Genomic DNA, 57,671 nt, shown 5'->3' with positions numbered 1-57,671 from the left:
CGTCTGGAAAACGATCGTCAGCCTCGCACGCTGGTAACCAACAGCTACATTGAAGGTGATGTGGATATCGTTTCTGGTCGTGGCGCAGTGGTGTTCGAGAACACCGATTTCCGTGTTGTGAATTCCCGTACGCAGCAGGAAGGTTACGTGTTCGCACCGGCTACTCTGTCAAACATCTACTACGGTTTCCTGGCGATTAATAGCCGCTTCACGGCAAGCGGCGATGGCGTGGCGCAGTTAGGCCGATCGCTGGATGTCGACTCCAACACTAACGGTCAGGTCGTTATCCGTGACAGCGTGATTAACGAAGGCTTTAACATGGCAAAACCATGGGCTGACAGCGTTATCGCAAAACGCCCATTTGCCGGTAATACCGGTGCGGAAGATGACAAAGGTGAAATCCAGCGCAACCTGAACGACACCAACTTCAACCGCATGTGGGAATACAACAACCGCGGTATCGGTAGCAAAGTGGTTGCCGAGCCGAAGCAGTAACAGCGAAAAGGGATGGCTTACCGCCATCCCTGAATATGTCACTCTTTTTATTGCGCCAGCACTGGCCGGTTGCTGTAAAGGCGGTTGAGTTCTTTTCTGCTGAGTCCGCGTTCTGGAGTCTTGCTTTGAAGTAAATCATCTGCAGGCTGTACAGCAGCAGTTTCATTTTCATTACTCAATGATGGCTCCAAAACATGTGGATCGTTATCATCAAGTTGTGTATCAATCCTATCATGCTCTTGCTTCTTTGCCAGCTCTAACATATCTGACATCAATTTATCCATTGATAACTCCTTTATAAAGGCAGGGTCAGTCATAGGTGTAACTTTAGCATCTAAGAATGTACTTAAAACAGTAGCATCGTGGGTTTCAATAGTCATATTAGTAGTCACTAGATTTGGGATAAACAGTTCCTTGGGCTTTGTCCCTTCAGAAAGACTGTAACTGGTTGACGTAATAGCATTGTCTTTTATTCTTACTACCTGAAGACATCCATTATATATACGATATGCAAGCCCCTCATCAGGTATTAACCCCCCTGGTCCTACTAGCATACGACGATACATAGACAAAAAATCTTCATAACTCGCCTTAATGTTCACCAGACTATTTTTTTTATCGCTCGGCACTTCCATGTCATGGATTACATTAGCAAACTCATTACTGTGCAATAAATATTCAGCCTTTGATTTCAGAATATTAGCCATAGCATCAATTTTTTCTTTCCTATTAAAATTGGGGGCAATAGCCTTAATAGACTTGCTTGGTGTCAATTTATAGCTAGCAACTTTAAAAATATCAGTTTTATTTTTATGTTTATTTATATATTTACTTGCACTTTCATTTATATTTATTTTCACATAGCGAATAAGAGCTTGAGTAAGTATTTCATCTTTTAAATCTGAATTGAGAACTTTATCAACAAATTGGTCATGATAAAGCTCCATAAAAGCAACGCTATCGACCTTATTTTGTAGAGAAGACACTCGCCAAGACTGGAGGCCGTCTATTGACTGAACAGATCCCTTTGGAATATCTGGCGAAAATGAATATTTACCATTATCACCAATTAATAATTTGAGGTTTGTACCAATCGATAGCGATTTTTCAGGCGTCAAATCGGAACTTGGTGCATTTACTGTCTCTTTGACTTTTTGAGACTGGTGCACACCATCTGTTGATATCACGGATTCATCATGACGTTTAATTTTGTCGGTATTCTGGCTATTTTCTACTACTTTCTCATTTTTTTGAATATAAATTTCATTGCTGTTGTTGACACGCGAACGGGAGGACTCCTGTAGACGGCGGATTTCCCGGCCACTCATCGTTTTGCCAATTACATTATTTTCTTGCAATGATTGAGACGGCGCCAAGGTTCGCAGCGGCAACTCCTGCGAAATATTCTCGCTTACCGGTGACAACATGGATTCCACAGAAACAGCTGCTGTGGGTTTATCCGTACCCGTTTTAGGTAATGAAACATTGTCATCTTGTACAAGAGCATCAATCATATCATCAAGATAATCTCTAGGTCTCGCCACATCCGACAGATCGTCACTTATCTCATTATCACCAAATGCAGAAATGCTACCCAGTGATGGGTCTGAGTACTTTTCTCCAAAAAATTGATTAAATTTCTTCTTGAAATCCGAGTTAGTTTCAATCATTTTAAAATCAAAGTAGGAGTTGCCGTCAGAATTATCACAATTATATTTTTCATCTTGATAAACCTCCAACAAACCGCTGTTCTTTAATCTAAAATTATTAATCACCTCAACAAATTGAGTTTTATCTACCCCCATTTTTTCAAGTATTGAAAGATCATATTTATAAAGTTGAGATTCAATATTCACCTCACTGATATCATCATTTTTAATAACTTCCTGCGCAATACGACCAGTGGGAACAACAACATCAAGTAATACTCTTGAATTGTTAACACTGGTTTTTACTTCCTCTTGCCACATAAATTTATCTTTAAAACTTGTCGTTTCATTAATAATGGGGTAATTAAATTTATTTTTCACATCGATAGTAACATCTGCCCCACTATATCTTTTTTTAACAAATAATTCATTTAGTGGCAAATCAACTCCATTTTTAAACTTTATAGATGTTAGTCCATTTGAACGGAAACCTTCAACGTCGGGAGATAATAGCGATTTTATTTGTACGGTTGATTCATCCTTCAATAGATAAGGAGCACCTGAGTCTACCCTGGATGCAACAAATAAAAGATCTGCCATAAAACGAAGAAAAATTCCGCCTTCACTCTTCAACTCAATATAATTTTCTGCAAGAATATTTCTAACTTCACTCTCATTACTTTTGCAAAACTCAGAAATAACTTTGCTTGAAAAGTTATTGCCATTATTTTTATATTCTTCAAAAACACCCGGAAACTTATTGACAATGGTCATTAATCTCGGATCAAGACCTTTAGTCTCACTATTGATAATGGGAATTCTATTACCAGAATTAATACTGATAATGTTCTCCTGACCAGGATTATTTTCATTTTCCGCTATTTGCGGCTTAAAATAGCTTTCGATCTTGCTAGTAGTACTATCTATCAGCTTTTGCTGAGATATACCTCCAACTTGCTCGCGAAAATCATCCAATTCCGATGGTGTCATGCTTCTTATATAATCAAATCTGTTTTCATTTATTAATGAATCAATATATTCGATAAAACCTTCATGTGAAGAACGGGTTGTTTTTGCCTCCTCTACTTGCTTAAAATACTCATAGAAATGAGAAGCAGCCAACCCTCTCTCATATTTCTTATAAATACAACCAGGAATAGTATAAATCTTACCATTCACCCCCGGTATTTTAAGATCCCCATTGCCAGATATTGGTTTATATTCTGTTGCAAGTTCATCGAGCTTACCATTGGAGTCATAAAAATATTTAACCTCGACCTTAAGAAATTTTTTATGTTCTGCATCTCCTTGCTTTTCCAACTTAGTGACACACATACCTTTTTCAGTAAACTCAACACCATCATAGGGGATACTAATTTTTTTAAAAATTGACTTTTGCCGTTCAATTTCTTTAAGCATCTCTTTTTTTTCTGCTCTATCAGAGGTTTTCCTTGCCATTTCCTCAAGAGCATTTACATTTTTTAACGTATATACTTCATTATTAAATGTTATTTTAAACTCAGGAGTATTCGGCTCCACAGGAACAGTTGAACCAGTCGATACTGTAGATGTATTTGAAACAATGGTTTCTTTACCAGAATTTAACCCTACAATCAGTGTATCCTCTACAGATTCACTGGCTCGCCCCATTTCTTCTTCGTTTGACAACATATCGATAAACAGATCTTTCTCTACTGGCTCAGTGGCTTGCCCCACTACTGCGTCGGTTGCCAACAGCTCAAAGAGCGGGTCTTCCGCTCCTGATTCACTGGATTGCTCTACTTCTTCTTCACTTGGCAACATATCGATAAACAGGTCTGGCTCACTGGCTTGATTCACTACAGCTTCAGTTGTCTGTGTATCAACAATATGCTCATTCGCTTCAGGCTGACTGGGTTGCCCTACTGTAGCGTTAGTTTTTGCATTTTGCGGTAAATCACTAACCCATTTTAGAAACTCATTAACTCTTTTTGCCTGTTTCTCAGTTGCGCGACATTGTTCTTTAGATTCTTTATTCTGATGATGGCTTAGCGCCATTTCGTTTACAGAAGTTAATTTATCGTCATTAAGCGTGCTGATCTCTCTAAGCGCATGAGATGAAAATGTAAAAGCGGCACCTTTTATATCGACCATTTTTTCTATTGACGAAAGCAAATACTTCAACTGACTTTCTCTGGTAATTGCCAGATGATGATATTTTCTGGCTAACTCCCTGTTGCCCGATGTATGTTCTTTACTTGAATACGAGGCATACTTATCCCACGCCATAGCAGATTCTTGTTGTAAAAAAAGAACTTTATCTTTCGGCGATAAGTCATGGTAGTATGACCTCACGACAGAGAAGTCTTTTATAGCATCTTTAACTGCAAAAGACTCAATGTGGTTATCCAGCCAGGCAATTTGCTGTCTTGAACTTTCTCGCTCATATTTTTTTTTAAGTTCGTGAAGCCCAGATATCTTGCTATCTCTCAATTCCCTGAGCGTATTAATACCTTTCTGAGAAAACTCATTTTCTACATTATTGTTTTTAAGACACACCGCAACCATACTCGCTATACTACCGGGTTCTGGTTCTGCTTCGGTGATATTTTTCAACTCTATTTTAAGTGAGATAATTTCTTTACGATATGCTTTATTTTTTAACAGATTCAACTGTCTGGCTAGTTTACCAATCTCTTGTCCGTATTCTAAAGTTTTGGCATCATCATCCGTGATGCCATTATCCTCCAGATGATTGAGTAACTCCATTTCCTTTCGTTTCAGTTCACTCTTTATTTTTTTTGGATTCAGGGATGCCATATCCTCTAACTTAGAAATAGCCTTTTTGATATTTTCCGATCTTGACGACAATACTTTAACATCTTGTATATTGCTAAAATCATTACTGTTAACCATGGTACTCAAGGCGGATAGATAGCCAGAATCAGCATATACAGTATCAATATAGCTCTTGAATTTATCACTACTATAAATTGTCGGAAGATATTTTTCCGCATCAGATTGTGATATATTTTCAACCCATCCTTTTTTTATAACATTCTCAATAGCAGCACAACGGAGTTTATCTTTATCTGTCCAGCCTTTCATTGTTTTTGCGGACCAGTCCGTACACAGTGCATCAATCCCTTTCGCGTAGTTTTTTTTAGCCGTAGACCGCGTTAGAGCCTGAGAATCTGCATGGCGTTTACTTTGTTGTAGCGCTTCTATATTCTTTCCATTGGAATAATGGAACATAGAATCGATATTATTCTGCAAATGATACAGCTTATCCTTTCCAAAAAACTCCTTAACATCAGCATCTATTCCTATACCTATAACCCTGGCAGGAACACCACTGCCAAATTCATGAACAAGAGATTTTACATATTCACTGACTTTATTCTCTTGAGAATATTTTGATGTATCCAGAAGTGTGGGGAAGTGTGTCTCTAAAGATTCTTTTCCATATAACACGCCGAGAGGAAGTGCATTATTTTCGTTAAGAATGATATTCTGGCTTTTCTCACGGATAAATAACTTTAAATTCGCAATATTATTTGGCTTGTCAAAATTACTATATTTTGCCTCAGGCTCCTGCCAGGCAATTATATTATCCCATGAAATGATCTTACCGTTATATTGAATTCCTTTAGTACTGATTAATTTATTTCCTTTACTATCGGTGGCACTTTCAGCAATGAGTGTCATTCTCTCTTTTCTGTCTAACGTTCTGGCAAATGTAGTCCCATCATCCTTCTCGACCAAGGAATAGTGGACCAGAGCATTACCAACATGTTTAGCTGGTACATGTAAATTAAGGGTACCCTTGCCATCACCGCTGCCAGAATCAAGGGTCAAGGTTCCCATGACACTAACCTGCGATTTTAGAGGCACATTAATAGTCGCCGTAGCTTCACTTTTCGGTCGACAATCAGAAAGACGTCGAATGGTGTGACATGTTTCGGCTCTGGAAAGTTTTTGGCCTGATAGATTAGATACAGATTGAATGTTATCCCTAAAGTTGTCTACCGTTTTGTTTCTGTGTAATTGTTTCGGAATTGAATTTTGTACTTCAGGTACAGCGCGACATTGGCTTCCAGCATTCAATAAATAAATTTCGCTCATATTATCCCCCAGAAAATAATCCATTTAACTATCAATGATTTGAATAAATCACAGCAAGAATATATGTAGAATCTATTCTTTTCACCGTATAGAATCTCATACTCTTTGAATGGAAAATTTCAAAAAACGCTCCATTTTCCGAAAATTTTTTACGCAAAAATTCAGTGATATTTAATGCAGAAAAAAGGAAGAAACTAAATCGTCAGCAGAAACGCAAGTCCAGCCTACTGTAGAAGGGAATTAAACAAGCAGAAACAGCTAAAGTATTTGCAATCAATCTTAAAGATAGCGACGCCCGCTAACGGGCGTCGCTATTGTTAGTACGCGTTAACCACCACCCACATCGGGCCTTGTCCTACCGCGTAACGACCGTTCTCTGTCAACAGTCCTTGTTCGCCTGCAATCTTATACACCGCGATATGGTGCGATTTTTGCCCGGCGGCAATCAGGTATTTTCCGCTGTGATCGATATTAAAACCACGTGGCTGAGTTTCGGTAGGCTGGAAACCCTCTTTAGTCAGTACGCTACCGTCTTCAGACACGCTAAAGACCGTAATCAGGCTGGCGGTGCGATCACAGGCATACAGATGACGCCCATCAGATGTGATATGAATATCTGCTGCCCAACGGGTATCAGCGAAATCTGCAGGCATCATATCCAGCGTCTGCACACACTCAATTTTGCCGTACGGATCTTTAAGCTCCCAGACATCAACAGAGCTGTTCAGCTCGTTCACACAGTAGGCATATTGCTTATTCGGATGGAACGCCATATGACGCGGGCCCGCGCCTTCCACGGTAGTTACTTCAGCCGGTTCCTGCGCGACCAGATGGCCATCATCGCTTACGTCAAACAGGCAGATACGATCCTGTTTCAACGCCGGAACCCACAGGGTACGGTTATCCGGAGAGATGTTGGCTGAGTGGCAACCATCCAGGCCCTCAACCACGTCAACCAGTTCCACCGGCAGGCCATCTTCCAGGCGCGTGACGCTCACGCTGCCAGCGTTATAAGAACCCACGAACACGAAACGTCCCTGATGATCGGTAGAAATATGCGTCGGGCTACCCGGCAGCGCAGACTCTGCCGCGAAGGTCAGCGCACCGTCATCAGGCGCAATACGATAAGCCAACACGCGAAACTCCGGGCGCACGCCAACATAGAGGTAACGCTTATCCGGGCTGACGACCATCGGCTGTACCTGACCCGGCACATCAACCACCTGTGTCAGCGTCAGAGAACCATCGTGATTCAGGCTCCAGACGTGGATTTGCTGACTTTCAGGGCTGGCGGTATAAACGGTTTGCTTCATGAATACTCCTTTGCTTTTTGGCAGGTGGCTGCAATTGCCTGACACACGCCTAAGGTAGACGCTTTTAACGGTGAATGCTTAATTAAGGCTCAGAATTTTGTCCGGCTCACGTCTCGGTGTACCATTCCAACAGACATAATTCTCAACCTTAATCTGGATAAACCTATGACCGCACGCGTGATTGCCCTGGATTTAGACGGTACCCTCTTGACCCCGAAAAAAACCTTGCTGCCATCCTCTCTCGAAGCGCTCTCGCGCGCCAGAGAAGCAGGCTACCAACTTATCATTGTCACAGGTCGCCATCACGTTGCTATTCATCCTTTTTATCAGGCACTGGCGCTGGATACACCTGCAATTTGCTGTAACGGTACCTATTTGTATGATTATCAAGCAAAAAAGGTGCTGGAATCCGATCCCCTTCCGGTAGACCAGGCATTACAGCTGATCGAAATGCTGGATGAACATCAGATCCACGGGCTGATGTATGTGGATGAGGCCATGCTGTATGAGCGCCATACCGGGCATGTAGTGCGTACTGCTAACTGGGCACAAACGCTGCCGCCGGAACAGCGCCCGACCTTCACCCAAGTTCCTTCGCTGGCGCAGGCGGCGCATGACGTTAACGCCGTCTGGAAATTTGCTCTGACCGACGAAGATATTCCGAAACTGCAGCAGTTTGGCCGGTATGTCGAGCAACATCTGGGGCTGGAGTGTGAATGGTCCTGGCACGATCAGGTCGACATTGCCCGTAAAGGCAACAGTAAAGGACGACGCTTGACCCAGTGGATAGAAGCACAGGGCGGGTCAATGGAAAACGTGATTGCCTTTGGCGATAACTTTAACGATATCAGCATGCTGGAAGCCGCAGGCACCGGCGTAGCCATGGGCAACGCGGATGACGCGGTCAAAGCACGCGCCAACATCGTGATTGGTGATAACACCACCGACAGCATCGCGAAATTTATCTACTCTCACCTGCTGTAATCAGGCGGTAATCGATACGCTCTTAATTTGCGCGTACAGCCACAGGCCAGGTTTAATACCCAGTTCATCCCTGGCCCATGGGCTGATCTTCGCCCACAGCGTCTTACCGCCCACCTCAAGCTGAACTTCCACCTGACCGTTGTCGTCATAGCATTGCGCGACTTTTGCCCGGAGAACATTACGAATACTGGTCTGTTGCGGCGGTTGCAGTACCAATGAAACATCAGAGGCCTGAATACGAATACGCAGCGCGGTTTGCAGCGGTTGCTCCAGCTTGTTGACCCACAGATGCTGATCGCCAAGCGCCAGCGCGGTCATCGCGTAGTGTGGATGATGTTCCAGCACGCTGACTTTCAGAATACTGCTTTGCTGTTCCTTAGGCAGCCAGGGGTGCATCACGCTGCTGCCCCAGACATCTTCCAACGAACCAAACGCTTTGACCTGCCCGTTTTCCAGCACCATCACTTTATCTGCCAGGTGCAAAATCTCATCAAGCGAGTGGCTGACGTACAGCATCGGAATATTAATTTCCCGCGCCAGGCGTTGCAGATAAGGCAGCAGTTCGCGTTTACGCGGTATATCCAGAGAGGCTAACGGCTCATCAAGCAGCAATAACTCAGGCGCGGTCAGCAGCGCCCGACCGATGGCGACACGCTGCTTTTCACCGCCAGAAAGACCGCCTGGCAGACGGTCAAGCAGCGGTTCAATGCCCAACAACGCCACCAGCTTATCAAACTGTCCGGCCATGCTTTTCGCCATTCCGTAACGCAGGTTGCCGCGCACTTTATAGTGCGGGAACAGGCGCGCATCCTGGAAAACATAGCCCACCCGGCGTTTTTCCGGCGTTAAACAGATACCGTTCTCGACGTCGTTTAAGACCCGACCGTTGAGCACGATGCGCCCGGACTGCGGCTGCGTCAGACCACTGATGGCGTTAATCAGTGAGGTTTTGCCCGCACCGGAAACGCCAAAAATAGCGGTGATGCCGCTGGCTGGCAGCGTTTCGTTGAGCGTCAGACAATGCGTCCCCAGCGTCTGGGAGAAATTAAGTTCAAGCATGATTATCGCCCCGTCCGCTCACGGCTAATACGCGCCAGCCATTCAGAAATCAGCAACGAAATCAGCGCCAACACAATGGAAATGATACATAATCTCGCCGCCGCGCTTTCGCCGCCCGGGGTTTGGATCAGGGTATACATCGCCGAAGGAATGGTGCGGGTTTCGCCAGGAATATTGGAAACAAAGGTAATGGTTGCACCAAATTCCCCAAGGGAACGCGCAAACGCCAGCACCGTACCAACAATAATGCCGGGCAGCATCAGCGGTAACGTAATGGTCATAAAGACGCGCCAGCGTCCGGCTCCCAGCGTGCGGGCCGCCTGCTCCAGCTTGACGTCGACACCTTCCAGCGCCAGACGAATAGCCCGCACCATGAGCGGGAAGGACATCACCGCAGCGGCCAGCACCGCCCCACGCCAGCTAAAGGCAAAAGTGATGCCAAACCAGTCGTACAGCCATTCGCCAATGAATCCGCGCCGTCCCATAGAGACCAACAGCAGATACCCCACCACCACAGGCGGCAGAACCAGCGGCAAATGCAGTACGCTGTCGAGCAGCGCTTTGCCCGGGAACTTGCATCGCACCAGTAGCCAAGCAAAGAAGATCCCAAATGGCAGACTAAACAACACGGCCAGGGAAGAAACTTTCAGGCTCAGTATAACGGCCTGCCATTCAGGATCGGTCAGTATCATTACTTGGTCGTAAATCCATAACGTTTAAAGATTTCAGCAGCCTGCGGTCCTTTCAGGTAATCATAGAACGCGCTAACCGTTGCGTTTTTGTGCCCATCAACAATCGCGATAGGGTATTCCACTTTTTTGTGCGAATCTTCCGGGAAAGTCGCAACAACTTTTACGCCCTTGCTGGCGACGGCATCAGAACCATAGACGATCCCCAGCGGCGCTTCGTTACGCTCTACCAGCGCCAGCGCACCGCGCACATCTTCAGCAGGAGCCAGTTTCGGGGCCAGGGTATCCCATGCCCCCAGTTTTTGCAGCGCTTCTTTGGCATAAATGCCTGCCGGAACATGTTCCGGATCGCCAACAGCCAGGCGCCCACCGTTCAACAGACTGGTCCAGTTGGTTTTGCTGTCGATGGTGAAGTCTTTCTGTGCGCTGGCTTTCGGCGCAACCACCACCAGGCTGTTACCCAACAGCGTTTCACGCGTTGCGGTATCAATCGACTTCTTGTCTACCGCATAGTCCATCCATTTCTGATCGGCAGAAATAAACAGATCGGCCGGTGCACCTGCTTCAATCTGACGCGCCAGTGTGGAAGAAGAAGCAAAAGAGGAGACAACATCAACGTTCTTCTCTTTTTTATATTGCGTTGCAATGTCCTGCATCGCGTTGGTCAGCGAAGCCGCTGCGAAAACGGTAATCTTTCCTTCATCCGCCAGCGCATGTCCGGCAACAGTAAGAGAAAGTGTTGCCCCTGCAAACAAGCGTAACCATGTACGTGCCATCTGTAACTCCTTTGCGTTTCGTTATGTAGGCGCAAATATAACGATTAAACCAGGATTTTCCCAGTGGTTATTGATACCAATTAGAGGTTACACAAAGAAAATATCGGCAGGGAAAGCAGGATCTTGAGAAACTGTAGCGACAGAAAACGAGTAGGAAGGCTAAAAATATAAACGCCCGACTGAGCGGGCGTTTGGGGAATCAATGATTCTGTCTGGACTGGTCTTTCTGACCGATACCGGAGAAAATGTTGAACACTTCACCCAGTCCGTAAATCAGACCCAGAATGATGGCCATTACCACAGGTACCATGATTACGGCGAATACCAGACTTTTCAATAACTCTAACATGGTCAACTCCAGATATAGTCCTTAGTTGTATTCTAACCACATAACGCAGAAAAGCACTCCCCTTTTGTGCGGTCGGCTTTGCTCAGGCACGGTTTTCCGTCACAATACCCTTTTTTGCCAGGAGCTTGTGATGCAGGCCGAAATCCTTCTTACGCTGAAACTTCAGCAAAAACTGTTTGCTGATCCCCGTCGCATTTCTCTGCTTAAGCACATTGCGCTTTCCGGTTCCATCAGTCAGGGCGCGAAGGATGCAGGTATCAGCTACAAAAGCGCCTGGGATGCGATTAACGAAATGAACCAGCTCAGCGAGCAGACGCTGGTTGAACGTGCCACAGGCGGTAAAGGCGGCGGTGGCGCGGTGTTAACGCGCTATGGCCAACGTTTAATCCAGTTATATGATTTACTGGCGCAAATCCAACAAAAAGCTTTTGATGTTTTGAGCGATGACGATGCGCTACCGCTCAACAGCCTGCTGGCAGCTATCTCGCGTTTTTCACTGCAAACCAGCGCCCGTAACCAGTGGTTTGGCACTATTACCGCTCGCGACCACGATCAGGTCCAGCAGCATGTTGACGTCCTGCTGGCCGATGGCGAAACGCGCCTGAAAGTGGCAATCACTGCGCAAAGCGGTGAGCGTCTGGGTCTTGAGGAAGGCAAAGAAGTACTGATTCTGCTGAAAGCGCCGTGGGTGGGAATCACTCAGGACGACGCCATCGCTCAGGCTGCCGATAACCAGTTGCAGGGCACGATTAGCCATATTGAACGCGGTGCGGAACAGTGTGAAGTGCTGATGACGTTGCCAGATGGCCAGACGCTCTGCGCGACGTTACCGATAGCTCAGACCCACACATTAACTGAAGGCGCTAACGTCACAGCATATTTTAATGCTGATAGAGTGATTATCGCCACGCTGTGCTGAGTTGATTGACATCAGCCCTAAGAACACGTATCCCTGTTATTCATCGCTGCAAATAATGGGATACAAAATGTCATCGTTGCAAATTTCGCAAGGTATGTTTCGTCTTAGCGACACAAAAACGCTCCAGTTAAATGCGTTGACGTTAAACGCGGGTGATAGCTGGGCGTTTGTTGGATCTAATGGTAGCGGGAAATCTGCGCTGGCCCGCGCGCTGGCGGGCGAGTTGCCGCTCCTGAAAGGCGAACGCCGCTGCCAGTTCACACGTATTACCCGACTCTCCTTTGAGCAGCTCCAAAAGCTGGTCAGCGACGAGTGGCAGCGGAACAACACCGACCTTCTTAGTCCCGGTGAAGACGACACAGGGCGCACCACCGCAGAAATCATTCAGGATGAGGTCAACTATCCCGCCCGCTGCGCTGCGCTGGCGCAGCAGTTTGGCATTTCAGCCCTACTCAACAGGCGTTTCAAATACCTTTCCACCGGTGAAACACGCAAAACTCTGCTCTGCCAGGCATTAATGTCCACGCCAGATTTGCTGATCCTTGATGAACCCTTTGACGGGCTGGACGTCGCGTCCCGCCGCCAGTTAGCAGAACTGCTCGATGAGCTACACCAGGCCGGTTTAACGCTGGTACTGGTGCTTAATCGCTTTGATGAAATTCCCGAATTCGTGCAGTTTGCCGGCGTGCTTGCCGATTGCACACTGACGGAAACCGGCGCAAAAATCGACCTTCTGCAACAGGCATTAATCGCTCAACTTGCCCATAGCGAGCGGCTGGAAGGCATCCAGTTACCCGAGCCGGATGAGCCTTCAGTACGCCACACATTGTCAGATAACGAGCCGCGCATTGTGCTTAAAGATGGCACTGTCTCGTATAACGATCGCCCTATCCTGCATCATCTGAGCTGGCGGGTAAATCCGGGGGAACACTGGCAAATCGTCGGCCCCAACGGTGCGGGGAAATCAACCCTGCTCAGTTTAATCACCGGCGATCATCCCCAGGGATATAGCAACGACCTGACCCTGTTTGGCCGACGCCGGGGCAGCGGTGAAACTATCTGGGATATCAAAAAACACATTGGCTATGTCAGCAGCAGCCTGCATTTGGATTACCGGGTAAGTACGACAGTTCGCAACGTTATTCTCTCCGGTTATTTCGATTCAATCGGCATTTATCAGGCCGTCTCCGACAGGCAGCACAAGCTGGTACAACAGTGGCTGGATATTCTTGGCATCGATAAACGTACCGCGGATGCGCCATTTCATAGTCTTTCCTGGGGACAGCAGCGGCTGGCGTTGATTGTTCGTGCTCTGGTGAAACATCCTACATTGCTGATCCTCGATGAACCCTTGCAAGGATTAGATCCGCTCAACCGCCAACTGATCCGTCGGTTTGTGGATGTCCTGATCGGTGAAGGCGAAACTCAGCTTTTGTTCGTCTCTCATCACGCCGAAGATGCCCCGGCCTGCATTACCCATCGGCTAGAGTTTGTACCCGAGGGCGATATCTACGGCTATCGACAAACCTCTCTGCGTTAATTTTCATGCCAGGGCGTTTATCACGCCCTTTTTTCTGCTTTTTTTTCAGACAATCGCTGTAATAACAACCTAACATAGTGATTTATAATAAATTAACTAGCAGCGTCGAGTGAAAATCCTGGAGTGTAAACGATTCCACTAATTTATTCCGTGTCACACTTTTCGCATCTTTGTTATGCTATGGTTATTGCATACCATAGGCTTAACGGAGCGAATTATGAGAGTATTGGTTACAGGTGGTAGCGGTTACATTGGAAGCCACACTTGCGTGCAGTTGCTGAAAAACGGTCACGAGGTGGTGATCCTGGATAATCTCTGCAACAGCAAGCGCAGCGTACTGCCCGTCATTGAGCGTTTAGGCGGCAAGCATCCGACCTTCGTGGAAGGAGACATCCGTAACGAAGCGCTGATAACCGAAATTCTGCACGATCATGCCATTGATACGGTCATCCATTTTGCCGGTTTAAAAGCCGTTGGAGAATCCGTTGCCAAGCCGCTGGAGTACTATGACAACAACGTCAACGGCACTCTGCGTCTGGTGAATGCAATGCGCGCAGCCAACGTGAAAAACTTCATTTTCAGCTCCTCCGCGACCGTCTATGGCGATCAGCCGCAAATTCCTTACGTTGAAAGCTTCCCCACCGGCACGCCACAAAGTCCGTACGGCAAAAGCAAGCTGATGGTGGAACAGATCCTGACCGATCTGCAAAAAGCTCAGCCCGACTGGAGCATTGCCCTGCTGCGCTACTTTAACCCTGTTGGCGCTCATCCGTCAGGAGATATGGGGGAAGATCCGCAAGGTATTCCAAACAACCTGATGCCTTACATCGCGCAGGTTGCCGTTGGCCGCCGCGAGTCTCTTGCCATATTTGGCAATGACTACCCTACTGAAGATGGCACCGGCGTACGCGACTACATCCATGTGATGGATCTCGCCGACGGCCACGTTGCCGCCATGGAAAAACTGGCAGGCATTCAGGGTGTGCATATTTATAACCTCGGTGCAGGCATCGGCAGCAGCGTGCTGGACGTGGTCCACGCCTTCAGCAAAGCCTGTGGTAAACCGGTGAATTACCACTTCGCCCCGCGCCGTGAAGGCGATCTTCCGGCCTACTGGGCTGATGCCAGCAAAGCCGATCGCGAGCTCAACTGGCGCGTGACCCGCACATTGGATGAAATGGCACAAGATACCTGGCACTGGCAGTCACGCCACCCACAGGGATATTCGGATTAAGGACCAATCATGACGCAATTCAATCCTGTCGATCATCCACACCGCCGTTTTAACCCGCTCACCGGGCAGTGGATCCTCGTATCACCGCATCGCGCCAAACGCCCGTGGCAAGGGGCGCAGGAAACTCCGTCTAAGCAGGTACTACCTGCACATGACCCGGACTGCTTCCTGTGCGCTGGCAATACGCGCGTTACCGGCGACAAAAACCCGGATTACACCGGGACCTATGTCTTTACCAATGACTTTGCGGCGCTGATGTCCGATACCCCCGACGCGCCGGACAGTCACGATCCGTTGATGCGCTGCCAGAGCGCGCGCGGTACCAGCCGCGTGATTTGCTTCTCACCCGATCACAGCAAAACGTTGCCGGAACTCAGCGTCCCTGCACTGACAGAAATCGTAAAAACGTGGCAGGAGCAGACCGAAGACTTAGGGAAAACCTATCCCTGGGTGCAGGTATTTGAGAATAAAGGCGCAGCGATGGGGTGCTCGAACCCGCACCCACACGGACAAATTTGGGCCAACAGCTTTTTGCCTAACGAAGCCGAACGTGAAGATCGCCTGCAGAAAGCGTACTTCGCCGAACAAGGCGCGCCAATGCTCGTTGATTACGTCCAGAGAGAACTGGCGGACGGCAGTCGTACGGTCGTAGAAACCGAGCACTGGCTGGCGGTTGTGCCTTACTGGGCCGCGTGGCCGTTCGAAACGCTGCTGCTGCCGAAAGCGCATGTGCTGCGTATTACCGATTTGAGCGACGAACAGCGTGCTGACCTGGCGCTGGCGTTGAAAAAACTGACCAGTCGTTACGACAATCTGTTCCAGTGTTCATTCCCCTACTCCATGGGCTGGCACGGCGCACCGTTTAACGGTGAAGAAAACCAACACTGGCAGTTGCATGCACACTTTTATCCGCCGCTGCTGCGTTCCGCGACTGTGCGTAAATTTATGGTCGGATATGAAATGCTGGCAGAAACCCAGCGCGACCTGACGGCAGAACAAGCGGCTGAACGACTGCGTGCGGTCAGCGACATCCATTTTCGCGAATCCGGAGTTTAAATAATGAGTCTGAAAGAAAAAACACAATCTCTGTTTGCAGAAACATTTGGCTACCCTGCCACCCATACTATTCAGGCACCGGGTCGTGTAAACCTGATCGGCGAACATACCGATTATAACGACGGCTTCGTTCTGCCTTGCGCCATCGACTATCAAACCGTTATCAGTTGTGCGGCACGCGACGATCGAAAAGTCCGCGTGATCGCCGCTGATTACGACAATCAGATTGATGAGTTCTCGCTTGATGCGCCGATTATCGCCCACGACAGCCAGCAGTGGTCAAACTACGTGCGTGGCGTAGTGAAACATCTGCAAAAGCGCAATAACGCCTTTGGCGGCGCTGATCTGGTGATCAGCGGTAACGTCCCACAGGGCGCGGGGTTAAGTTCTTCTGCCTCGCTGGAAGTCGCTGTGGGTACGGTATTCCAGCAGCTCTATCATCTGCCGCTCGACGGCGCGCAGATTGCCCTGAACGGTCAGGAAGCTGAAAACCAGTTTGTCGGCTGTAACTGCGGCATTATGGATCAGTTGATCTCGGCACTTGGTAAGAAAGATCATGCGCTACTGATCGACTGCCGAACGCTTGGCACCAAAGCAGTTTCTATGCCTGAGGGCGTAGCGGTGGTGATCATCAACAGTAACTTTAAACGTACGCTGGTCGGTAGCGAATACAACACCCGTCGCGAACAGTGTGAAACCGGCGCGCGTTTCTTCCAGCAGCCAGCGCTGCGTGATGTTAACCTTGAAGCGTTTAACGCCGTCGCCCACGAATTGGATCCGATCGTCGCCAAACGCGTTCGCCACGTGATCACGGAAAATACGCGTACCGTTGAAGCAGCACAGGCGCTGGAAAAAGGCGACCTGCTGCGTATGGGCCAACTGATGGCGGAATCTCACGCCTCAATGCGCGATGACTTTGAAATTACCGTGCCGCAAATTGATACGCTGGTTGAGATTGTCAAAGCGACCATTGGCGATAAAGGCGGTGTACGCATGACCGGCGGCGGCTTCGGCGGCTGTATAGTGGCGCTGATCCCGCAAGATTTGGTGCCAGCCGTACAGCAAGCTGTAGCTGAGCAGTACGAAGCAAAAACTGGAATTAAAGAAACATTCTACGTCTGCAAACCTTCTCAAGGAGCCGGACAATGTTAAACGAAATCCCCGTGCAGGCTCCGGACGGTCAGCCGTTTCGCCTGCTCACCCTGCGCAATGACGCAGGGATGGTGGTCACGCTGATGGATTGGGGCGCGACCCTACTCTCTGCGCGTATTCCGCTCAGCGATGGTAGCGTGCGCGAAGCATTACTCGGTTGTGCCAGCCCGGAACAATACCCGGGACAGGCTGCATTTCTGGGGGCCTCGATTGGTCGCTACGCTAACCGTATCGCCAACAGCCGCTATACATTTGCTGGCGAAACCGTTGAATTAATACCAAGTCAGGGCGACAACCAGCTGCACGGCGGGCCGGACGGTTTTGACAAACGTCGCTGGCAGATAGTCAATCAAAATGACCGCCAGGTGCTGTTCGCCTTAACGTCTGACGATGGCGATCAGGGCTTCCCTGGCCATCTTTGCGCTACCGTGCAGTATCGCCTGACTGACGATAATCGTATTTCGATAACCTACCGCGCCACGGTCGATAAGCCCTGCCCGGTGAATCTGACGAATCACGTTTATTTCAACCTCGACGGTGACAAAACGGATGTGCGCCAACACAAGCTGCAAATCCTCGCCGACGAGTACTTGCCGGTTGATGAAATGGGCATCCCGCACGACGGACTGAAATCCGTCGCTGGTAGCACTTTCGATTTCCGTACGCCTAAGATCATCAGCAGTGAATTTCTTGCCGATGACGATCAGCGCAAGGTAAAAGGTTACGATCACGCCTTCCTGCTCCAGGCACAGGGCAATACGCATACGCCGGTCGCTCGACTGTGGTCCCAGGATGAAAAACTGCAGATGGAGGTCTACACCTCCGCCCCGGCATTACAGTTTTATTCCGGGAATTTCCTCGGCGGTACGCCATCCCGTGGTCCTGATGCCTACGCCGACTGGCAAGGTCTGGCACTGGAAAGCGAGTTCCTGCCGGACAGCCCGAACCATCCGGAATGGCCGCAGCCAGACTGCTTCCTGCGTCCTGGCGAAGAGTATGCCAGCGTGACGGAATACCGGTTTATTCCAGCCTAATCGTTCCCCCTCCCAGGCCCGATGACGTAACGTATCGGGCCTGTTGCTTGTTTATCACAGTAGAACCGCTCAAATCCCCACCGTTCAAAGACAAAATCGCAACCTTGAGTTCACAAGAACCTTACACTGTGGCGCTATTTTCGCTATGGTTATGCGTAAGGATTGTCGCTGACGCATTACGGCAATATAATGAGAATTATTATCATTAAATATGATTTATAGGAGTGAGTGTATGGCTGTAACTAAGCTGGTTCTGGTACGTCACGGTGAAAGTCAGTGGAACAACGAGAACCGTTTTACCGGTTGGTATGACGTTGATCTGTCCGAGAAAGGTGTGGGCGAAGCAAAAGCGGCAGGTAAACTGCTGAAAGAGGAAGGCTACAGCTTCGATTTTGCTTATACCTCTGTGCTGAAACGTGCCATTCACACCCTGTGGAACGTACTGGACGAACTGGATCAGGCCTGGCTGCCGGTTGAGAAATCCTGGAAACTGAACGAACGTCATTACGGCGCGCTGCAGGGTCTGAACAAAGCTGAAACCGCTGAAAAATACGGTGACGAGCAGGTTAAACAATGGCGTCGCGGCTTTGCGGTAACGCCACCGGAACTGACCAAAGATGACGAGCGTTATCCGGGTCATGATCCGCGTTATGCGAAGCTGACCGACAAAGAGTTACCGGTTACCGAAAGCCTGGCGCTGACCATCGACCGCGTTATCCCCTACTGGAACGAAACCATTCTGCCGCGCATGAAAAGCGGTGAGCGTGTGATTATCGCCGCTCACGGTAACTCTCTGCGTGCGCTGGTTAAATACCTGGATAATATGGGCGAAGATGAGATCCTTGAACTGAACATTCCGACCGGCGTACCGCTGGTATATGAGTTCGACGAAAACTTCAAACCGATCAAACACTACTATCTGGGTAACGCTGACGAGATCGCCGCAAAAGCTGCGGCCGTTGCGAACCAGGGTAAAGCGAAGTAATTTCTTCGCGACACATAAAAAAGCGCGGATTATCCGCGCTTTTTTCTTTTTCTGGAAGGCTAACGTTTTAACCGCGACGCGCTTTTACCGCATCCGCCAACTGGCGCAGCACCGCATCGGTGTCTTCCCAGCCAATGCAGGCGTCAGTGATGCTCTTACCGTAGGTCAGCGGCTCGCCGCTATCCGGGTTCTGATTACCCTCGACCAGATGGCTTTCGATCATCACGCCAATAATCGCTTTTTCTCCACCAGCGACTTGTCCGCAAACGTCTTTCGCAACATCCATCTGCTTTTTGAACTGCTTGCAGGAGTTGGCATGGCTAAAGTCGATCATCACTTGTGCAGAGAGCCCTGCTTTGATCAGACCTTCTTTCACGTCGGCAACGTGCTGAGCGCTGTAGTTAGGTTCTTTGCCGCCGCGCAAAATAATATGGCAATCGCCGTTACCGCTGGTATTCACGATCGCTGAATGACCCCATTTGGTCACAGACAGGAAGCAGTGTGGCGCCCCTGCTGCGTTGATTGCATCAATCGCAACTTTGATCGTGCCATCGGTACCGTTTTTAAAACCAACCGGGCAAGACAGACCTGATGCCAGCTCGCGGTGTACTTGAGACTCAGTGGTACGAGCCCCAATCGCGCCCCAACTCATCAAGTCGGCGAGGTATTGCGGCGTGATCATATCGAGGAACTCACCCGCAGCCGGCAATCCGCTATCGTTGATATCCAGCAGCAATTTACGTGCAATACGCAGCCCATCGTTGATTTGGAAGCTGTTGTCCATGTGCGGATCGTTGATAAGCCCTTTCCAGCCGACGGTGGTTCGCGGTTTTTCAAAATAGACGCGCATGACAATTTCAAGCTCGCCTTTTAACTCTTCGCGCAGCGCCAGCAGGCGGGCGGCGTACTCTTTAGCGGCTGCCGGATCATGAATAGAGCACGGCCCAATCACCACTAACAGGCGATCATCGCTCCCTTTCAGAATTTTATGAATCGCCTTACGGGCATGAGCCACCGTGTTTGCGGCATTTTCAGTAGCGGGGAATTTTTCCAGCAATGCGACTGGCGGTAATAACTCGTTGATCTCTTTAATGCGTAAATCGTCGTTCTGATAATTCATGATTATTCCAGCGTTGCCATACTTATATAAATGAATGCAATCCCTCCAATCTATATCTTCAGTCATAAAGTGTAAACAGGGTTTTACACTTTGGACGGATTAATCCTGGAATTGGCCAAAAAAACGCAATAAAGTAGCGAAAAACGAGATCCAACCTACAATTTATAACTGTAACAGCTTTAATTTTCATAAATTTCAAGATTCTATGCTGGGTTTGATTTCTCAGGCAAAACTATTAACCACATATTAATGATGTAACTGGCACATGCACTGTTGGAAGACGTTATCCGACATATCGACCATAACAGGAGCATATTATGCATATGACAAAGCTGGCTTCACTCTTTCTTACCGCTACACTCAGCCTCGCCAGCGGCGCGGCGCTGGCTGCTGAAACCAATACGCAGTCCAATAACGGCCAGGCAAATTCCTCGGCGGATGCCGGTCAGGTCGCCCCAGACGCACGCGAAAACGTGGCACCAAATAATGTCGACAACAGTAACGTGAATTCGGGTGGCACAATGCTGCACCCGAACGGTTCATCAATGAACCATGAAGGGATGACCAAAGACGAGATGCACAAAAACACCATGTGTAAGGACGGTCGCTGCCCTGATGTAAATAAGAAGGTTGAGACCGGAAACGGCATTAATAATGATGCCGAGACAAAAACTGATGGCACTACGCAGTAACGCTGAAAATAAAGCTAATAACGGGAGAGCAATAGCTCTCCTTTTTAATTTTATCATCCCAAAAACGGTATGATGGCATACAGTAAAGATGAGAATAACAAAGGGATGGCATAATGGCGCACTCGCATACTCATAATTCCTCTGAGCAACCCAAGGACAATAATGCCCGCCGCTTGATGTTTGCATTCTGCATTACAGCCGGATTTATGTTGGTTGAAGTGGTAGGTGGAATACTTTCAGGTTCACTGGCCTTGTTGGCTGATGCCGGGCATATGCTCACTGATGCCGCAGCGCTCCTTTTCGCGCTGCTGGCCGTCCGGTTTTCCCATCGACCGCCCACAATACGACACACCTTCGGCTGGCTGAGGCTCACGACACTGGCCGCGTTTGTTAATGCCATCGCATTGGTCGTGATCACTATTTTAATCGTCTGGGAAGCCATTGAGCGTTTCCATACGCCCCGCCCCGTGGCAGGCGGCATGATGATGGTTATAGCTGTCGCGGGTTTACTCGCCAACGTGCTGGCTTTTTGGGTTCTACACCGCGGCAGTGAGGAGAAAAACCTGAACGTCCGCGCCGCGGCACTACATGTGATGGGCGATTTACTCGGCTCGGTCGGGGCGATCATCGCTGCGCTTATTATTATCTGGACGGGCTGGACGCCTGCGGACCCAATTCTCTCGATTCTGGTTTCCGTGCTGGTACTGCGCAGCGCCTGGCGACTGTTAAAGGATAGCGTTAACGAATTACTGGAAGGTGCCCCGCTGACGCTGGATATTGCCGCACTGCAGCGCCATCTCAGCCGGGATATCCCCGAAGTCCGCAATGTACACCATGTCCATGTCTGGATGGTGGGTGAAAAACCGGTAATGACGCTGCATGTGCAGGTGATCCCGCCGCACGATCATGATGCCCTGCTGGAACGTATTCAGCATTTCCTTATCCACCACTACCAGATAGAACACGCGACGATCCAGATGGAGTATCAGCCGTGCAATGGGCCGGACTGCCACCTGTACCAAGGCGTGTCCGGCCATTCACATCATCACCATTAATGGGACAGCGCGCGGGAACCCCGCTCACGCGCGCTGTTAATCCACATCCTGCTACCATTCAGGGCGATAACCGTCAGGATCATATACTCCAGCGACATGGCATATACGCCTTGTAGGGCGAAAATCACTACGCTTATTACGTTAATGATCACCCACAGCAGCCAGTTTTCGACGTATTTGCGCGTCATCAGGATCATCGCCGCAATCGACAACACCATCATGCTGGAGTCCCAGAACGGGAATGCATCGGGTTGCAACTCAGGCACAACAACCTGTAATCCTAATGCCTGCATAATGTTCACCGCAATGTGGGTCAGGAATGCAAAGACCGGATCGATATAGACCGACATCAGGCCGATCGCTACCACGCAAGCCGCCAGCCAGCCGATCGCTTTTGGTAACGGCAGCCAGCGAATTTTCAGTTCCGCTTCATGCTGGTTAGTTTGCCTGGACCAGGCATACCAGCCGTAGATGTTGGCGGCAAAGAAGAAAACTTGCAGCAACAGGCTTGCATAGAGCTGGATCTGAAAGAAGATAATCGCAAACAGCGTGACGTTTATCAGGCCGAAGAAGTAATTGCTTATTTTCTCAAGGCTCGCCAGACCAATACACAGCAACCCGGCGATCGTCCCCACAGCTTCGATCCACGACAGATCGTAACCGCCAGCGCCGATCGGAATATGTACCAGAATGTTCTGCGTGCTAAAAAAGTCCATCTTTTCCCCCAGAGCAAAAAAATTAATTAAGCTCGAAGTGTAGCCGCAAATTCCAACATGCGGTTTAACGGCAACAACGCCCCTTCTCGCAGCGCAGCATCAACATGTATCTCATGAGCCGCTCCGCCTTGTTCCAGGCCCTCAGCAATCGCCTTGAGGCCGTTCATCGCCATCCACGGACAATGCGCACAGCTGCGACAGGTTGCCCCCTCGCCAGCCGTCGGCGCTTCAAGCAATTCTTTATCCGGAACGGCCTGCTGCATTTTGTAAAAAATGCCCCGGTCAGTCGCCACAATCAGCTGTTGATGCGGTAACGATTTAGCTGCGTTGATTAACTGGCTGGTTGAGCCAACCGCATCAGCCATATCAACGATAGACTGAGGGGACTCCGGGTGCACCAACACCGCAGCATCAGGGTAAAGCCCCTTCATGCGTGTTAAAGCCTGAGTTTTAAATTCGTCGTGGACGATACAGGCCCCCTGCCAACAAAGAACGTCTGCACCGGTCTGTTTTTGCACGTAGTTGCCCAGATGTCTGTCCGGAGCCCAGATGATTTTTTCACCTAAACTATCAAGGTGCTCAATAAGTTCTACCGCGATACTGGACGTGACGACCCAGTCCGCCCGCGCTTTAACGGCAGCGGAGGTATTGGCGTAAACCACCACGGTACGATCAGGATGCGCATCGCAAAACGCGCTGAAAGCATCAATCGGACAACCCAGATCTAATGAACATTCCGCCTGTAAGGTCGGCATCAGGATGGTCTTTTCCGGGCTGAGGATTTTGGCGGTTTCCCCCATAAACCTCACTCCTGCAACCAACAGCGTAGAGGCAGAATGTTTTGAGCCGAACCGCGCCATCTCCAGAGAATCAGAAATACAGCCACCGGTCTCTTCGGCCAATTGCTGAATTTCAGGATCGGTGTAATAGTGCGCGACCATAACGGCATCACGCTCTTTCAACAGGCGCTTGATTTTTTCACGATAAAATTGCTTTTCATCCACACTCAGCGGGGCTGGCTTCGGCGGAAACGGATAAATTGCTGCTTCTGGATCAAACATCACGCTCATCTTGCTTTCTCGTTTTACTAGCTTAACGAAATAACCGATTAAAAGCGTGACGCACGCCGTATTCGGTTAGATTTGTTTTATATGCTAAACAAGATAGCGGATTGGCGTAAGAAAGTCACAATAATTGCGTGTGATGAATGCCGGATGGCGACTGACGTCTTATCCGGCCTACGTGAATAGTGTCGTCTGTAGGACTGATAAGCGAAGCGCATCAGGCAAGCAGGTTCGAATCATGAAATCCTGCACATAGCAAAAAAGCGCCTTTAGGGCGCTTTTTTACACTGGTGGGGCGTGCAGGATGACTCGCTACGCTCGCCCTTCGGGCCATCGCCGTAAACGGCTCCGTTGTCTCACTTCGTTCGACCCGAACCTGCTGCAGGTTCGAATCATGAAATCCTGCGCATAGCAAAAAAGCGCCTTTAGGGCGCTTTTTTACACTGGTGGGGCGTGCAGGATTCGAACCTGCGACCAATTGATTAAAAGTCAACTGCTCTACCAACTGAGCTAACGCCCCCTTATGGGGTTTACTTCTTTATACTTTCAGGATGGTGGGTCGTGCAGGATGACTCGGCTTTGCCTCGCCCTACGGGCCGTTGCTTACGCAACGTTATCCTTCACGTTTTACAATCGCGTTCCACCTTAGCGATTGGTGGGTCGTGCAGGATTCGAACCTGCGACCAATTGATTAAAAGTCAACTGCTCTACCAACTGAGCTAACGACCCGCTCGGGTATAACCTGAAAATTTTTACTCGGTACCACCAATAAATTGGTGGGGCGTGCAGGATTCGAACCTGCGACCAATTGATTAAAAGTCAACTGCTCTACCAACTGAGCTAACGCCCCGAGTGGTGGGTGATGACGGGATCGAACCGCCGACCCCCTCCTTGTAAGGGAGGTGCTCTCCCAGCTGAGCTAATCACCCGATACTACGCTGGATACTACTTACTAACTGAGTTAGTGGTGGGTCGTGCAGGATGACTCGACTTCGTCTCGCCCTACGGGCCGTTGCTTACGCAACGTTATCCTTCACGTTTTACAATCGCGTTCCACCTTAGCGATTGGTGGGTCGTGCAGGATTCGAACCTGCGACCAATTGATTAAAAGTCAACTGCTCTACCAACTGAGCTAACGACCCACTTTTTTTGCCGCTTTCGGGCTGTTTGATATCCCTTGGCAACGGCGGCATATATTACTGATTTCAGATTTTAGCGCAACAAAAATTTCGATGTAAATAACTCAACTGCTTAGGAATCACACGACGCGACCAGAATTAACACGATTTCTGGTCGCATGGTGTTCATTACATCGCGCCAAGGCGTTTTTGCGCTTGTTTCGCGCCATCAGTGCCAGGGTATTTAGTGATAACCTGCTGATAAACGGCTTTAGCTTTTGCTGTGTCACCTTTGTCCTGCATGATGACGCCGACTTTATACATCGCGTCTGCAGCCTTTGGTGATTTAGGGAAGTTTTTAACTACTGAAGCAAAATAGAACGCTGCATCATCTTTTTTCCCCTTGTTGTAATTCAACTGACCCAGCCAGTAATTCGCATTTGGCAGGTAAGTCGAGTCTGGGTACTTTTTGATGAAGTTCTGAAATGCTTCAATCGCATCATCCTGGCGGGATTTATCCTGCACCAGAGCAATGGCCGCATTGTAATCAGTGTTCGCATCGCCAGTCTGCGCCGGGGCTCCTGACGCTGCCGCTGCGCCCGCATCAGGCGTAGGGGTTGCTGCTGCCCCACTCTGATCGCTACCTGCAGACTGCGCCGCAGGCGCACTACCGCTGCCAAGATTATTAATCTGCAACAATATTTGCTTCTGGCGTTCAACAACCTGGTTCAACTGATACTGATTTTCCTGAATTTGACCACGCAGGGAATCAATATCGGACTGATTATCGGAGAGTTGTTGCTGGAGTTGGGTTAAAAGCTGACTGTGAGCGTTAGAAATACGCTCGAGTTGAGTGACACGGTCTTCGACCGAGCCTGAGCCGACACTACTGATTGGCGCCTGAGCAAAAGCGGCCCAAGGGGCCGCTATGCCAACCAGTAACGACAGACTCAACAGATGATGTCTGAAGTTACTGCTCATGCAATTCTCTTAGTAAACCAGTACGGCGCGACGGTTTTTGGCGTAAGCCGCTTCGTCATGGCCCAGTACTGCAGGTTTTTCTTTACCGTAAGAAACGATGGAGATCTGGTCAGCAGAAACGCCTTTACCCTGCAGGTACATCTTAACGGCGTTCGCACGACGCTCACCCAGGGAGATGTTGTACTCAGGAGTACCACGTTCGTCCGCATGACCTTCTACGGTGACTTTGTAAGACGGGTTGCTACGCAGGAAGTTAGCGTGAGCATCCAGCATTGCAGCGAAATCAGAACGGATATCGTACTTGTCCAGATCGAAGTAAACGATGTTGTTCTGCTGCAGCTGTTGCATCTGAAGACGCGCTTGCTCTTCAGAAGACATGTTGCCGCTGCCGTTTGCATCCATACCAGTGCCGGCACCCAGCATGCCTTCGCTGCCGTCATTGCTGGCGTTCTTGTTAGAAGAACACGCTGCAATAGCCATAACAGGCAGAGCAATCATCAGCCCTTTCAGCACTTTGTTCAGTTGCATTTCAATGATTCCTTTATTAATCAATTATTTATTATCACAGATACGGCGACCAGGCAGGGAATTTAACCTGTCCATCAGTTGCCGGAAGACGCGCTTTGAAACGCCCATCTGTAGAAACCAAATTCAGCACGGATCCCATCCCCTGAGAAGAGCTGTAGATTACCATAGTGCCGTTAGGTGCCAGACTTGGCGTTTCGTCCAGGAACGTTGACGACAGAACTTGTACGCCACCCGCTACCAGATCTTGTTTGGCAATGTGCTGCTGACCGTTGGCCGAACTTACCATTACCATAAATTTACCGTCGCTGCTCACATCCGCATCCTGGTTTTGCGAACCTTCCCAGGTAATACGCTGCGGAGCACCGCCGTTGACGTTAACTTTATATACCTGCGGACGACCGGCCTGGTCAGATGTAAAGGCCAGGTTTTGGCTGTCCGGGAACCAGGTCGGTTCCGTGTTGTTGCTACGACCATCCGTCACCTGACGGATCTGACCGGAACCAATGTCCATGACATACAGGTTCAGGCTACCGGTTTTAGACAGGGCAAACGCCAGTTTGCTGCCATCCGGAGAAAACGCAGGCGCACCGTTGTGACGTGGGAACGACGCTACCTGACGAACCGCGCCATTTGACAACGTCTGAATAACCAGTGCAGAACGACCACTCTCGAAGGTTACGTACGCCAGTTTTGAACCGTCCGGAGACCACGCCGGAGACATCAGCGGCTGCGGAGAACGGTGTACCACGAACTGGTTGTAACCATCGTAGTCGGACACACGTAATTCGTACGGGAACTGACCACCGTTGGTCTGAACAACATAAGCGATACGGGTACGGAATGCACCTTTAATGCCGGTCAGTTTTTCAAACACTTCGTCACTTGCAGTATGCCCCGCGTAACGCAGCCACTGCTTGTTCACTTTATAAGTGTTCTGTGCCAGTACGGTACCCGGTGCGCCACCGGTGTCAACCAGCTGATAGGCAACGCTGTAAGAACCATCCGGGTTCGGCGTAACCTGGCCGACGACTACGGCATCAATGCCCAGCGCAGACCAAGCGGCAGGTTGAACTTCCTGCGCGGTACCAGGCTGCTGAGGCAGACGAGAACGGTCTAACGGGTTAAATTTACCGCTGTTACGCAGGTCAGCACCTACGATACCACCGATATCTTCAGGTGCAGCACCCGGTCCTGCCCATTGGAAGGGGACAACACCAATCGGGCGCGCCGAGTCCACCCCCTGGGTGATCTCGATACGTACTTCTGCGTGCAGCACCGCTGCCCACAGCATCAGAAAACCAAATGCTACTCGTAATGCCTGCTTCATCATATCTCCCTTATCTGGACGGAAAGCCCACGATAATTTAGCAGAATGTTAACAAACTCAAATACACAAAACTACCACAACTCAGTATCAACCTTAGACCGTTTCCCCTGATTTCTCAGGGGTCGTTATTACAGTTTGAAGTCCAGTTTGGCATCTTTTACTTTTTCATAAACTGCCTGGCTAGGCGGTTTGGGAATTCTGGCGGTTTTCGCAGCCGTCAGCGCAGCCTGACACAATGCTGGATCCCCACCCTCTTCGGTCACATCCAGTAACAGACCATCGGGTGCTAACTTGATATGTAATACGCAAGATTTACCTGCATACAAATCTGCACCATACAGACGGCTCTGGATCGCATTACGAATTTGAGATGCGTAAGCACTGATATCAGCACCAGATGCACCGCCATTGGCACCACTTGTACCACTATCTTTCGCCGGTTGGCCGTTTCCTTTCGCTCCACCACCCGATTTCGGTGCATTCTTACCGGAGCTCAGGTCACCCAACAAGTCGTCAACGCCAGAGGCTGCAGCGGCTTTTTCGGCCGCAGCCTTTTTAGCAGCTGCTGCTTTATCTGCCGCAGCTTTCTTATCGGCAGCGGCTTTCTCGGCTGCAGCTTTTTTGTCTGCTGCTGCTTTTTCCGCTGCGGCTTTCTTATCAGCCGCCGCTTTTTCAGCAGCGGCCGCTTTCGCGGCGGCGGCTTTTTCTGCTTTCTCAGCGGCAGCTTTCTCGGCTGCTGCTTGCTTAGCGGCTTCAGCCTGTGCTTTCTTCGCAGCGTCCGCGGCAGCCTTAGCAGCTTGTGCTTCGGCAACTTTCTTCGCATCAGCAGCGGCTTTAGCAGCTTCCGCCTCAGCTTTTTTCTGTGCGTCAGCAGCGGCTTTCTTCGCGGCATCTGCCGCTTGTTTCGCCTGTGCATCAGCTTTAGCCTTCGCGTCTGCAGCAGCCTTCGCCGCAGCTTCTTCAGCCTGTTTCTGTTGCTCTTGCGCTTTCGCGGCGGCGGCTTCAGCTTGCTTCTGCTGTTGCGCCTGTTCGCGCACTTTTTCCTGCGCGGCTAAGCGTTCTTTTTCCAGCTGCTTCAGTCGCTCTTGCTCAGCTGCCTGTTTCTCGCGAAGTTCTTCAGCTTGCTGCTGCGCCTGCTTTTCACGCTGCTCTTCAGCACGTTTCGCGCTTGCCTGCTGTTGCTGCTGCCTGTCGTACTGTTGCACAACGGCGCCAGGATCGACCATAACGGCGTCGATGGACGAACCGCCACCGCCGCCGGCTGAAGCATCAATGTGCTCATCGAACGAACTCCAGATCAGCGCTGCAAATAAAATGACATGCAGCACCGCTGAAATAATTATCGCCCTTTTGAGCTTGTCGTTTTGTTCGGTTGCCTTTGACACTCTCGGTTCCCAAAAAACTGTTCGCCTGTTACGTGCTATCTTTCAAGCCAGCAAAACGCCGTCATCAGATTGGCTGCGTCATCAAGCCAACCGATTTTACGCCTGCACTGTGTAACAAGTTCAGCGCTTTAATTATTTCATCATAAGGCACGTCTTTCGCACCACCGATTAAAAAGACCGTTTTCGGATTGGTCTGCAGGCGACTTTTCGCTTCCGCGATAACCTGCTCCGGCGGCAGTTGATCCATACGATCTTTCTCAACCACCACGCTGTATTGCCCAATACCGGAAACTTCAATAATGACCGGGGGTTCGTCGTTACTGCTGACGGCTTGCGATTCGGTCGCATCCGGCAGGTCGACTTCCACACTCTGCGTAATGATCGGTGCGGTAGCCATAAAGATCAGCAACAGCACCAGCAGTACGTCGAGCAGCGGTACAATATTGATTTCGGACTTGAGTTCGCGACGACCTCGTCCACGCGTTCTGGCCATGGCTTACCCCTTGTTGCTCTCGCTAACGGTAAACGCCTGGCGGTGCAGAATCGCGGTGAACTCTTCCATAAAGTTGTCGTAATTCAGTTCCAGTTTGTTCACGCGCTGGTTCAGACGGTTGTAGGCCATAACCGCCGGGATTGCCGCAAACAGACCGATAGCCGTTGCAATCAACGCTTCCGCGATACCCGGTGCAACCATTTGCAGCGTCGCCTGTTTTACCGCGCCCAGCGCGATAAATGCGTGCATGATCCCCCAAACGGTACCGAACAGACCGATATACGGGCTGATGGAGCCAACGGTTCCGAGGAATGGAATATGCGTTTCCAGCGTTTCCAGCTCACGGTTCATCGAGATACGCATCGCACGGGAAGCCCCCTCAACGACCGCTTCCGGCGCGTGGCTATTTGCCCGATGCAAACGAGCAAACTCTTTGAACCCGCTGTAGAAAATTTGTTCTGAGCCAGCCAAATTATCACGACGCCCCTGGCTTTCCTGGTACAGGCGCGACAATTCAATGCCGGACCAGAACTTGTCTTCAAATGCTTCGGCTTCACGTGAAGCAGCATTAAGAATACGGGTCCGCTGGATAATAATGGCCCAGGATGCGATTGAGAAACCAATCAAAATCAACATGATAAGTTTAACCAGAAGGCTTGCCTTCAGGAACAAATCAAGGATATTCATGTCAGTCACTGCTTAAACTCCGCGACAATAGACTTGGGAAGCGCACGAGGCTTCATTTTGAGTGGATCAACGCAAACAATCAGAACTTCGGCTTCATTCAGCACGGTGTTCTCTGCGTTGACAATGCGTTGCGTGAAAACCAAAGAGGTGCCACGCATTGACGTAATTTCGGTTTGAACTTCGAGCATATCGTCGAGCCGGGCAGGCGCAAAATACTCGAGGGTCATCTTGCGCACCACAAAGGCTACACGTTCAGCCAACAGGACCTGCTGACTGAAGTGATGATGACGCAGCATCTCTGTGCGCGCTCTTTCATAAAAAGCGACGTAGCTGGCGTGGTAAACCACCCCACCGGCATCGGTATCTTCATAGTAGACACGAACCGGCCATCGAAACAGCGTTGTATTCACTTTACATCCCGGTAATGCAACAAAAGGTTAGTGCTTTCAAACTTCGCTACTATACGCGCGGGAATGGTGCTTTGGAATGGGGGAAAGTAAACGGAGAGTAAAAAATTATGGGCTTATGCAAGCCCATAAATATTTAAGGATGTTTCTTATTCAAAAGAAGAAGAAAAACAGACCAACAACGAGGACGATATCCGCGATCAGCGGGCAGAAGATACCCTGCCAGTGTACGGCACGAGGACGAAAGCCAACGCCGTGAATGATGCCTGCGCAGACCGCCCACATCAGCAGAAAACCATGCCAGATTTCAAGCTCACTGGTTTTAGCCGCGAAACGTGACGGATCCCAGAATATGCAACCGGCCAATACGATTGCCAGCACAAATGAAAGCGCCCGCAAGGGGCGCTTGTCCATCGCGTTGTATAACATCGCGATAATATTGGTCATTAGCTATCTTCTTGTCCGGCTTTGCCTGATTCAACGTGCTCAAGCGCCAGCGCTGTGATTATCCCAAATGCACAGGCAAGAAGCGTTCCCAAAATCCATGCGAAATACCACATTTTAAGCTCCTTACTTAGTACAGAGAGTGGGTGTTGCTTTCAATATCTTCTTTAGTGATGCGACCAAACATCTTCCAGTAACACCAGCCGGTGTACAGCAGAATGATCGGTACAAACACACAAGCTACATACGTCATCAGATTCAGCGTCAGCTGGCTGGACGTTGCATCCCACATGGTCAAACTTGCGTTCATCATGGTGCTGGATGGCATCACAAACGGGAACATTGCGATACCGGCAGTCAAGATGATGCAGGCTAACGTCAGTGAAGAGAAGACGAATGCCCAGGCCCCTTTCTCCATACGAGAAGTCAGAATGGTCAACAGCGGCAGAACCACGCCCAGTGCAGGAACCAGCCACAGGATAGGTGCATTGTTAAAGTTCACCATCCATGCGCCAGCCACGCGAGCCACTTCTTTGGTCAGCGGGTTGGAGGCGGCATGATGATCCAGAGCTGAGGTCACAACATAACCGTCAATACCGTAAATCACCCATACACCGGCCAGCGCGAAGCAGACCAGAGTCACCAGCGCCGCAACCTGTGAAGTTGCACGAGCACGCAGATGCAGTTCACCTACCGTACGCATCTGCAGATAGGTCGCACCCTGGGTGATGATCATCCCAACGCTCACGACACCTGCCAGCAGACCAAACGGATTCAGCAACTGGAAGAAGTTACCGGTGTAGTACAAACGCATGTAGTCATCTACGTGGAACGGAACCCCTTGCAGCAGGTTGCCGAACGCCACGCCAATCACCAGCGGTGGCACGAAGCTACCAATGAAGATGCCCCAGTCCCACATGTTGCGCCAGCGCATGTCTTCAATCTTGGAGCGGTAATCAAAACCGACCGGACGGAAGAACAAAGACGCCAGTACCAGGATCATCGCCACATAGAAACCGGAGAACGCAGCGGCATACACCATCGGCCAGGCAGCGAACAGTGCGCCACCCGCGGTGATAAGCCAAACCTGGTTACCGTCCCAGTGCGGGGCGATGGAGTTAATCATAATTCGACGCTCGGTATCATTACGACCGAGGAAACGGGTGAGCATGCCCACCCCCATGTCGAAGCCATCAGTGACCGCGAAACCAATCAGCAGAATGCCAACCAGCAGCCACCAGATAAAACGCAATACTTCATAATCGATCATTTGACGACTCCTGTCTTAGCGTGCCGGCTGAGAAGTCACAGTGGACTGCTCGTAGTGATAACGACCGGTTTTCAGGCTACTCGGCCCAAGGCGTGCGAACTTGAACATCAGATACAGTTCAGCCACCAGGAACAGGGTATACAGGCCGCAAATCAACAGCATCGAGAAGATGAGGTCGCCAGCAGTCAGCGAAGAGTTCGCTACGGCTGTTGGTAACACTTCACCAATCGCCCACGGTTGACGACCGTACTCTGCGACAAACCAACCGGATTCAATAGCAATCCACGGCAGAGGAATCGCGTACAGCGCAGTGCGCAGCAGCCATTTTTTCTCACCGATACGGTTACGAAGCACAGTCCAGAAGGACACCGCGATAATTGCCAGCATCAGGATGCCGCACGCCACCATGATACGGAAAGCGAAGTACAGCGGCGCAACGCGAGGGATAGAATCTTTCGTTGCCTGCTGAATTTGCGCTTCGGTCGCGTCGGTGACGTTATCCGTATAGCGTTTCAGCAGCAGACCATAACCCAGGTCTTTCTTCATGCTGTTGAACTGGTCGCGAACGGCCTGGTCGGTAGTACCAGCACGCAGTTCTTCCAGCAACTGATACGCTTTCATCCCGTTACGGATACGCTCTTCGTGCTGCACCATCAGGTCTTTCAGACCAATGACCGGTGTATCAACAGAGCGGGTGGCGATGATGCCCAGCGCATAAGGAATTTGAATCGCAAAATGGTTTTCCTGCGCATCCTGGTCCGGAATACCGAACAGCGTAAAGGAAGCCGGTGCAGGCTGAGTTTCCCATTCTGCTTCAATCGCTGCGAGTTTGGTTTTCTGCACGTCGCCCATTTCGTAACCGGATTCATCACCCAGAACGATAACAGACAGAATGGCAGCCATACCAAAGCTGGCAGCGATGGCAAAAGAACGTTTAGCAAACGCGAAGTCACGACCGCGCAGCATATAGTAGGAGCTGATACCCAGAACGAACATCGCGCCGCATACATAACCAGATGCCACAGTGTGAACAAATTTCACCTGTGCTACCGGGTTGAGCACCAGTTCAGAGAAGCTCAGCATCTCCATACGCATGGTTTCGAAGTTGAAATCCGCTGCGATTGGGTTCTGCATCCAGCCGTTCGCAACCAGAATCCACAGCGCGGACAGGTTAGAACCCAGGGCCACCAGCCAGGTGACACACATATGCTGGACTTTACCCAAACGGTCCCAGCCGAAGAAGAACAGACCTACAAAGGTGGATTCGAGGAAGAAGGCCATCAAACCTTCGATCGCCAGCGGCGCACCGAAAATATCCCCTACATAGTGGGAGTAGTAAGACCAGTTAGTCCCGAACTGGAACTCCATGGTCAGACCGGTAGCCACACCCAGAGCGAAGTTGATACCAAACAACTTGCCCCAGAACTTGGTCATATCTTTATAAATCTGTTTGCCGGAAAGGACGTAGACCGTTTCCATAATGGCCAGCAAGAACGCCATACCGAGCGTCAGTGGCACAAACAGGAAGTGGTACATCGCGGTCAAGGCAAACTGTAAGCGCGACAGTTCGACTATATCTAACATCATGACTCCTTGCTCATCGCATGAAGACTCCGAGAGTGAACCCCGTTAGAAAGGGTCACACGCATGCCCCAATACAAATTTATCTGCTTCCTTACGCCGCTACTCTTTCTTCTCTTGTGAAGAAAGGACAATGGAGAAAGGTTACAAACATGTTAATAAAACACTCAAATTGATCCCGCAATTATATTACGCCGTAAAATCCTTACAATAAACAGGTTTTTATCGAGACAAATTTGCATTTTTCGATAGTGATCAATTTATAGCTAATTTACCACTTTCAGACCAATTTGATCTGCAGCAATTTAACCTCTTTTGATGCTGTTTTCCAAGTTTTAAACATTGATTTAAATCAATTTTCAAATTTAATGTTAATAGTGTTTAACACTCGCATGACTAGTGAATGCGATGTTAACAACATGTTTTTCAATGAGTAATTGCCGTTACTACAAATGATAGGATATTTATTTAAATGTACACGATCTTTTAACCAGCCCGGCTGACAAAATTGATAGCAGATAAAGAATCACTAATGCTAGGTAGCTCACAGTTTTTTGTTTAGCAAGTCATGGACTTGTTATTTCATACAAATTATTCATTTAAATTTTACTTATAATTAACACCGAGATGTAACTATCTCAGCTGGAAGAGAAAACGTTCCACATTGACCGATGCATTGCGTTTGGTGTTCTGCGAGAGAACGCTGGCGTTTCGCTTAAATCATCACTGAAAGTTATCTTTAACGCCCACTCTGCACTTATGTGGCAAAGATTAAATATGCCACAAACATTTCATTATCATTTTTATCCTAAAATTAACAAAAATGAATTGTGACATATAAGATTAAAAAATAAAAAACCGTTACGTCGTTCACAAGTTAATTAGTAATTGTGATTTTTGAAATTATTAAAAACACGACATAAATGGCGCGCATAACAAAATAAGATTTCGATCACAAACATGGCAAGTAATTTATTACCCATTTTTCTAATAAATTAAAACCGGCCAAGAAAATATGATACATCCTACTGATTATAAAGAAATTTTATAACAACCAAATATAACAATCATTTTTCTCAGGATATTTTGAAAATAGATCAATTGCTTCCTTTTTCGCTTCCACAGAAACTCCAACCCTATTAAGAGGTTGTCACAATCCATGTTCTAAATATTAGAAAATAATTTCACTTATTGACCATCAGCCCTACAGAGGATTACCCATGAAGAAATCTACACTTGTTATTGGCGTCATCGGTGCTGACTGCCATGCAGTAGGTAATAAAGTTCTGGATCGCGTTTTTACCGCTCATGATTTTCACGTAATCAACCTCGGGGTGATGGTGAGCCAGGATGAATATATTGATGCTGCGATTGAAACAGGCGCCGATGCCATCGTGGTGTCCTCTATCTACGGTCATGGCGACATTGATTGCCTCGGATTACGTGAGCGCTGCATCGAACGCGGCCTTGGCGACATTCTGCTGTACGTCGGCGGCAACCTGGTCGTCGGTAAACATGACTTCGCCGATGTGGAAGTGAAGTTTAAAGAGATGGGCTTTAACCGGGTCTTCGCCCCCAGTCACGATCTGGAAGATGTTTGCGCGCTTATCACTAATGATATTCACCAACACAATGGCCTCGAACAGCGTTGCCTGGAAGAGGCTATCTGATGCAAACAGTTTCTGTCGATATCGGCTCGACATGGACCAAGGCAGCCCTCTTCGCCCATGAAGGCGAGGAATTAACCCTGGTAAACCATGTCCTGACCCCAACCACCACACATCATCTGGCAGACGGTTTTTTTGCCAGCCTGAATCAGGTGCTGAATGTTGCCGATGCTCGCCCGTTACTGAAAAGTGGTGAAGTGCAGTTGAAATACTCCTCCTCAGCGAAAGGTGGGCTTGCCGTTGCAGCAATGGGGCTGGTGCCTTCCATTACGTTGGAATCGGCAAAAGTTACCGCCCATTCGGCAGGAGCGAAAATCGCGCAATATTATTCGTACAAGCTGAACCGTCATGACATCCAGGAGCTGGAGTCATCCCCTCCAGATATTCTGCTGTTTACCGGCGGTACAGACGGTGGCGAAGAAAGTTACGGCCTGGCGAATGCGCATGCGCTGGCAGGCTCAAAGCTTGATTGCGCCATTATCTACGCCGGAAACCGGGACATTCAGGACGAAATACAAACGATTCTGGGACATAAGGATTTGACCACGGTAGACAACATTCTGCCTGACCTCGATCACCCGAATCCGTTTGCCGCACGTCAGGCGATTTGTGATGTGTTCTTGTCACGCATTGTCAAAGGCAAAGGTCTGGACGTCATTGTTGGCGAAACAGGCGAAGAGCCAATGCCGACGCCATGGACGGTCTATGAGTTAGTCAAAGCCATTAGCGATTACGACAGCGCATGGAAGGAATTCATGCTGATTGATATGGGCGGAGCCACCACGGATGTCTATTCGGCCAGCGCGAATACCCTCTCCCCCGATACCGTCCTGCATGGTGTTCCTGAACCGTTCGTCAAACGTACCGTAGAAGGCGACCTGGGCATGCGCGTTTCCGCCGTCGTGGTGGGAGAAAGCACGCAGGATATGGTGAAAGTCATCTTCGCCCAACAACCACAGCGCGAGGAAGCGTTTTACCGCTACCTGCGCCATCTGGTAGGGCAACCGGATTACCTGCCACTCAGTGAGGAAGAGAAATATTACGACACCCTGCTGGCAGGTTTATGCGTGGGCTATGCCGCTGAGCGCCACGCGGGCACTAAAAAGCAGGTTTGCACCTGCGTGGGTAACGTGGATTTACAGATGGGTCGCGATCTCACCACCGTACGCAAAGTCGTCGGTTCAGGGGGATGGCTCTCTCGCGCCAGCCAGTTTGATATCCATAACTGGCTCAAATACCGGGAGCTGGACGACCAGGGGAAAAGAATTCTGTTACCGAATCAGTTTGAGTATTACCGCGATTCAAATGGCCTGCTCCCGCTTCTGGCAAACGTCGCCAGGCTGTACCCGCAAGCCGCTGCTCGCACCAGCATTCAGTGTTTAACCCTATAAAACTTAAGGCAGCTACGAATGGAACTTCGAAATAAAAAATTGACCCATGACGAATTCATGACCGAAAGGCATCAGGTATTACAAACCTGGGAAACCGGCAAAGACGTTGAGAACTTCGAAGATGGCGTGAAGTACCAGCAATCAATTCCAGATAAAAAACGCTTCTCCCTTGCCCTGCTGAAAGCCGATCAGGAAGGTAAAACCCTGAGCCAGCCGCGTGCAGGCGTAGCATTAATGGATGAGCATATTGCGCTGCTCAAAACATTGCAGGAAGAGTGCGACCTCCTGCCGAGTACTATCGATGCCTATACCCGTCTGAACCGCTATGAAGAAGCCGCTGTCGGGATCCAGAAATCCATCGAAGCAGGTACTTCCAAGCTGAATGGTTTACCAGTTGTCAATCACGGGGTTGCTGCCTGCCGCCGGATGACTGAATCGCTGGAAAAACCGATCCAGGTTCGCCACGGTACACCGGATGCGCGCCTGCTGGCAGAAATCGCCATGGCCAGTGGCTTCACCAGCTACGAAGGCGGCGGTATCTCCTACAACATCCCTTACGCCAAACGCGTCACCCTGGAAAAATCCATTCGCGACTGGCAGTACTGCGACCGTCTGATGGGTCTGTACGAAGAGAACGGCATTCGCATCAACCGTGAGCCGTTTGGCCCGCTGACCGGTACCCTGATCCCGCCGTTTATGTCCCACTCGGTGGCGATTATTGAAGGTCTGCTGGCGCTGGAACAAGGCGTGAAATCCATTACCGTCGGCTACGGCCAGGTCGGTAGCCTGACGCAGGATATCGCCGCTATTCAGGCGCTGCGTGAACTGTCCCACGAATACTTCCATAACCATGGCTTCGACGATTACGAACTGAGCACCGTTTTCCACCAGTGGATGGGCGGATTCCCGGAAGATGAAGCGAAAGCCTTCTCCGTTATCGCCTGGGGTGCAGCGGTTGCTGGTATGTCGGGTGCCACAAAAGTGATCACCAAAAGCCCGCACGAAGCGTTCGGTATCCCAACTGCGGCAGCTAACGCCCAGGGTCTGAAAGCGTCACGCCAGATGCTCAACATGGTCAGCGATCAGAAATTCCCGCAGTGCGCTGCCGTGGAGCAGGAAGTTGACCTGATTAAGAGCGAAGTCCGCGCGGTGTTGAAGAAAGTCTTCGAACTGGGCAATGGCGACATTGCGCGCGGTACGGTGCTGGCCTTTGAAGCTGGCGTGCTGGATGTACCTTTCGCTCCTGCCGCCTGTAACGCCGGTAAGATCCTGCCTGTTCGCGATAACACAGGCGCAATCCGTATTCTTGAAGCCGGTGCCGTGCCGCTGCCGAAAGATATTCTCGCCCTGCACCACGACTATGTCGCAGAGCGCGCACATTTTGAAGGCCGCAAGCCTTCTTTCCAGATGGTCATTGATGACATCAACGCCGTATCCCACAGTAAATTAATAGGAAGACCATAATGAAAATCAAAAAGGCCCTTTTCACCGCTGGCTACTCCTCATTTTATTTTGACGATCAGCAGGCCATCAAAAATGGCGCCGGTCATGACGGGTTTATCTACACCGGCGATCCGGTCACGCCTGGATTTACCTCTGTTCGTCAGGCGGGTGAATGTGTTTCCGTACAACTGATTCTGGAAAACGGCGCGGTAGCTGTGGGCGATTGCGCAGCGGTGCAATATTCAGGTGCAGGCGGTCGTGACCCGCTGTTCTTGGCTGAAAACTTCATTCCGTTCCTCAACGACCACATCAAGCCGTTGCTGGAAGGTCGTGACGTTGATTCGTTCCTGACCAACGCCCGTTTCTTTGATGAATTGCGTATTGACGGCCATCTGCTGCATACCGCCGTACGTTATGGTCTGTCTCAGGCACTGCTCGACGCGGCGGCACTGGCTACCGGTCGTCTGAAAGCCGAAGTGGTTTGTGATGAATGGCAACTGCCATGCGTTCCGGAAGCCATTCCGTTATTTGGTCAGAGCGGCGACGACCGTTATATCGCCGTCGACAAGATGATCCTCAAAGGTGTGGATGTCCTGCCGCATGCCCTGATCAATAACGTTGAAGAGAAGCTGGGCTTTAAAGGTGAAAAACTGCGTGAGTACGTCCGCTGGTTGTCTAACCGCATCCTGAGCCTGCGCACCAACGAAAGCTATCACCCGACACTGCATATTGATGTCTACGGCACCATTGGTCTGATCTTCGATATGGATCCAGTGCGTTGCGCCGAATACATCGCCAGCCTGGAAGCCGAAGCTCAAGGTCTACCGCTGTACATTGAAGGCCCGGTTGATGCCGGTAACAAGCCGGATCAGATCCGCATGTTAACCGAGATCACTCAGGAGCTGACTCGTCTGGGTTCCGGCGTGAAAATCGTTGCGGATGAATGGTGTAACACCTATCAGGACATCGTGGACTTCACCGACGCGGGCAGCTGCCACATGGTGCAGATTAAAACCCCGGATCTGGGCGGTATTCACAACATCGTTGATGCAGTGCTGTATTGCAACAAACACGGAATGGAAGCCTATCAGGGCGGTACCTGTAACGAAACGGAAATCAGTGCTCGTACCTGCGTACACGTCGCGCTGGCCGCGCGTCCAATGCGCATGCTGATCAAACCGGGTATGGGTTTCGATGAAGGTCTCAACATCGTGTTTAACGAAATGAACCGCACCATCGCGCTGTTGCAAACTAAGGATTAAGAGATGGCACGCACATTTAAGATCTTATCGCCTACGGCTATCCTGGGTTATGGCTTCCCGGAAGAAAGTTTTCGTAAAGCCATGGAAGAGTCACCGGATCTTATTGCTGTTGACGCAGGTTCCTCCGATCCTGGCCCCCACTACCTGGGGGCAGGTAAACCCTTTACCGACAGGGCCGGTGTGAAACGCGATCTGCGCTATATGATTATGGCAGGCGTTAAGAACAACATCCCGGTAGTGATCGGCACAGCCGGTGGTTCTGGCGCAGCTCCGCATCTGGAGTGGTGTCGCCAAATAATCCATGAGATCGCGCAGGAAGAAAAACTGTCTTTCTCAATGGCGCTAATTCCGTCTGATGTCGACAAAGAAATCGTTCATCAGGCACTGGATAACGGCAAAATCACCGCGCTCGATTTTGTGCCTGAACTGACTCACGAGGCCATTGAAGAGAGCACCTACATTGTCGCGCAGATGGGCGTCGAGCCTTTCCAGCGTGCGCTGAAAGCCGGTGCACAGGTGGTCCTGGGCGGACGTGCCTACGATCCGGCCTGCTTCGCCGCGCTGCCGATTATGCAGGGCTTTGATGAAGGTCTGGCGCTTCATTGCGGTAAGATCCTTGAGTGTGCTGCCATTGCCGCCACCCCTGGCTCCGGCTCCGATTGTGCGATGGGGATTATCGACGACAACGGCTTTACGCTGAAGGCGTTCAATCCCAAGCGTAAGTTCACTGAAACTTCTGCTGCGGCGCACACCCTGTACGAGAAGTCAGATCCTTACTTCCTGCCAGGGCCAGGCGGTGTGCTGAACCTGAAAGCATGCACTTTCACCCAGGTTAACGAGGGTGAAGTGTATGTCAGCGGTTCACGCCATGAAGAAACACCGTATGCGTTGAAACTGGAAGGTGCACGCCAGGTTGGCTTCCGTTGCCTGACCATCGCCGGAACACGCGACCCGATTATGATTGCCGGGATTGACACGATTCTTGAAGAGGTACAGGCAAGCGTTGCACGTAACCTCTCCCTGAATGACGACAGTATCCGCATGACGTTCCACTTGTACGGTAAGAACGGTGTGATGGGCAACCATGAGCCGATGAAAACAGCGGGCCATGAACTGGGAATTTTACTGGATGTCGTTGCGCCGACGCAGGACATCGCCAACAGCGTTTGCTCGCTGGTGCGCTCTACCCTGCTGCACTACGGCTATGAAAATCGCATTGCGACTGCGGGCAACCTCGCCTTCCCGTTCTCGCCATCTGATATTCAGAGTGGACCGGTGTATGAGTTCTCGATCTATCACCTGATTGAAGCGAGCGATGCGCTGCGTTTTGATTTCCACATTGAACAGGTGACGCCAGAAGGAGTTCAGGCATGAAACACTCAATTTGTTCACTGGCACAAGTTATTCGCTCGAAAAACGCCGGACCGTACGAACTGGTTTTAGATATTTTATTTAAAACCCGGGAAGATTATCAGCGCGTAAAACGCTCAGAGCAATTAACACCGCAGCTTATTGCCGGTTTATATAACGTTAAGCCTGACTTTATTCACAATATTGTATGGTTCGAACCGGCGAATGCCGTAAAAATCGTCATGCCGCGCGATATTATTTCCGGCAACGTCGGTGACAATGATGTTTATGGTGCACAGCAACACGCACCATTATTAAGTATTGAGTTCGACTTGTAACAAAAAACACAATAACAACCATTGGGGCACAGAATTCAGCTGTATCACAGTGCTTCGAATTATTCATGCGGTTGGTCACAACAGGCGTGCGTCTGAGCTGCTGTCCAGGCTCAGGCGCACGCCACCCTACACAATTCCAATTACCAACCTTTATCCGATGGAGTACACATGAAGAAAATAAGTTTAACGAAGATGATCATATTAGGCCTGATACTCGGCATGATTGCCGGGGTGGCCATAAATAATATGGCCGCGGCTGAAACAGCAAAATCTTATGCAGCAGATATATCCATTTTTACCACTATATTCTTACGTATGGTGAAAATGATTATCGCACCATTGGTTATTTCAACTCTGGTTGTGGGTATTGCCAAAATGGGTGATGCCAAAACGCTCGGACGTATATTTTCGAAAACCTTCTTCCTGTTTATTTGCGCGTCATTGCTGTCAATCGCGCTGGGTCTGGTTATCGTTAATATCTTCCAGCCAGGCGCAGGTATCAACTTTGTGCCACATGACGTCGGCGCTGTTGCCGCCGTTAAGTCAGAGCCATTCACGCTGAAAGTGTTCATCTCACACGCGGTACCGACCAGTATTGTCGATGCGATGGCGCGTAACGAAATTCTGCAGATCGTCGTGTTCTCCATCTTCCTTGGTTGTAGCCTCGCTGCGATTGGTGAAAAAGCCGACCCTATTGTGAAAGTGCTGGATTCACTGGTGCACGTGATGCTGAAGCTGACGGGTTACGTCATGCTGTTTGCGCCACTGACCGTTTTTGCCGCTATTTCAGGTCTGATTGCCGAACGTGGTCTGGGTGTGATGGTTAGCGCCGGGATCTTCATGGGTGAGTTCTACCTGACGCTGGGTATGCTGTGGGCGATCCTGATTGGCCTGTCTACTATGATCGTCGGGCCTTGCATCGCACGGTTAACTAAATCAATCCTCGAACCCGCTCTGCTGGCCTTTACCACTTCAAGCTCTGAAGCCGCCTTCCCGGGTACGCTGGACAAGCTGGAAAAATTCGGTGTTTCTTCAAAAATCGCCAGCTTCGTTCTGCCTATCGGTTACTCCTTTAACCTGGTCGGCTCCATGGCCTACTGCTCCTTTGCCACCGTCTTTATTGCTCAGGCGTGCAACATCGAACTGAGCATGGGCGAGCAAATTACCATGCTGTTAATTCTGATGCTGACTTCTAAAGGGATGGCGGGTGTACCGCGTGCCTCGATGGTCGTTATCGCCGCTACCCTGAACCAGTTCAACATTCCCGAAGCGGGTTTGATCCTGCTGATGGGCGTCGATCCGTTCCTCGATATGGGTCGTTCCGCTACCAACGTCATGAGTAACGCCATGGGCGCTGCCATTGTGGGCCGTTGGGAAGGCGAACACTTCGGCCAGGGTTGCCGTGGAACTGCGCCAGTGAAGTCACCGGAACAGGAACGCCCGGTTACCGAAACGGAAGTCGCTTTGTCCTGATACTACGTTATTGCCGGATGGCGCTTGCGCTTATCCGGCCTACATAACGTTTAACTATCCGTAGGCCGGATTAGGCGGTACGCCGCCATCCGGCATCAAGATGAGCACACCAACAGGAACGCACAATGAATAAAACAATTATCGGCGTGAGTCTCTTTTCTTTCAGCGTCTTGTTTAGCGCAACCACATTCGCGCAAACCACGCCCGACTACGCCAAGCTGATAGAACAGGCTCATCAGAAGTACAAAAGTAATAACGATGGAAAAGTCGCCGACTACATCCCTGCTCTGGCGACCTATAGCCCGAAAAATTTTGCCATCACCATTGCGACGGTGGACGGCAAGATCTACCAGGTTGGCGATGTTAACAAACCTTTCCCAATGGAATCCCTGAGTAAAGTGTTCACCATGGCGCTCGCCATGGAGCAGCACGGTCCACAGGTAGTGCTGGATAAACTTGGCGCCAATGCCACCGGCATGCCGTTCAACTCAGGTTTGGCCGTTGAACTGACCAAAGGCGCGCCTGAAAACCCACTGGTAAACGCCGGGGCCATGAGCACCGTTAGCCTGATTGAAGCCAAAGACAAAAGCGATCGTTGGAACAAAATCCTCGGCAACCTGAACGTCTGGGCCGATGCCACTCTCACCGTAAACGAACCGGTTTTCAAATCTGAAATGGAAACCAACCAGCACAATCAGGCGCTGGCCAAACTGATGGAATCCTATAACAGCTTCTATGGCAACACTGACGAAGCCGTTGAAATTTATACCCGCCAGTGCTCGGTGGATATCACCGTTGAGCAACTGGCCAAAATGGGTGCCGTACTGGCGAACAAAGGCAAATCTCCGTTCAACGGCAAACAGTTGCTGAATGAGAAATATGTTCCACAGGTACTGGCAGAAATGGCAATTGCCGGACTGTACGACGGCAGCGGTAAATGGCTGTACACCGTTGGCATTCCGGCGAAAAGCGGCGTCGGCGGCGGCATGGTTGCCGTCGTCCCAGGCGAATATGCGATTGCGGTCTATTCTCCGCCGCTTGATGAAGCCGGAAACAGCGTTCGTGCCCAGAAAACTATCGAATATGTCGCCGAAGCGACAAAAGCCAACGTCTTTTTAGCCAAATAACTTTACGCCGGATGGCACATTGCTTATCCGGCAAACAATACGAAGAGGTGAGAAGTAAACATGTCTAAACCATTTGTCTGGCAGGAACTCTTTGTTCAGAGTAAAGATAGTACCGAATATGAATTACTCAGTAACCAGCACGTTACGGTAACGGAGTTAGACGGAGAGGAAGTTATCAAGGTTGCACCGGAAGCGTTAACCTTGTTAGCACAGCAGGCGTTTTATGAGGCTTCATTTTTCCTGCGCGCCGGACATTTAAAACAGATTGCCAGCATTTTGCACGACCCACAGGCCAGCGGTAACGATAAGTACGTCGCATTGCAGCTGCTGCGCAATGCAGAGGTTTCAGCTAAAGGTGTACTGCCTAACTGCCAGGACACCGGGACGGCAACCATTGTGGCCAGCAAAGGGCAACATGTCTGGACCGGCGGCGATGACGCCGAAGCCTTAAGCAAAGGCGTGTATACCACCTTCACCGAAAACAATCTGCGTTACTCGCAAAATGCCCCGCTGGACATGTATACCGAGGTCAATACTCAGACAAACCTGCCGGCACAAATCGACATCAGCGCCACGCCGGGCAATGAATATAAATTCCTGTTCGTCAACAAAGGCGGCGGTTCTGCCAATAAGGCGGCGTTATTCCAGGAAACCAAATCCATTCTGCAGCCGGAAAAGCTCACCGCGTTCCTGATCGAAAAAATGAAATCACTGGGTACAGCCGCTTGCCCGCCGTATCACATCGCTTTTGTGGTTGGGGGCTTATCCGCCGACCAGACGCTGAAAGTCGCCAAACTGGCTTCAACCAAATATTACGATAATCTGCCCACCAGCGGGAACGAGCTGGGCCAGGCGTTCCGTGATACGGCGCTGGAAGCCGAGTTGCTCAATGCCAGCCGTGAGTTTGGCATCGGGGCGCAGTTTGGCGGTAAATACTTTGCCCACGATATTCGCGTAATTCGCTTACCGCGCCACGGCGGCTCCTGCCCAATCGCGATGGCTCTCTCCTGCTCTGCCGACCGCAACATTAAAGCCAAAATTAATAAACACGGTATCTGGCTGGAAAAACTCGAGCATAATCCGGGCAAATTTATCCCCGATTCTCACCGGGTAGAAAACGGCGCCCAGACCGTACAACTGGATCTGAACCGTCCGCTGCGCGAGATCCTGCATGATCTCTCCGCCTTGCCCATTGGTACACGTCTGTCGTTAAGCGGCCCGATTGTTGTGGCTCGCGATATCGCTCACGCGAACATCAAAGCGCGACTGGATAACGGTGAACCGATGCCGGAATACATGAAAAAGCATATCGTTTACTATGCTGGTCCAGCCAAAACCCCGGAAAATCAGGCCTGTGGCTCAATGGGACCCACCACCGGCGGGCGCATGGATGGGTATGTCGATGCTTTCCAGGCACAAGGCGGCAGCCTCATTATGCTCACCAAGGGTAACCGCAGCCAACAGGTCACTGATGCCTGTCACAAACACGGTGGATTTAGCCTCGGCAGCATTGGCGGTGCCGCCGCCCTACTGGCGCAACAGTACGTGAAGAGTCTGCAGTGTCTTGAATATCCAGAACTGGGAATGGAAGCGGTGTGGATGATGGAAGTTAAAAATATGCCCGCCTTCGTATTAGTGGATGACAAAGGTAATAACTTCTTCAGCCAGTTCGAGCAGCAGCATCGCTGCGCAACTTGTCCGGCAGGGCATTAAGGAGTTTCCATGGAAGCGCGCGCCAATAACGACAGACACCGTCAGCGTCAGCAGAAGCTAAAAGAGCAGGTTGATACCCGCGTAGCGGCTGCAACGGAGAAGAAAGGGATCCTGATTGTCTTCACCGGCAATGGAAAAGGAAAATCCACCGCAGCCTTTGGCACGGCAACGCGCGCAGTGGGTCACGGAAAAACCGTTGGCATCGCGCAGTTTATTAAAGGTCAGTGGGATAATGGTGAGTACAACACACTGCAACCGCTCGGCGTCGAATTCCATATTATGGGTACCGGATTTACCTGGGAAACCCAAAATCGGCAAGCAGATATCGAAGCGGCAACGGTTGTCTGGCAGGAAAGTAAGCGCATGCTGGCTGATGCGCATTACGATCTAGTGGTGCTGGATGAACTCACCTACATGCTGGCTTACCACTATCTGGATACGCAAGAGGTTATCAACGCCATCGAAAATCGTCCTGCCGGTCAGAGCGTTATCGTCACAGGACGCGGATGCCATACGCTGTTACTGGAACTGGCCGATACGGTCAGTGAAATACGCCCGGTCAAACACGCGTTTGACCGCGGTATTCAGGCACAGATTGGGATCGACTGGTAGCCGTTCTTTTGCCGGATAACGATGCTAACGCGTCTTATCCGGCCTACCCATCGTTGTAGGCCTGATAAGGCATAAGCCACCCTCAGGCAGCCGATACTACGGACTTACTGAGCAACCAGTTGCGGAAAATCTGTAAATGCTCGGATTCCGATTTTTCTTCACGCCATGTCATAATAAATCGATTTCCGGTACGCATCGGAACATCGCAAGGAATGACCATATCGCCACTGTCCAGATCGTGCTGAATGGCAAAACGCGGGAGCAGCGCAACGCCCAGATTAGAGCGGACCGCCGCGATCAGCATCGATAACAAATCAAATCTCGGACCTTTATTCACCAGCGGACTGCTGACATCTGACAGCGCAAACCATTCCTGCCAACCTTTGATACGCGTGCTTTGGTGCAATAGCGGGAATTCGTTTAGTAATTCGTTTACCGCCAGTTTTCGTTCCGGTTCGGCCAGCAAACAGCGACTGCATACCGGCAGAATCTCCTCTTCAAACAGGTACTCAACCCCTGACCATGGCGAATAAAAGTCTTCGCGCATGATTGCCGCGTCATACTCTCGATTGAGAAAATCACCAATATTCGCCAGGGAATGAATGTTCACGATAATATCAGGATTAAGTTTGTTAAATTCCCGCAGGTTTGGGATCAGCCAGTGCGTGCTGAACGTCGGATTCACCGCCAGCTCAATAACCTGTACCGTCGGCTGCCAGGTCATTATCGTCGTCGTATCTCGTTCAAGCTTATTTAACGTTTCTTTAACGATGCTTAAATAGTGTTTGCCAGCCGCATTTAAAAAAATGCGTTTTTTGGCGTGATTAAATAGCGCGGTATTGAGAAAATCCTCCAGTGCATTTACCTGGCGGAAAACAGCACTTTGTGTTAAAGCCAGCTCTTCAGCTGCCCGGGTATAACTTTCGTGACGCGCAACCACTTCAAAAGTTACCAGCAACTCCGTCTTGGGTATTTTTCCTCTCATAACCTCTTCCATTTGCAGCGTACAAAAATAGTTTAATTTATAAAAAATAATTCAAGACACCCAGATAAGCATCGAGAGTTATATTTTATTTTATCCATTGATGTCATTGATCCAATCCATGATTTACTCACACTGATGACGGGTAAATATTAACCAATAATACTTAAGGGAAACAATAAACACAATTTAAATAAGGTTAAACTTAAGCAAATAGTGCCAATAAGTTCTTAATAATTTTTCAAGTCATCTTGTTTATTGCAGAAAAAACTTTGCGAGATTAATCAATATTATCAATGCGATAATTTTGGATAATTTCACGTTATAACTTACGGGCAAACGACTGCTTTTTATCATTCCTTGATGTAGTTTCTGCTTTTTTTGTTAGACGTGATAAAGGACACAATGTGAAAACTTTCGGAAAGGTCTGGCTCGTTGGGGCAGGTCCCGGTGATATTTCATTGCTCACCCTCAAAGCAATGATGTGCATTAAACAGGCTGATGTCATTATTTACGATCGGCTGGTCAATCCTAAAATTTTGGAATGGGCATTACCAGATTGCCTGCTTATCAATGTCGGCAAAAACCCAGGCTTCCATTGTGTACCCCAGGATGAAATCAATGCGCTGCTTGTCCAGTATGCCCAAACTCACAATAATATTGTACGCCTGAAAGGTGGCGATCCGTATGTTTTTGGACGCGGGGCTGAAGAAGTTGAGGATCTCGTCGAGACGGGCATCCCATTTGAAGTGGTGCCGGGTATCAGCTCAACCATTGGTGGCCTGACCTATGCCGGGATTCCGGTAACACACCGCGATTTCGCCTCGGGATTTCACGTAGTGACCGGCCATACACGGGAGGGCAACCAACAGCAGGACTGGCGTCAACTGGCAAAACTGAATGGTACGCTGGTTATCGTCATGGGCATCGCCAATCTGGCGTTTATCTGTGAGGAATTATTGATGGGTGGAAAATCAGCAGATACGCCTGCAGCGCTAATTATGTCTGCCACCCGCGATAATCAGCGCCGACTGACCTGTACGCTCGGTTCACTACTGAGCAAGGCGCAGGAAGCTAACATCCTTCCCCCTGCACTGATAGTGATTGGTGATGTGGTAACCCTGAGCGATCGGCTCTCTTTTATCCCTGAAGCCTTCAAGCTGCCAGAAAACCTTTACTGTGACAGTCTGGCATGACGAAAAGACTGGGGCGACGTTTGATGCGCCGCCCGGAAAACGCGGCAAAAGTAGCTGGTTTGTGCGTATTGGAGTTTCCGGGCAATGCTGTCTATGGAATGAACGGGATCGTGCAATAACTCCCCCGCTTTTTGCATTTTTTTCTGATTCACCCAGGTTTTAAAGTTAACGCCCTGCCGTTTCTTAAAAAAACGGCTGAAATAGTTTGCGCTTAAGCAGACGTGAGCTGCTACGGATTCCAGGGATAATTCACCATACAAATTCTCATCGATATAACGCAACGCTGCCAGTAGCTTTTTCTCGTGTCGGGAAGGTTCTGTAAAATAATGACGCATGTAACTGGTCGCTGGGATAACAATCTCATCAGATTGTTGTTGTTCTGTTTCAAAATTATCAATAATAAAATTCAATAAATTTGCTGATGCCACCAGCGTATTATTATCGACTACCGCCACCTTACTCCATTCAGTTTTTATTTTTGGTTCATCCATCCATGAGTATTCATTATCAATAATGATAGTTTTATATTCCTGATATTTTGCCCGCACCTGCCCACAAAGCATAAAACCGTACAGATGCCCCTCGCGAATTAATGGCATAGAAAACAGACTTAGCCCTGCATGACAGCTGAGTATTCTGGGTTTAAGGTGTTTTAATCCTTCAAAAGCACAATACTTGTCACACTTTTGGCAACTCACACAATAGCGTTCATCCGCCCGCATTAATGTGCAGAACGAATTAAAATTATGACAATCTGAGAGAATTTTTCCGGTAACATCAACCACGACGGTGGCTAATCCAGTCGCACTGGAAAATACCTTTGCTATCGAGAAAAAACGTTGTAGGTAATCATCCTGGATTTTCAACGACACGGTATCCTCCGGCATAAATGAAATTAAAGCCGGTAATATGCAGAATTTAACCAAGAGAAAGAATGATGTTCACCGCAAAAAATAATCTCATTTATGCAGATGATTATGAGTAATTTGCAAGATTCAGATAACTAAAAATAAAAAAAGGCCATCATCAGATGGCCAACCATGTCGAAACGAGACCAGCCCTTGACTACGCAGAGAGTCAGGGCTGTTTTTTATTTATTACTTAATAACGGTTTTCAGCGCTTCGCCGATATCGGCCAGGCTACGAACAGTTTTCACGCCTGCGGCTTCCAGCGCAGCGAATTTCTCATCCGCCGTACCTTTCCCACCTGCGATGATCGCACCCGCGTGACCCATACGCTTACCTTTCGGCGCGGTGACGCCCGCGATGTAGCCGACAACCGGCTTGGTCACGTGATCTTTAATGTACGCAGCGGCTTCTTCTTCTGCGCTACCGCCGATCTCACCGATCATGACGATCTCTTCAGTCTGCGGATCTTCCTGGAACAGCTTCAGGATGTCGATGAAGTTAGAGCCTGGGATCGGGTCACCACCGATGCCCACACAGGTGGACTGGCCGAAACCGTAGTCGGTAGTCTGCTTAACCGCTTCATAGGTCAGGGTACCTGAACGGGAAACGATACCCACTTTACCCGGCTTGTGAATGTGGCCCGGCATGATGCCGATTTTGCACTCGCCCGGGGTGATCACACCTGGGCAGTTCGGGCCGATCATGCGCACGCCAGCTTCATCCAGCTTCACCTTCACGGTCAGCATATCCAGCGTCGGGATGCCTTCGGTGATGGTGATAATCAGTTTGATACCAGCATCAATCGCTTCCAGTATGGAGTCTTTGCAGAACGGTGCCGGAACGTAGATAACGGTGGCGGTCGCGCCAGTCGCTTCTACAGCTTCACGCACGGTGTTGAACACCGGCAGGCCCAGGTGCGTGGTGCCGCCTTTACCTGGCGTTACGCCGCCAACCATCTGAGTACCGTAAGCAATCGCTTGTTCGGAGTGGAATGTCCCCTGGCTACCGGTGAAGCCCTGGCAGATAACCTTGGTATCTTTATTAATTAAAACTGACATTATTTCCCCTCCACTGCGGCAACAACCTGCTGAGCTGCATCCGTCAGACTTTTCGCTGCAATAATATTCAGGCCACTATCAGCCAGTTTTTTCGCGCCGAGTTCAGCGTTATTACCTTCCAGACGTACCACGACCGGAACGTTTACACCTACTTCTGCTACCGCGCCGATGATACCGTCGGCGATCAGGTCGCAACGTACGATACCGCCGAAGATGTTAACCAGTACGGCTTTAACATTGTCATCAGAGAGGATAATTTTGAACGCTTCGGTTACACGCTCTTTGGTCGCACCGCCACCAACGTCGAGGAAGTTAGCCGGTTCGCCGCCGTGCAGCTTAACGATGTCCATGGTGCCCATTGCCAGGCCCGCACCGTTAACCATGCAACCGATGTTGCCGTCGAGCGCAACGTAGTTCAGTTCCCACTGCGCAGCCTGCGCTTCACGCGGATCTTCCTGAGACTGGTCGCGCATTTCGCGCAGGTCAGCCTGGCGGAACAGCGCGTTGCCGTCAGCGCCCAGTTTGCCGTCGAGGCAGATCAGGTCACCCTGCTTGGTGACAACCAGCGGGTTGATTTCGATCAGCGCCAGGTCGCGCTCCAGGAAGATAGTCGCCAGACCCATGAAGATCTTGGTGAACTGCTGAACCTGTTTACCTTCCAGACCCAGTTTGAACGCCAGCTCGCGACCCTGGTAAGGCATCGGGCCTGCCAGCGGATCGAGCGCCACTTTGTGGATCAGGTGCGGGGTTTCTTCCGCTACTTTTTCGATTTCCACGCCGCCTTCGGTAGAGGCCATGAAGACCACGCGACGGGAGCTACGGTCAACAACTGCGCCGAGGTAAAGTTCTTTACCAATGTCGGTCGCGGCTTCAACCAGAATCTGATTTACCGGTTGGCCATGAGCGTCTGTCTGGTAAGTAACCAGACGTTTACCCAGCCAGTGTTCAGCAAAAGCGCGAATGTCTTCTTTGCTGTTCACAACCTTCACACCGCCCGCTTTACCGCGGCCGCCAGCGTGAACCTGACATTTCACTACCCACGGGCCAGCGCCGATTTTTGAAGCGGCTTCTTCTGCTTCACGCGGAGTAGTACAGGCATAACCCACCGGTGCCGGTAAGCCATAGCGGGCAAAAAGTTGTTTTGCCTGATATTCATGTAAGTTCATGTGTTCTGTCCATCCTTCAGGTAATCGTTATCTTTTACCCGTAGGTCTGATAAGCATCCAGACCTACGGGGCAGGTGATACTCTTATTAACTACACGTCCAGCAGCAGACGCGTTGGATCTTCCAGCAACTCTTTAATGGTTACCAGGAAGCCTACTGACTCACGACCATCGATCAGACGGTGGTCATAAGACAGCGCCAGATACATCATCGGCAGGATTTCAACCTTGCCGTCTACCGCCATCGGACGATCTTTGATGGCATGCATACCCAGGATGGCGCTCTGCGGTGGGTTGATGATCGGCGTGGACATCAGGGAACCGAACACCCCACCGTTAGTGATGGTGAAGTTACCGCCCGTCAGATCTTCAACCGTCAACTTGCCGTCGCGACCTTTAACTGCCAGTTCTTTAATGTTCTTCTCGATGTCAGCCATACCCAGCAGATCCACATCACGCAGGACCGGCGTGACCAGACCACGCGGCGTGGAGACCGCCATGCTGACATCAAAGTAGTTGTGATAAACCACGTCATCGCCGTCGATGGACGCGTTCACTTCCGGATAGCGTTTCAGCGCTTCAACAACCGCTTTCACGTAGAAAGACATAAAGCCCAGACGGATACCGTGGCGTTTCTCGAACGCATCACCGTATTGCTTACGCAGGTCCATGATTGGCTTCATGTTGACTTCGTTGAAAGTGGTCAGCATGGCGGTGGAATTTTTCGCTTCCAGCAGACGCTCGGCTACGCGTTTGCGCAGACGGGTCATCGGAACACGTTTTTCGCCACGCGCGCCCAGTTGAGCCTGTGGTGCAGGTGCTGCTGCCGGCGCTTTTGCTTCGGCTTTCGCAGCCGGGGCTTTCGCCAGATGTTTTTCAACATCTTCACGCGTGATACGACCGCCGACACCGGTGCCGTTGATAGCGCTGGCTTCGAGGTTATGCTCACCCAGCAGGCGACGGATCGCCGGGCTCAGGGCATCGTTGTTCTGCTCAGCAAGAGACGCCTGCTGGCGCTGTGCCGGAGTAGAATCTTTCTCTTCAGACTTAGCGCTGGTTTCTTTACCGGTGCTGTTGCCTTCACGCAGGCGACCAAGGATCTGGCGAGAAGTGACGGTTGTCCCTTCATCTTCCAGAACCGCATCAAGAATACCGTCCGCTGATGCCGGTACTTCCAGTACCACTTTGTCAGTTTCGATTTCTACCAGTACTTCATCACGACGTACTGCATCGCCCGGTTTTTTGTGCCAGGTTGCAACCGTTGCATCCGCTACGGATTCAGGCAGGTCGGGAACAAGAATATCTACGCTACTCATTATTTATCCTTTATTTAATCGACGTTCAGCGCGTCATTTACCAGATCTTGTTGCTGCTTCTGGTGAACGGACATATACCCTACTGCCGGAGAGGCAGAGGCCGGGCGACCTGCATAACGCAGAGCTGACCCAAATGGAATTACTTCACGGAAATGATGCTGGCTGCAGTACCATGCGCCCTGGTTGAGCGGCTCTTCCTGGCACCAGACAAAATCATGTACATGAGCAAACGGTTTCAGCGCTTCCTGCACCGCTTTATGCGGGAACGGATAGAGCTGTTCGATGCGCACAATGGCAACATCTTTTTGGTCGTTCTTGCGGCGTTGCTCCAGCAGGTCGTAATAAACCTTACCAGAACACATCACGACACGCTTCACGCCTTTCGGATCAAGTTCATCGACTTCGCCAATGGCTGGCAGGAAGGTGCCATTTGCCAGTTCGTCCAGCGTAGACACCGCCAACGGATGACGCAGCAGCGACTTCGGTGACATCACCACCAGCGGACGGCGCATACCGCGCAGCGCCTGACGACGCAGCATATGGTAAACCTGTGCCGGGGTAGACGGGACGCAAACCTGCATGTTTTGCTCAGCGCAAAGTTGCAGATAACGTTCCAGACGCGCGGAGGAGTGCTCCGGACCCTGACCTTCGTAGCCGTGCGGCAGCAGCATCACCAGACCGCACATACGGCCCCATTTCTGCTCGCCGGAAGAGATGAACTGGTCGATAACCACCTGCGCACCGTTGGCGAAGTCGCCGAACTGCGCTTCCCAGATGGTCAGCGTGCGCGGTTCTGCCGTGGCATAACCGTATTCAAACGCCAGTACCGCTTCTTCAGACAGTACGGAGTCCCATACGCGGAACGTGCCCTGACCGTTATGCACATGCTGCAGCGGCGTGTAGGTTGAACCGTTAGCCTGATTATGAATGACCGCGTGACGGTGGAAGAAGGTTCCGCGACCGGAGTCTTCACCCGACAGACGAACCGGAATGCCTTCGTCAACCAGCGTGGCGTAAGCCAGATTCTCCGCCCCACCCCAGTCGAATAGCTTCTCGCCTGCGGCCATGGCCTGACGGTCGCCGTAAATTTTGGCAACACGCGACTGCATTTCAACGGCTTCAGGCACGGTGCTGATGCGTTTTGCCAGCTCCTGCAGACGCTTCATCTCAACCTTGTTCGGGTAGCTTTCGTCCCACTCGTGGTTGAGGTACGGCGACCAGGTGAAGGAGTGCATGTTCATTGGACGCCACTCTTTCACCACGCATTCACCAGCATCCAGCGCATCACGGTACAGATTGACCATTTCGGTCGCATCTTCCAGCGTGGCGACTTTGTCCGCTTCCAGCTTGTCAGCGTAGATTTTACGCGGGGTCGGGTGCTTTTTGATTTTCTGATACATCAGCGGCTGGGTTGCGCTCGGCTCGTCGGCTTCGTTGTGGCCGTGACGGCGGTAGCACACCAGATCGATGAACACATCGCGTTTGAAGGTATTACGGAAGTCCAGCGCCAGGCGCGTCACAAAAGCGACCGCTTCCGGGTCATCCGCGTTAACGTGGAAGATTGGCGCCTGAACCATCTTACCGATGTCGGTGCAGTACGGAGTAGAACGCGCATCCAACGGGTTAGAGGTAGTAAAGCCCACCTGGTTGTTGATGACGATGCGAACGGTACCGCCCACTTCGTAACCACGCGCTTTCGACATGTTCAGGGTTTCCTGAACCACGCCCTGCCCGGTTACCGCCGCATCGCCGTGGATGGTGATTGGCAGTACTTTGTTGCTGCTCGGCTCGTCCAGACGATCCAGACGTGCACGTACGGAGCCGATAACCACCGGGCTAACGATTTCCAGGTGCGACGGGTTAAACGCCAGCGCCAGGTGTACCAGACCGCCTTCGGTTTCGATATCAGACGAGAAGCCCATGTGGTACTTCACGTCACCGGTGCCGAGGTGTTCTTTATGTTTGCCTGCGAATTCGTCGAACAGTTCCTGCGGGCGTTTGCCCAGTACGTTAACCAGAACGTTCAGACGACCACGGTGCGCCATGCCCAGTACCACTTCACGGGTACCGCTGTTACCAGCGTGGCGGATCATCTCTTTGAGCATTGGGATTAACGCATCACCGCCTTCCAGCGAGAAGCGTTTCGCGCCCGGGAACTTAGCGCCCAGGTAGCGTTCCAGACCTTCTGCTGCGGTCAGTTCGCTCAGGAAGCGTTTCTTCTCTTCGCTACTGAATGCGGCACGGCCAGACTCGATACGCTGTTGAAGCCAGCGTTTTTCTTCGGTGCTGGTGATGTGCATATACTCGGCGCCAATTGGGCCGCAGTAGGTTTGTTTCAGCGCAACAACCAGGTCGCTCAGCTTCATGGTGTCTTTGCCGCCGGCAAAAGAACCTACGTTAAAGCTTTCCTGGAAATCCGCATCGGTCAGATCGTGGAAAGACGGGTCCAGATCGGCCACATTTTCTTGCTGCCACAGTCCCAGCGGATCAAGATTCGCATGCTGATGACCGCGGAAACGGTAGGCGTTAATGAGCTGCAGGACTTTAACCTGCTTCACATTGGCATCAGGGTCGGAGATAGAAGAAGAGTAACGTGGAGTAATCAACGCCTGCCGACGGAAATAATCACGTGTTTTTGAGTGGAGTTGATCCGGTTTGACTCCGGTACCAGGTAACTGCTGGAACGTCGAACGCCAGTTAGCATCTACCGAGTCAGGGTCGGTTAAGAAGTCTTCATAGAGCTGTTCTATCCAGCTCTGGTTAGAACCAGAGAGGTAAGAAGAGTCCAACCAGGCTTTCAAAGCGCTGTTCTGCATCGTGATCCCTTAAGCATCTTTTCTGCTTATTTAATACTCTAAATAGATCGCGTTTCAGGAAGGTGGCAAGCTTGCGAATCCCAGGGAGCTTACATCCAGTAAGTGACCAGGGTGAGCAAGTGCAGCCAACGCACATGCAACGTGAACTATGACGAGTATTTCGCCGTGGATACTACCACGCACACCGATGTGCGTGCCGGGGTTCACTTGTTGCGGACTGTCGTGTCATCTGCGTCCGCTAAGGAACCTTTAAAAACTGTCTAATAATCTTCGCTGTTCAGGCTACGACTGCGTTGCGGCCTTGTCTCGCTCTGAACATCTCGATTATTACTACTCATATGGCAGTTTTTAGAGGTTTCCTGTACTACCGGGGAATCACTTCCCCGGCAACCACTACAAAATCTTACGCACTACGTTTGAGCAGCATCGACTTAATATGGCCGATGGCGCGCGTCGGGTTCAGTCCTTTAGGACATACGCTGACGCAGTTCATGATGCTATGGCAGCGGAATACGCTGAAAGCGTCACTTAAACCTTCCAGGCGGCTGTCGGTCTCGGTATCGCGGCTATCAATTAAGAAGCGATACGCGGCCAGCAGGCCTGCCGGGCCAATAAACTTGTCCGGATTCCACCAGAATGATGGGCAGGAAGTTGAGCAGCATGCACACAAAATACATTCATACAGCCCATCGAGCTTCTCACGCTGCTCAGGCATTTGTAAATGCTCACGAGCCGGCGGATTTTTCCCATTATTCAACAAGTAAGGCTTAATCTTCTCATACTGTGCGTAGAATTGCCCCATGTCTACCACCAAATCGCGCACAACCGGTAAACCCGGCAGCGGGCGAATGACAATTTTCTTGCCCGGCTGATTCAGCGCAGAAATAGGTGTGATACAGGCCAGTCCATTTTTGCCGTTCATATTCAGACCGTCGGAGCCGCAGACCCCTTCACGGCAGGAGCGGCGGAACGACAGAGACGGATCTTTTTCTTTCAGCTGCATCAATGCATCCAGCAGCATCATGTCGCGCCCTTCTTCCGCCTCCAGGGTGTAATCCTGCATACGCGGAGCGTCGTCAACATCCGGGTTATAGCGATAAACTGAAAACTCGAGTTTCATTGTCCTGTCTCCGCATTAATAAGTACGAATCTTCGGCGGGAATGCCGGGCGCAGCTTCGGTTCCATATTGACTTGACGTCGCGTCATGGATTCCGACTCTGGCAGGTACAGGGAATGGCACAGCCAGTTTTCATCATCACGTTCCGGGAAGTCGAAGCGGCTATGCGCGCCACGGCTTTCGGTACGGAAGTTTGCAGATACTGCAGTGGCGTACGCGGTCTCCATCAGGTTATCCAACTCCAGACACTCAACGCGCTGGGTGTTGAACTCACTGGAGGTATCGTCCAGACGGGCATTTTTCAGGCGTTCGCGAATCGCTTTCAGCTCTTCCAGACCTTTCGCCATCGCATCGCCTTCGCGGAAAACCGAGAAGTTATGCTGCATACATTCTTGCAGCGCTTTGCGAATCGCCACCGGGTCTTCACCGTTACGGTTACCGTTCCAGCGGTTCAGTCGTGCCAGAGAAGCATCGATTTCATCTTCGGTCGCATCCAGCAGGTCACCCTGCTCAGCGATAGATTCCTGCAG

At 50.2% G+C, this 57,671-nt stretch carries 50 protein-coding genes, 5 tRNA genes and 1 other RNA gene (2 of these 56 only partly in view); 22 read left to right on the top strand and 34 right to left on the bottom strand.

Going from position 1 to position 57,671, the window contains the following annotated elements; all coding sequences use genetic code 11:
* On the top strand, window positions 1-495 hold the final stretch of the coding sequence (locus C2U41_RS04655) for a putative acyl-CoA thioester hydrolase (RefSeq protein WP_003837077.1). Its footprint begins 789 nt before the window's first position; the window shows 495 of its 1,284 coding nt (coding positions 790-1,284); its start codon lies off the left edge, out of view; its stop codon occupies window positions 493-495.
* A gap of 47 nt (window positions 496-542) precedes the next feature.
* On the opposite strand, the gene C2U41_RS04650 is transcribed toward C2U41_RS04655, so the two are convergent.
* Entirely contained in the window at window positions 543-6,248 is a 5,706-nt protein-coding gene (locus C2U41_RS04650) for a hypothetical protein (protein ID WP_233596064.1), read from the bottom strand.
* A 317-nt stretch (window positions 6,249-6,565) separates the two neighbouring features.
* Window positions 6,566-7,561, bottom strand: a complete 996-nt coding sequence (gene pgl / locus C2U41_RS04645; protein ID WP_048216685.1) for a 6-phosphogluconolactonase — start codon at window positions 7,559-7,561, stop codon at window positions 6,566-6,568.
* Window positions 7,562-7,726: 165 nt separating this feature from the next.
* Between pgl and C2U41_RS04640 the strand changes: the two genes are divergently transcribed.
* Complete coding sequence (locus C2U41_RS04640; protein ID WP_103848322.1) at window positions 7,727-8,545, top strand: pyridoxal phosphatase; 819 nt, start codon at window positions 7,727-7,729, stop codon at window positions 8,543-8,545.
* Here C2U41_RS04640 and modC read toward each other — a convergent pair whose 3' ends face one another.
* The 4 genes from modC to C2U41_RS04620 all read right to left on the bottom strand — a co-directional run bounded on the left by modC (window position 8,546) and on the right by C2U41_RS04620 (window position 11,418).
* A complete protein-coding gene (gene modC, locus C2U41_RS04635; RefSeq protein WP_003837092.1) occupies window positions 8,546-9,604 on the bottom strand; it encodes a molybdenum ABC transporter ATP-binding protein ModC in 1,059 nt (352 codons plus the stop codon). It lies immediately after the preceding gene.
* A gap of 2 nt (window positions 9,605-9,606) precedes the next feature.
* Complete coding sequence (modB, locus tag C2U41_RS04630) at window positions 9,607-10,296, bottom strand: molybdate ABC transporter permease subunit (protein ID WP_003023032.1); 690 nt, start codon at window positions 10,294-10,296, stop codon at window positions 9,607-9,609.
* Complete coding sequence (gene modA, locus C2U41_RS04625) at window positions 10,296-11,069, bottom strand: molybdate ABC transporter substrate-binding protein (RefSeq protein WP_003023029.1); 774 nt, start codon at window positions 11,067-11,069, stop codon at window positions 10,296-10,298. Before modA ends, modB begins: the two co-directional genes overlap by 1 nt.
* Before the next feature lie 199 nt (window positions 11,070-11,268).
* Window positions 11,269-11,418 carry an AcrZ family multidrug efflux pump-associated protein gene (locus C2U41_RS04620; RefSeq protein ID WP_003023026.1) on the bottom strand — a complete coding sequence of 50 codons (150 nt, stop codon included), beginning with the start codon at window positions 11,416-11,418 and terminating at the stop codon, window positions 11,269-11,271.
* 130 nt (window positions 11,419-11,548) lie between these two features.
* On the opposite strand from C2U41_RS04620, the gene modE reads away from it, so the two are divergent.
* From modE to gpmA, 7 genes are all read left to right on the top strand, one after another.
* Window positions 11,549-12,337: a molybdenum-dependent transcriptional regulator gene (gene modE / locus C2U41_RS04615; RefSeq protein WP_048216687.1), complete on the top strand. Its 789-nt coding sequence runs from the start codon at window positions 11,549-11,551 to the stop codon at window positions 12,335-12,337.
* Window positions 12,338-12,404: 67 nt separating this feature from the next.
* The gene (modF, locus tag C2U41_RS04610) at window positions 12,405-13,877 is read left to right on the top strand and encodes a molybdate ABC transporter ATP-binding protein ModF (protein ID WP_103848321.1); all 1,473 of its coding nucleotides are present in this window, start codon (window positions 12,405-12,407) and stop codon (window positions 13,875-13,877) included.
* Between the two features lie 217 nt (window positions 13,878-14,094).
* On the top strand, window positions 14,095-15,111 hold the full coding sequence (galE, locus tag C2U41_RS04605) for a UDP-glucose 4-epimerase GalE (RefSeq protein WP_003837100.1): 1,017 nt from the start codon (window positions 14,095-14,097) through the stop codon (window positions 15,109-15,111).
* Between the two features lie 9 nt (window positions 15,112-15,120).
* A complete protein-coding gene (gene galT / locus C2U41_RS04600) occupies window positions 15,121-16,167 on the top strand; it encodes a galactose-1-phosphate uridylyltransferase (protein WP_003837102.1) in 1,047 nt (348 codons plus the stop codon).
* Between the two features lie 3 nt (window positions 16,168-16,170).
* The gene (galK, locus tag C2U41_RS04595) at window positions 16,171-17,319 is read left to right on the top strand and encodes a galactokinase (protein ID WP_103848320.1); all 1,149 of its coding nucleotides are present in this window, start codon (window positions 16,171-16,173) and stop codon (window positions 17,317-17,319) included.
* Window positions 17,313-18,353, top strand: a complete 1,041-nt coding sequence (gene galM / locus C2U41_RS04590) for a galactose-1-epimerase (protein ID WP_032948869.1) — start codon at window positions 17,313-17,315, stop codon at window positions 18,351-18,353. Before galK ends, galM begins: the two co-directional genes overlap by 7 nt.
* A 232-nt stretch (window positions 18,354-18,585) precedes the next feature.
* Window positions 18,586-19,338 carry a 2,3-diphosphoglycerate-dependent phosphoglycerate mutase gene (gene gpmA / locus C2U41_RS04585; protein WP_003022999.1) on the top strand — a complete coding sequence of 251 codons (753 nt, stop codon included), beginning with the start codon at window positions 18,586-18,588 and terminating at the stop codon, window positions 19,336-19,338.
* Between the two features lie 67 nt (window positions 19,339-19,405).
* Here gpmA and aroG read toward each other — a convergent pair whose 3' ends face one another.
* Window positions 19,406-20,458 carry a 3-deoxy-7-phosphoheptulonate synthase AroG gene (gene aroG, locus C2U41_RS04580; protein WP_003837108.1) on the bottom strand — a complete coding sequence of 351 codons (1,053 nt, stop codon included), beginning with the start codon at window positions 20,456-20,458 and terminating at the stop codon, window positions 19,406-19,408.
* A gap of 317 nt (window positions 20,459-20,775) precedes the next feature.
* On the opposite strand from aroG, the gene C2U41_RS04575 reads away from it, so the two are divergent.
* Window positions 20,776-21,150, top strand: a complete 375-nt coding sequence (locus C2U41_RS04575) for a YbgS-like family protein (protein WP_003022994.1) — start codon at window positions 20,776-20,778, stop codon at window positions 21,148-21,150.
* A gap of 113 nt (window positions 21,151-21,263) precedes the next feature.
* Entirely contained in the window at window positions 21,264-22,205 is a 942-nt protein-coding gene (gene zitB, locus C2U41_RS04570; RefSeq protein ID WP_003022992.1) for a CDF family zinc transporter ZitB, read from the top strand.
* Here zitB and pnuC read toward each other — a convergent pair.
* The 19 genes from pnuC to cydA form a co-directional block, all read right to left on the bottom strand.
* On the bottom strand, window positions 22,202-22,921 hold the full coding sequence (gene pnuC / locus C2U41_RS04565) for a nicotinamide riboside transporter PnuC (protein ID WP_087879080.1): 720 nt from the start codon (window positions 22,919-22,921) through the stop codon (window positions 22,202-22,204). The genes zitB and pnuC overlap by 4 nt on opposite strands.
* A 26-nt stretch (window positions 22,922-22,947) precedes the next feature.
* Window positions 22,948-23,991 (bottom strand): quinolinate synthase NadA, encoded by a 1,044-nt coding sequence (gene nadA, locus C2U41_RS04560; RefSeq protein ID WP_003837113.1) that lies wholly within the window; start codon window positions 23,989-23,991, stop codon window positions 22,948-22,950.
* Between the two features lie 282 nt (window positions 23,992-24,273).
* Window positions 24,274-24,407, bottom strand: a non-coding RNA gene (locus tag C2U41_RS04555) — RtT sRNA.
* 22 nt (window positions 24,408-24,429) lie between these two features.
* Window positions 24,430-24,505 (bottom strand) — tRNA-Lys (locus tag C2U41_RS04550).
* A gap of 133 nt (window positions 24,506-24,638) precedes the next feature.
* A tRNA-Lys gene (locus tag C2U41_RS04545) sits at window positions 24,639-24,714 on the bottom strand.
* A 45-nt stretch (window positions 24,715-24,759) separates the two neighbouring features.
* A tRNA-Lys gene (locus tag C2U41_RS04540) sits at window positions 24,760-24,835 on the bottom strand.
* 3 nt (window positions 24,836-24,838) lie between these two features.
* Window positions 24,839-24,914, bottom strand: a tRNA-Val gene (locus C2U41_RS04535).
* Window positions 24,915-25,051: 137 nt separating this feature from the next.
* A tRNA-Lys gene (locus C2U41_RS04530) sits at window positions 25,052-25,127 on the bottom strand.
* Window positions 25,128-25,292: 165 nt separating this feature from the next.
* Window positions 25,293-26,084, bottom strand: a complete 792-nt coding sequence (gene cpoB, locus C2U41_RS04525) for a cell division protein CpoB (protein WP_003847309.1) — start codon at window positions 26,082-26,084, stop codon at window positions 25,293-25,295.
* 9 nt (window positions 26,085-26,093) lie between these two features.
* On the bottom strand, window positions 26,094-26,612 hold the full coding sequence (gene pal / locus C2U41_RS04520; protein ID WP_003022983.1) for a peptidoglycan-associated lipoprotein Pal: 519 nt from the start codon (window positions 26,610-26,612) through the stop codon (window positions 26,094-26,096).
* 34 nt (window positions 26,613-26,646) lie between these two features.
* On the bottom strand, window positions 26,647-27,939 hold the full coding sequence (tolB, locus tag C2U41_RS04515; protein WP_003022981.1) for a Tol-Pal system beta propeller repeat protein TolB: 1,293 nt from the start codon (window positions 27,937-27,939) through the stop codon (window positions 26,647-26,649).
* Window positions 27,940-28,067: 128 nt separating this feature from the next.
* Window positions 28,068-29,324 carry a cell envelope integrity protein TolA gene (gene tolA / locus C2U41_RS04510; protein ID WP_016149807.1) on the bottom strand — a complete coding sequence of 419 codons (1,257 nt, stop codon included), beginning with the start codon at window positions 29,322-29,324 and terminating at the stop codon, window positions 28,068-28,070.
* A gap of 64 nt (window positions 29,325-29,388) precedes the next feature.
* Window positions 29,389-29,817: a colicin uptake protein TolR gene (gene tolR, locus C2U41_RS04505; protein ID WP_003022978.1), complete on the bottom strand. Its 429-nt coding sequence runs from the start codon at window positions 29,815-29,817 to the stop codon at window positions 29,389-29,391.
* Between the two features lie 3 nt (window positions 29,818-29,820).
* Window positions 29,821-30,513: a Tol-Pal system protein TolQ gene (tolQ, locus tag C2U41_RS04500; protein ID WP_003022976.1), complete on the bottom strand. Its 693-nt coding sequence runs from the start codon at window positions 30,511-30,513 to the stop codon at window positions 29,821-29,823.
* Complete coding sequence (gene ybgC / locus C2U41_RS04495) at window positions 30,510-30,914, bottom strand: tol-pal system-associated acyl-CoA thioesterase (protein ID WP_003835413.1); 405 nt, start codon at window positions 30,912-30,914, stop codon at window positions 30,510-30,512. Before ybgC ends, tolQ begins: the two co-directional genes overlap by 4 nt.
* 150 nt (window positions 30,915-31,064) lie before the next feature.
* Window positions 31,065-31,358 (bottom strand): cyd operon protein YbgE, encoded by a 294-nt coding sequence (ybgE, locus tag C2U41_RS04490; protein ID WP_003022971.1) that lies wholly within the window; start codon window positions 31,356-31,358, stop codon window positions 31,065-31,067.
* Window positions 31,358-31,471: a cytochrome bd-I oxidase subunit CydX gene (cydX, locus tag C2U41_RS04485; RefSeq protein ID WP_003022970.1), complete on the bottom strand. Its 114-nt coding sequence runs from the start codon at window positions 31,469-31,471 to the stop codon at window positions 31,358-31,360. The genes ybgE and cydX overlap by 1 nt, the downstream gene beginning before the upstream one ends.
* 14 nt (window positions 31,472-31,485) lie before the next feature.
* A complete protein-coding gene (cydB, locus tag C2U41_RS04480; RefSeq protein ID WP_003022968.1) occupies window positions 31,486-32,625 on the bottom strand; it encodes a cytochrome d ubiquinol oxidase subunit II in 1,140 nt (379 codons plus the stop codon).
* Between the two features lie 15 nt (window positions 32,626-32,640).
* Complete coding sequence (cydA, locus tag C2U41_RS04475) at window positions 32,641-34,209, bottom strand: cytochrome ubiquinol oxidase subunit I (RefSeq protein ID WP_003022965.1); 1,569 nt, start codon at window positions 34,207-34,209, stop codon at window positions 32,641-32,643.
* A gap of 1,217 nt (window positions 34,210-35,426) precedes the next feature.
* On the opposite strand from cydA, the gene glmS reads away from it, so the two are divergent.
* From glmS to cobO, 10 genes are all read left to right on the top strand, one after another.
* A complete protein-coding gene (gene glmS / locus C2U41_RS04470; protein ID WP_003022963.1) occupies window positions 35,427-35,876 on the top strand; it encodes a methylaspartate mutase subunit S in 450 nt (149 codons plus the stop codon).
* Window positions 35,876-37,264, top strand: coding sequence for a methylaspartate mutase accessory protein GlmL (glmL, locus tag C2U41_RS04465; protein WP_044701049.1), 1,389 nt, complete (start codon window positions 35,876-35,878; stop codon window positions 37,262-37,264). The genes glmS and glmL overlap by 1 nt, the downstream gene beginning before the upstream one ends.
* A gap of 18 nt (window positions 37,265-37,282) precedes the next feature.
* Window positions 37,283-38,728 (top strand): methylaspartate mutase subunit E, encoded by a 1,446-nt coding sequence (locus tag C2U41_RS04460; protein WP_003022957.1) that lies wholly within the window; start codon window positions 37,283-37,285, stop codon window positions 38,726-38,728.
* Window positions 38,728-39,969, top strand: coding sequence for a methylaspartate ammonia-lyase (locus C2U41_RS04455; RefSeq protein ID WP_003022953.1), 1,242 nt, complete (start codon window positions 38,728-38,730; stop codon window positions 39,967-39,969). Before C2U41_RS04460 ends, C2U41_RS04455 begins: the two co-directional genes overlap by 1 nt.
* Window positions 39,970-39,972: 3 nt before the next feature.
* Complete coding sequence (locus C2U41_RS04450) at window positions 39,973-41,343, top strand: acyclic terpene utilization AtuA family protein (RefSeq protein WP_003835421.1); 1,371 nt, start codon at window positions 39,973-39,975, stop codon at window positions 41,341-41,343.
* A complete protein-coding gene (locus C2U41_RS04445) occupies window positions 41,340-41,657 on the top strand; it encodes a DUF4387 domain-containing protein (RefSeq protein WP_103848319.1) in 318 nt (105 codons plus the stop codon). The genes C2U41_RS04450 and C2U41_RS04445 overlap by 4 nt, the downstream gene beginning before the upstream one ends.
* A 168-nt stretch (window positions 41,658-41,825) precedes the next feature.
* A complete protein-coding gene (locus tag C2U41_RS04440; protein WP_003022946.1) occupies window positions 41,826-43,130 on the top strand; it encodes a dicarboxylate/amino acid:cation symporter in 1,305 nt (434 codons plus the stop codon).
* A gap of 125 nt (window positions 43,131-43,255) precedes the next feature.
* Window positions 43,256-44,257 carry a glutaminase A gene (gene glsA, locus C2U41_RS04435; protein WP_103848318.1) on the top strand — a complete coding sequence of 334 codons (1,002 nt, stop codon included), beginning with the start codon at window positions 43,256-43,258 and terminating at the stop codon, window positions 44,255-44,257.
* A 60-nt stretch (window positions 44,258-44,317) separates the two neighbouring features.
* Window positions 44,318-45,970 carry a class I fumarate hydratase gene (locus tag C2U41_RS04430; protein WP_003835428.1) on the top strand — a complete coding sequence of 551 codons (1,653 nt, stop codon included), beginning with the start codon at window positions 44,318-44,320 and terminating at the stop codon, window positions 45,968-45,970.
* 9 nt (window positions 45,971-45,979) lie between these two features.
* Window positions 45,980-46,582, top strand: coding sequence for a cob(I)yrinic acid a,c-diamide adenosyltransferase (gene cobO, locus C2U41_RS04425; RefSeq protein ID WP_003847316.1), 603 nt, complete (start codon window positions 45,980-45,982; stop codon window positions 46,580-46,582).
* Between the two features lie 82 nt (window positions 46,583-46,664).
* Here cobO and C2U41_RS04420 read toward each other — a convergent pair whose 3' ends face one another.
* Complete coding sequence (locus C2U41_RS04420; protein WP_003022936.1) at window positions 46,665-47,567, bottom strand: LysR substrate-binding domain-containing protein; 903 nt, start codon at window positions 47,565-47,567, stop codon at window positions 46,665-46,667.
* A 404-nt stretch (window positions 47,568-47,971) separates the two neighbouring features.
* Between C2U41_RS04420 and cobA the strand changes: the two genes are divergently transcribed.
* Window positions 47,972-48,760: a uroporphyrinogen-III C-methyltransferase gene (gene cobA / locus C2U41_RS04415; protein WP_003835432.1), complete on the top strand. Its 789-nt coding sequence runs from the start codon at window positions 47,972-47,974 to the stop codon at window positions 48,758-48,760.
* On the opposite strand, the gene C2U41_RS04410 is transcribed toward cobA, so the two are convergent.
* The 7 genes from C2U41_RS04410 to sdhA all read right to left on the bottom strand — a co-directional run.
* Complete coding sequence (locus C2U41_RS04410) at window positions 48,739-49,632, bottom strand: PocR ligand-binding domain-containing protein (protein ID WP_103848317.1); 894 nt, start codon at window positions 49,630-49,632, stop codon at window positions 48,739-48,741. The genes cobA and C2U41_RS04410 overlap by 22 nt on opposite strands.
* Window positions 49,633-49,857: 225 nt before the next feature.
* Window positions 49,858-50,727: a succinate--CoA ligase subunit alpha gene (sucD, locus tag C2U41_RS04405; RefSeq protein ID WP_103848316.1), complete on the bottom strand. Its 870-nt coding sequence runs from the start codon at window positions 50,725-50,727 to the stop codon at window positions 49,858-49,860.
* Window positions 50,727-51,893, bottom strand: a complete 1,167-nt coding sequence (sucC, locus tag C2U41_RS04400) for an ADP-forming succinate--CoA ligase subunit beta (RefSeq protein WP_003022927.1) — start codon at window positions 51,891-51,893, stop codon at window positions 50,727-50,729. The genes sucD and sucC overlap by 1 nt, the downstream gene beginning before the upstream one ends.
* 90 nt (window positions 51,894-51,983) lie before the next feature.
* A complete protein-coding gene (odhB, locus tag C2U41_RS04395; protein ID WP_003022925.1) occupies window positions 51,984-53,207 on the bottom strand; it encodes a 2-oxoglutarate dehydrogenase complex dihydrolipoyllysine-residue succinyltransferase in 1,224 nt (407 codons plus the stop codon).
* 14 nt (window positions 53,208-53,221) lie between these two features.
* The gene (gene sucA / locus C2U41_RS04390) at window positions 53,222-56,023 is read right to left on the bottom strand and encodes a 2-oxoglutarate dehydrogenase E1 component (RefSeq protein ID WP_003022923.1); all 2,802 of its coding nucleotides are present in this window, start codon (window positions 56,021-56,023) and stop codon (window positions 53,222-53,224) included.
* Window positions 56,024-56,426: 403 nt separating this feature from the next.
* Window positions 56,427-57,143 (bottom strand): succinate dehydrogenase iron-sulfur subunit SdhB, encoded by a 717-nt coding sequence (sdhB, locus tag C2U41_RS04385; protein ID WP_003022921.1) that lies wholly within the window; start codon window positions 57,141-57,143, stop codon window positions 56,427-56,429.
* Between the two features lie 15 nt (window positions 57,144-57,158).
* Window positions 57,159-57,671: the 3' portion of a succinate dehydrogenase flavoprotein subunit gene (sdhA, locus tag C2U41_RS04380; protein ID WP_003022919.1), read on the bottom strand. The gene runs 1,254 nt beyond the window's last position; the window shows 513 of its 1,767 coding nt (coding positions 1,255-1,767); the start codon falls outside the window, past its right edge — the gene reads right to left on this strand; it ends in the stop codon at window positions 57,159-57,161.

This window comes from Citrobacter freundii complex sp. CFNIH4 (assembly GCF_002934505.1).
GTDB lineage: Bacteria > Pseudomonadota > Gammaproteobacteria > Enterobacterales > Enterobacteriaceae > Citrobacter > Citrobacter freundii.
Note: the sequence above shows the minus strand (reverse complement) of the source record. Positions and strands in the feature narration are given on the sequence as shown.

Excerpts from the sequence above, each read along its gene's own strand:
- C2U41_RS04650 (WP_233596064.1), bottom strand. The coding sequence starts at position 6,248 with ATGAGCGAAATTTATTTATTGAATGCTGGAAGCCAATGTCGCGCTGTA.
- pgl (WP_048216685.1), bottom strand. The coding sequence starts at position 7,561 with ATGAAGCAAACCGTTTATACCGCCAGCCCTGAAAGTCAGCAAATCCAC.
- C2U41_RS04640 (WP_103848322.1), top strand. The coding sequence starts at position 7,727 with ATGACCGCACGCGTGATTGCCCTGGATTTAGACGGTACCCTCTTGACC.
- modC (WP_003837092.1), bottom strand. The coding sequence starts at position 9,604 with ATGCTTGAACTTAATTTCTCCCAGACGCTGGGGACGCATTGTCTGACG.
- modB (WP_003023032.1), bottom strand. The coding sequence starts at position 10,296 with ATGATACTGACCGATCCTGAATGGCAGGCCGTTATACTGAGCCTGAAA.
- modA (WP_003023029.1), bottom strand. The coding sequence starts at position 11,069 with ATGGCACGTACATGGTTACGCTTGTTTGCAGGGGCAACACTTTCTCTT.
- C2U41_RS04620 (WP_003023026.1), bottom strand. The coding sequence starts at position 11,418 with ATGTTAGAGTTATTGAAAAGTCTGGTATTCGCCGTAATCATGGTACCT.
- modE (WP_048216687.1), top strand. The coding sequence starts at position 11,549 with ATGCAGGCCGAAATCCTTCTTACGCTGAAACTTCAGCAAAAACTGTTT.
- modF (WP_103848321.1), top strand. The coding sequence starts at position 12,405 with ATGTCATCGTTGCAAATTTCGCAAGGTATGTTTCGTCTTAGCGACACA.
- galE (WP_003837100.1), top strand. The coding sequence starts at position 14,095 with ATGAGAGTATTGGTTACAGGTGGTAGCGGTTACATTGGAAGCCACACT.
- galT (WP_003837102.1), top strand. The coding sequence starts at position 15,121 with ATGACGCAATTCAATCCTGTCGATCATCCACACCGCCGTTTTAACCCG.
- galK (WP_103848320.1), top strand. The coding sequence starts at position 16,171 with ATGAGTCTGAAAGAAAAAACACAATCTCTGTTTGCAGAAACATTTGGC.
- galM (WP_032948869.1), top strand. The coding sequence starts at position 17,313 with ATGTTAAACGAAATCCCCGTGCAGGCTCCGGACGGTCAGCCGTTTCGC.
- gpmA (WP_003022999.1), top strand. The coding sequence starts at position 18,586 with ATGGCTGTAACTAAGCTGGTTCTGGTACGTCACGGTGAAAGTCAGTGG.
- aroG (WP_003837108.1), bottom strand. The coding sequence starts at position 20,458 with ATGAATTATCAGAACGACGATTTACGCATTAAAGAGATCAACGAGTTA.
- C2U41_RS04575 (WP_003022994.1), top strand. The coding sequence starts at position 20,776 with ATGCATATGACAAAGCTGGCTTCACTCTTTCTTACCGCTACACTCAGC.
- zitB (WP_003022992.1), top strand. The coding sequence starts at position 21,264 with ATGGCGCACTCGCATACTCATAATTCCTCTGAGCAACCCAAGGACAAT.
- pnuC (WP_087879080.1), bottom strand. The coding sequence starts at position 22,921 with ATGGACTTTTTTAGCACGCAGAACATTCTGGTACATATTCCGATCGGC.
- nadA (WP_003837113.1), bottom strand. The coding sequence starts at position 23,991 with ATGAGCGTGATGTTTGATCCAGAAGCAGCAATTTATCCGTTTCCGCCG.
- cpoB (WP_003847309.1), bottom strand. The coding sequence starts at position 26,084 with ATGAGCAGTAACTTCAGACATCATCTGTTGAGTCTGTCGTTACTGGTT.
- pal (WP_003022983.1), bottom strand. The coding sequence starts at position 26,612 with ATGCAACTGAACAAAGTGCTGAAAGGGCTGATGATTGCTCTGCCTGTT.
- tolB (WP_003022981.1), bottom strand. The coding sequence starts at position 27,939 with ATGAAGCAGGCATTACGAGTAGCATTTGGTTTTCTGATGCTGTGGGCA.
- tolR (WP_003022978.1), bottom strand. The coding sequence starts at position 29,817 with ATGGCCAGAACGCGTGGACGAGGTCGTCGCGAACTCAAGTCCGAAATC.
- ybgE (WP_003022971.1), bottom strand. The coding sequence starts at position 31,358 with ATGACCAATATTATCGCGATGTTATACAACGCGATGGACAAGCGCCCC.
- cydX (WP_003022970.1), bottom strand. The coding sequence starts at position 31,471 with ATGTGGTATTTCGCATGGATTTTGGGAACGCTTCTTGCCTGTGCATTT.
- cydB (WP_003022968.1), bottom strand. The coding sequence starts at position 32,625 with ATGATCGATTATGAAGTATTGCGTTTTATCTGGTGGCTGCTGGTTGGC.
- cydA (WP_003022965.1), bottom strand. The coding sequence starts at position 34,209 with ATGTTAGATATAGTCGAACTGTCGCGCTTACAGTTTGCCTTGACCGCG.
- glmS (WP_003022963.1), top strand. The coding sequence starts at position 35,427 with ATGAAGAAATCTACACTTGTTATTGGCGTCATCGGTGCTGACTGCCAT.
- glmL (WP_044701049.1), top strand. The coding sequence starts at position 35,876 with ATGCAAACAGTTTCTGTCGATATCGGCTCGACATGGACCAAGGCAGCC.
- C2U41_RS04460 (WP_003022957.1), top strand. The coding sequence starts at position 37,283 with ATGGAACTTCGAAATAAAAAATTGACCCATGACGAATTCATGACCGAA.
- C2U41_RS04455 (WP_003022953.1), top strand. The coding sequence starts at position 38,728 with ATGAAAATCAAAAAGGCCCTTTTCACCGCTGGCTACTCCTCATTTTAT.
- C2U41_RS04450 (WP_003835421.1), top strand. The coding sequence starts at position 39,973 with ATGGCACGCACATTTAAGATCTTATCGCCTACGGCTATCCTGGGTTAT.
- C2U41_RS04445 (WP_103848319.1), top strand. The coding sequence starts at position 41,340 with ATGAAACACTCAATTTGTTCACTGGCACAAGTTATTCGCTCGAAAAAC.
- C2U41_RS04440 (WP_003022946.1), top strand. The coding sequence starts at position 41,826 with ATGAAGAAAATAAGTTTAACGAAGATGATCATATTAGGCCTGATACTC.
- glsA (WP_103848318.1), top strand. The coding sequence starts at position 43,256 with ATGAATAAAACAATTATCGGCGTGAGTCTCTTTTCTTTCAGCGTCTTG.
- C2U41_RS04430 (WP_003835428.1), top strand. The coding sequence starts at position 44,318 with ATGTCTAAACCATTTGTCTGGCAGGAACTCTTTGTTCAGAGTAAAGAT.
- cobO (WP_003847316.1), top strand. The coding sequence starts at position 45,980 with ATGGAAGCGCGCGCCAATAACGACAGACACCGTCAGCGTCAGCAGAAG.
- C2U41_RS04420 (WP_003022936.1), bottom strand. The coding sequence starts at position 47,567 with ATGAGAGGAAAAATACCCAAGACGGAGTTGCTGGTAACTTTTGAAGTG.
- sucD (WP_103848316.1), bottom strand. The coding sequence starts at position 50,727 with ATGTCAGTTTTAATTAATAAAGATACCAAGGTTATCTGCCAGGGCTTC.
- sucC (WP_003022927.1), bottom strand. The coding sequence starts at position 51,893 with ATGAACTTACATGAATATCAGGCAAAACAACTTTTTGCCCGCTATGGC.
- odhB (WP_003022925.1), bottom strand. The coding sequence starts at position 53,207 with ATGAGTAGCGTAGATATTCTTGTTCCCGACCTGCCTGAATCCGTAGCG.
- sucA (WP_003022923.1), bottom strand. The coding sequence starts at position 56,023 with ATGCAGAACAGCGCTTTGAAAGCCTGGTTGGACTCTTCTTACCTCTCT.
- sdhB (WP_003022921.1), bottom strand. The coding sequence starts at position 57,143 with ATGAAACTCGAGTTTTCAGTTTATCGCTATAACCCGGATGTTGACGAC.